Source organism: Pseudomonas gessardii (assembly GCF_001983165.1).
Taxonomy (GTDB): domain Bacteria; phylum Pseudomonadota; class Gammaproteobacteria; order Pseudomonadales; family Pseudomonadaceae; genus Aquipseudomonas; species Aquipseudomonas gessardii.
Genome location: NZ_MNPU01000020.1, coordinates 54940 through 97294 on the forward strand (window position 1 = coordinate 54940; position 42355 = coordinate 97294).

Here is a 42355-nt window from a genome sequence, read left to right on the forward strand (position 1 = left end):
GAACAGGCTTACGGCCTCAAGCACACCGGTGTGTTCAGCGTGGCTGCCGAGGTGCAACCGGGGGCCCAGCATGTGGCCGCGATGCGCACGCGCCTGCAGGAAGTGGGCAAGACCTGTGTGTTCAGCGAACCCCCCTTGCGCCCGCGCCTGGCCGAGACCCTGGTGGCCGGCCTGCCGGTGAAACTGGCGGAACTGGATGCCCTGGGCGGCTACACCCCGGCCACGGGCCAGGGGTATGAGCAGTTGCTGGAGAAGCTGGGCAATGATTTGGCAGGGTGCCTGGAGTCACTGTAACAGGCGACATAGAACCCCTGTAGGAGCGGGCTTGTGTGGGAGCGGGCTTGCCCGCGATGAGGGTGTGTCAGTCACCTTAATGAGCGCCTGATACACCGCTATCGCGGGCAAGCCCGCTCCCACACAAGCCCGCTCCTACAGCGTCAGAGGGCGAGCGGCAGTTGCAGAGTGACCTGCTGGCGCTGCTCCAGCAGCTGTTGAAGCTCTACCGGATCGTGGATCAACACGTCCTGCCCCGCAAACGTCTGCGCCGCAATCAGCCGTGACAGCCAGAACCGCACACACGCCACGCGCAACATCGTCGGCCACAGCTCGGCTTCCTTGGTGCTGAACGGGCGCAGTGCCGCGTAGGCGCCCAGCAGTGCGCGGGCGCGGTGGCCGTCGATCACCCCGGCGGCGTCCGAGCACCAGTCATTCAGGGCAATCGCTACGTCGTACAGCATCGGCCCGGAACACGCATTGTAGAAGTCGATCAACCCGGTCAGGTGGGTGCCTTCAAACATGGCGTTGTCGCGGAACAGGTCGGCGTGGATATTGGCCTGTGGCAGCGTGAGGATCTGCCCTTTGTGCTGCCGGATTTCATCCAGTGCCAGTTGTAACAGCTGCTGTTGGTGGGCGTCGAGGTGCGAAATCAGCTGTGCGCCCTCGTCGAGCATCCAGTCCAGCCCGCGATCGGTCTTGCGCTCCAACACCTTGTCGCCCTGGGTGGCCAGGTGCAAGTGGCCGAGCAACTCGCCCACTTGTACACAATGCTGGGCGTTGGCGTCCTGGATATGCTTGCCCGCCAGGCGCGGTTGCAGCAGCGCCGGCTTGCCCGCCAATTCGCGTAGGGCCACGCCATCGGTGGTGCGCAGGGCGTAAGGCACAGGCAGGTCGGCGTCGTGGAGCACATCGAGCAGTTCGATGAAGAACGGCATTTCCTGCACGGGGCCGCGCTCAACCAGGGTCAGGACGAATTCGCCCTGTTCCAGGCTGATAAAGAAGTTGGTGTTTTCGCTACCAGCGGCAATCCCCTGGAAATCGAGCAGGCGGCCGAGCCCATAAGGGGCGAGAAAGGTTTCCAGCTCGGGCCGAGCCAGGGGGGTGAACACAGACATGGTTAAAACTGCCAGTACGGGCGCCACAGGCCGCAGCGCCGATTAAAATTAAGAAATCATTTCCATTCAAAGATCTTCCATGACGGGATCAGCATATCCGGCTGGTCCGAGCGGATGAAGTTCGCATCGGTTCCGTCCGCGCGCACCAGGAAATACGGGGGCGCGCCTTTGGGCGTTACCTTGATGGCATACAGAAAGCCGTTTTGGCGGTATTCCTGGATGGTCTTGTCGCCTTCCGTGCGAATGGTAACTTGCGGGTCGCCCGAAGGAGCATCGTCTGCCGCCATGGCAGCCATCGGAGCGAGTGCAATCAAGCTGGTCAACAGCAGGCGATTGAATGTACGCATGATAACCTTGTCCCTTTGTTGTCATTGGTCCGGCTATTCTAGCGCCTGACCCGCCGAAAAGGTTGATCCTGCTCATGAGCCAAGCCCCCCTCGTCCTGGTGGACGGTTCTTCATATCTGTACCGCGCCTTCCACGCGCTGCCGCCGCTGACCACCTCCCAAGGCCTGCCGACCGGTGCGGTCAAGGGCGTGTTGAACATGCTCAAAAGCCTGCGCAAGCAGTACCCGGACAGCCCGTTCGCGGTGGTGTTCGATGCCAAGGGTGGGACATTTCGCGATGACATGTACGCCGAATACAAGGCCAACCGCCCGAGCATGCCCGATGACATGCGCGTGCAGATCGAGCCGCTGCACCAGAGCGTAATTGCCCTGGGCTTCCCGCTGCTGTGCGTCGAAGGCGTTGAAGCCGACGACGTGATCGGCACCCTGGCCCGCAGCAGCGCGGCTGCCGACCGCCCGGTGGTGATCTCCACAGGTGACAAGGACATGGCACAGCTGGTCGACGGGCACATTACCCTGGTCAACACCATGACCGGTAGCGCCATGGACATCGACGGCGTAAAGGAGAAATTTGGGGTCGCTCCCGAGCAGATCATCGACTATCTGGCACTGATGGGCGATTCCTCCGACAACATCCCGGGTGTTCCTGGTATCGGTCCTAAGACCGCTTCGGGACTGCTGGTCGGTGTGAACGGCGGTTTGAAAGAGCTCTACGAGCAGCTCGATATTGTCCCGACCCTGCCGATCCGTGGGGCCAAGACCCTGCCGGCCAAGCTGGAAGAGCACAAGGAGATGGCGTTCCTGTCCTACCAGTTGGCGACGATCAAGGTCGATGTGCCATTGGCTGTCGGCCTGGACGATTTGCACCTGATCGAGCCGGATCGCGAGAAGCTGCTTGAGCTGTACACCCTGCTGGAGTTCAAGAGCTGGATCGATGAGATTCAGCGCGACGCCAAGCGGGTCGAGCTCAAGGCCGCCGCTGACGTTGCGCCGGCCCAGGTTGCAGTTGAGGCCCAAGCGCCTGTGGCCCCGGTCCAGGCGCAGTACGAGACCATCCTCGACCAGGCCCGTTTTGACGTCTGGCTGAAAAAACTCAATGACGCGAAATTGTTTGCCTTCGATACCGAAACCACCGGTATCGATGCCCAGCAGGCGCAACTGGTGGGGGTTTCGTTTGCCGTGCAGGCCAATGAAGCGGCCTACATCCCGCTGACCCATTCCTACATCGGCGTGCCTGAGCAACTGGATCGCGATACGGTGTTGTTGGCGCTCAAGCCGTTGCTGGAGGACCCGAACAAGCTCAAGGTCGGCCAGCACGCCAAATTCGACATGAACATCCTGGCCAATTGCGCCATCGGCGGCGACCCGGCGCACGGCATCACCGTGCGCGGCATCGCCTTCGACACCATGCTCGAATCCTACGTGCTGAACTCCACGGCGACCCGCCACGACATGGACAGCCTGGCGAAGAAGTACCTGGAGCATGACACCGTCAGTTTCCAGGACATCGCCGGCAAAGGCGCCAAGCAGCTGACCTTCGACCAGATTGCCTTGGAACAGGCCGGCCCCTACGCCGCCGAAGATGCCGATGTGACCCTGCGCCTGCACCTGGCGCTGTATGAGCAACTCAGCGCCTTGCCGAGCCTGGCCAGCGTGCTGACAGATATCGAGATGCCATTGGTGCCGGTACTGGCGCGGATCGAGCGCCAGGGAGCCCTGGTGGATGCCGCGTTGCTTGGCGTGCAGAGCATCGAGCTGGGCAACAAGATGGTGGAACTGGAGCGCCAGGCGTATGAGATCGCCGGCGAAGAGTTCAACCTCGGTTCACCCAAGCAATTGGGGGCGATCCTCTACGAAAAACTCGGGCTGCCGGTATTGAAGAAGACTGGCAAGGGCCAGGCCTCTACCGCCGAGGAAGTGCTGGCCAAACTGGCCGAAGATGACTATCCATTGCCCAAGGTGCTGATGCAGTACCGCAGCATGAGCAAACTCAAAAGCACCTACACCGACCGTTTGCCCGAGCAGATCAACCCGCGTACCGGGCGTATCCACACCTCTTATCACCAGGCCGTGGCCGCCACCGGGCGCTTGTCGTCCAGTGATCCGAACCTGCAGAACATCCCGGTGCGCACCGCCGAAGGCCGGCGGATCCGCCAGGCATTCGTTGCGCCCAAGGGCTACAAACTGCTGGCGGCGGACTATTCGCAGATCGAACTGCGGATCATGGCGCACCTGTCCAAGGACGAGGGCTTGCTCAACGCCTTCCGCGATAACCTGGATGTGCACACGGCCACGGCGGCCGAGGTGTTCAAGGTCGAGTTGGGCGAGGTCACGTCCGACCAGCGCCGCAGCGCCAAGGCGATCAACTTCGGCCTGATCTACGGCATGGGTGCGCAGAAGCTGGGCAAGGACATTGGCGTCGATACCAAGACGGCCAAGGCCTACATCGATGTGTACTTCGCCCGCTACCCGGGGGTGCGCGAGTACATGGAACGCACCCGCGCCCAGGCATCCGACCAAGGCTATGTGGAAACCCTGTTCGGACGTCGCCTGTACTTGCCGGATATCCACTCCAACAAGCCGCAGGAGCGCGCGGGCGCCGAACGCACCGCGATCAACGCGCCGATGCAGGGCACTGCCGCCGATATCATCAAGAAGGCCATGGTCAAGGTCGACAACTGGCTGACGGAGTCGGGGCTCGACGCCAAGGTCATCCTGCAGGTGCACGATGAATTGGTACTGGAGGTCCGCGAAGACCTGGTGGCCGAGGTCAGCGAGAAGATTCGCGAGCACATGAGCAGTGCCGCGCAACTGGATGTGCCGCTGCTGGTGGAAGTCGGGGTGGGGGATAACTGGGACGAGGCGCACTGATCGGCTGGCACGGCTGCGGCATGACGTCGCAGCTGTGCCTGTTAGATCGGAAAGCTCCGAGGGTTATTTCCAATAGTTTTGCGCTGTGCCGGAACTTAACCCATGAAAAGTCACTCAGAGTTACTGAATGGGTGGTGAAGCCCTTCAATGCTCCTATGTTGTGTTAAGTGTTGGCAGATATCTGGACCCCGCCCTAGCGGTCCGGAACTTGGACCCCGAACTTCCCCTCCCCATACGAAGTCCGGGGTTTTTTTTGCCCACAGAAAAGTTACTCGGCCAGTTCTGCGCCCTTGTCCGCCAGCTCCATCCAGCCGGCCAGCACGGTATAGGCATCTTCCAGGCCCATGCGCTTGGGCGCCGAGAACAGCTGGATGGTGATTGCATCACCCCAACCTTTACGGATTTGCGCCTGCACTTTGAGCAAGGTGCCCTTGGCGGCGCCGTAGGTCAGCTTGTCGGCCTTGGTCAGCAAAATGTGCATCGGCATGCCGCTGGCGACTGCCCAATCGAGCATCAACAGGTCGAAGTCGGTCATGGGATGACGGATATCCATCATCAGGATCAGCCCTTTCAGGCTTTCGCGGCCACCCAGGTAGGCTTCCAGGTGACGCTGCCAGTGCAACTTCAATGGGATAGGGACTTTTGCGTAACCGTAGCCCGGCAGGTCGACCAGACGCCGATCATCGTCTAGCTTGAAGAAGTTGAGCAACTGTGTGCGGCCCGGGGTTTTCGAGGTGCGAGCCAGGCTGGCATGGGTCAGGGTGTTGAGCGCGCTGGACTTGCCGGCGTTGGAGCGCCCGGCGAAGGCCACTTCAAAGCCTTCGTCGTCGGGGCATTGGTCGACTTTGGCGGCGCTGAGCATGAACGTGGACTGTTGGCACAGACCGAGGATGGGGTTCTTGAGTTGCATGGGATTTCCGATGTGGGCGGTGCCGGGAATGGGTGCGGCAAGTAGTGTCGTTCCCGTTTCAGTGGCGCCAGTATATAATGCCGCAGATTTTGTGTGTGCTTTGTCCCAGCGAAGGATGAAGTTCACGGGAGCGATAGACCTTTATTGCGCATTAGAACGCAAAACGCTTCCAAACCCTGAAAAGGTCGACGTATGACCCAGTGGCTGCTAGCTGTCGGTGTCCTGTTACCACTTTACAGTGCGCAGGCTACACAGGATCCGGAAGCTGTGTACAACCGCGTTTGTGCGGCTTGTCATGCCGGGCAGTTGCCAATGGCCCCCAAGCGGGGTGACCAGGCAGCCTGGGCGCCGAGACTGGCGCAAGGCATGGATACGCTGGTGCAGCGTGTGACCCAGGGTTTCAAGGCGATGCCGCCGCGTGGTTTGTGCATGGAATGCCGTGCCGAGGATTACCAGGCCATCATCCTTTTGATGAGCGAGTAGACCCGGTCCATAACTCTATAACCTTTAGCCGTAATTGGATTAGCTGATGAACAAATTGATCGTGAGTCTGCTGTTGACCTTGGGCATCACTGGTGTTGCCCATGCTGCAGGTGACGCTACTGCTGGCCAGACAAAGGCCGCCGTATGTGGTGCCTGCCATGGACCGGATGGCAACAGCCCGGCACCCAACTTTCCAAAACTGGCGGGCCAGGGTGAGAAATACCTGACCAAGCAGATGCACGACATCAAGGACGGCAAGCGCACGGTCCTGGAAATGACCGGCTTGCTGACCAACCTCAGCGATCAGGACCTGGCGGATATCGCGGCGTACTACGCCAGCCAGGCCGGCAGTGTGGGCGCGGCAGATCCGAAACTGGTCGCCCGTGGTGAACAATTGTTCCGTGGCGGCAACCTGGACAAAGGCCTGCCGGCTTGTACCGGTTGCCACTCCCCGGACGGTTCGGGTAACGCCGCAGCAGGCTTCCCGCACCTGGGTGGCCAGCACGCCCAGTACATCGCCAAGCAATTGACTGATTTCCGCAAGGAAGACGCCGGTCGGGCCAACGATGGCGATGCCATGACCATGCGTACCATCGCGCGTAAGATGAGTGACGAAGACATTGCAGCGGTAGCCAGCTACATCCAAGGCTTGCACAAGTAAGGCCTGGATAAACCTGCGTTGCAAGGGCCGACATGCCGTGTAACGTTAACGCTCGATTAATCCGTTGATGCAAGCATAAAAAGGGTAGCTGCGGCTGCCCTTTTTTGTGGCTGCTACCGTTACACTAACGAACTCATGCCCGTGCCGGCCTGTCATAAAAAAGGTCGCGCGAGGCGACTTTATTTGTCCAGGAGTAAAGCATGCGTAAATTGATCCTCAGCGCCGCTCTCGTCACTGCCAGCCTGTTCGGCATGACCGCCCAAGCTGCCGATGTGCCGCTTGAAGCGGGTAAAACCTATGTTGAATTGACCAATCCAGTGCCGGTTTCCGTGCCGGGCAAGATCGAAGTCGTAGAGCTGTTCTGGTATGGCTGCCCGCATTGCTACTCTTTTGAACCCACCATCAACCCTTGGGCCGAGAAGCTGCCATCGGACGTGAACTTCAAGCGCATCCCGGCCATGTTCGGCGGCCCTTGGGATGCCCACGGCCAGATGTTCCTGACCTTGGAAGCCATGGGTGTGGAGCATAAGGTTCACGGCGCGGTGTTCGATGCGATCCAAAAACAAGGCAAGCGCCTGACCAAGCCTGAAGAAATGGCTGACTTCCTCGCCACCCAGGGCGTGGACAAGGACAAGTTCCTCACCACCTTCAACTCCTTTGCCATCAAGGGCCAGGTCAAACAGGCTAAGGACCTTGCGCAGAAGTACGGCGTGCAAGGCGTGCCAACCCTGATCGTCAACGGCAAGTACCGCTTTGACCTCGGCTCCACCGGCGGTCCTGAAGCGACCCTCAACGTTGCCGACCAGTTGATCGCCAAAGAGCGCGCAGCCAAGTAAGGGGCTCGCCATGCGTCGCTGGGGTACTGAACGGGTGGTTGGCCGGCACGATCCACAGGTCAATGAACACCACCTCGCGTCCACCGGCCTGCCGGCGGACAGCCGGCTGCGCTTGTTGAGCTTCAATATCCAGGTTGGCATCAGCACCGAGAAATATCGGCATTACCTGACCCGTGGCTGGCAGCACCTGCTGCCCCACAATGGTCGGGCCGACAATCTGCAGAAGATTGGCGACCTGCTGGGTGACTTCGACCTGGTGGCCCTGCAGGAGGCCGATGGTGGCAGCCTGCGTTCGGGCTACGTCAACCAGGTCGAACACCTGGCCCAGCTCGGTGCCTTTCCCTACTGGTATCAACAACTCAATCGCAACCTCGGGCGCTTGGGCCAGCACAGCAATGGCGTACTCAGCCGCTTGAAGCCCTGGGTGATCGAAGACCATCCACTGCCGGGCCCGAAAGGGCGCGGGGCGATTCTCGTGCGGTTTGGCGAGGGCCCGGAGGCGCTGGTGGTGGTCATGATGCACCTGGCGCTGGGCGCGCGTACCCGGACCCTGCAATTGGCCTACATCCGTGAGCTGATCGGCGATTACAAACACCAGGTGCTGATGGGGGATATGAACACCCATGCCAGCGACCTGCTGCAGAACTCTCCGTTGCGCGACTTGGGGCTGCTGGCGCCGCAGGTCGAGGCTACGTTCCCCAGTTGGCGTCCGCAACGCTGCCTGGATCACATTCTGTTAAGCCCGACCCTGACGCTGGAAAGTGTGCAGGTACTGGCCCAACCCATTTCCGATCACCTGCCGGTCGCGGTAGAGATTCGTCTGCCGGGTTCGCTCACGGTGGATGCATTACCCGCGTTGAGCCCTGGCCCCCGCGGACCCCTTGCATGAGCGACGACGCCCAGCGCTGGAAAGAAAAATACCTGTTAAGCATCGAGCAACAAGACAAGCTCGAACGCCGTTGGGCTGCGCGCCTCGACTTGCTGCGCCGTGGGCTGGTGCGCAGCACGCTGGCGGCCGAAGGCACGGACCGGGCCGTGGACCAGTGCATGAAAGAGATGCGCGATGTGGTGCGCACCGATGACATGGACGCCGCGCTCGCCGCCTTGTTGCCACGCCTGGAAAAGGCCGTGCTGGACTCCGAACAACGCCGTGAGACACGGGTCGATCAGATCAGCACCGCGCTGACCGCCCTGGTGGCGCAACTGCAGGCGCTGCCCTTGCCGCGGGAAGTCAGTCGCCCGCTCAAGAGCTTTGCCAAGCAGTTGGACAGCCGCGTCGGCCAGGCGCGAGAAATTCCCCTGCTGCTCAGCGAGTTGAGCGGCCTGCAAGGGCAGGCCCTGAGCAATCTTGAGTCGAATGACGAGCCGCGCCCAGGTTTGTTGCAGCGCCTGTTTGGTGCCAAGGAGGCGGAGGCTGACGTCGCGCCGGTTGAGCCCGCCGTTTCGCCGACTGCCCGGGAGGGTCCTGCGCTGGCAGCCGCTCCTGCGCCGCAGCCAGTGCCGCAGGCGCCGGAGGAAACGCCCGAGCTGGCCCAGGCCCTGCGTGCCTTTACACCGCAAGTCCAGGCCCCGCCGCCGGCGGTGCCTGAGGCCGCACCTGCGCCGGTGCCCGTTGCACCCCGGGCGGATGTGGATGATCGCGTGGTAGCACTGCCCCAGGTTGCTGCTCCCCGCTTATCGCCGGTCGAAATGCCCACGGTTGCAGCCCAGCCCCCGGAACTGCCCGAGCCGGTCGAGGTGAGCGCTACGCCGCTGCGTGAAAGCGCGGTCGCAGTGGCGGAGGTTGTGCCTCAGGCTTTGCCGCAGGTGCCGCAACCAACCGCAATCGGCAGCCTATCGTTGCCGCCTGTGCTGGATGACGAGGCGGCTGAAGTCGATCCCGAGGCGCTGTACGCCCTGCCTGATTCCCCAGAGCCTTCCTACAGCTCAGTTGCCAAGCACATTGAAGGCACCCTGCTCGGCCTGCTGAGCGACCTCGACCTGCCCGAGCATCACCGGCCCCAGGCTGAAGCCATGCGCGAACGCCTGGCCCACGGGCTGAACTGGTACGAATTGCTACCGATCCTCGATGATCTGGCGGTATTGATGCTGGCCATCACCGATAGCGGCCAGCACGAGTTTGAAGCCTATCTCAAGCGTCTCAACGAGCGGCTGGAGGCCTTCCAGAGCAATCTGCAGGCGGCCAGCGACGGGCACGCCGACAGTCGCAGCGCCGCGCGCGAGATGGATACGCAAATCCGTGAACAGATGGATGGCCTGCAAAGCAGTGTCCAGGAAGCATCCGACCTCGATGACCTCAAGCAAGTGCTGGAAAGTCATCTTGAGGGGCTGTTGGGCGCCATGGATGAGCATCAAAAGCAGCGTGACCAGCGTGAACATGAAGTCGCTGCGCGGTTGCAGGGGCTGGCCGAGCGGGTCGTGAGCATGGAGCAGGAGGCCCAGGGTTATCGTGACCACCTTGAGGTCCAGCGCCAAAAAGCGCTGATCGACCCGCTCACCGGCTTGCCCAATCGTGCGGCCTGGAGCGAGCGCCTGGAGTATGAGGTCAATACCTGGCATCAACAGGGCAACAGCTTGTCACTGGCGATGCTGGACCTCGATCATTTCAAGCGCATCAATGACAGCTACGGCCATCTGGCGGGCGACAAGGTGCTGAAGATCATTGCCAATGTGTTGAGCAAGCACCTGCGGCCGACGGATTTCATTGCGCGCTTCGGGGGGGAGGAATTTGTGCTGCTGATGCCGGATTCGGCGCTGGGCGATGCGCTGGAGCTTGGCGAGCACCTGCGGACGGCCATTGAAGCGTGCCCGTTTCACTTCAAGGGGGAGCGGGTGACCATCACCATGTCCATCGGCATGGCGCAGTTCCAGCCCGGCGAGCGCAGCGACCTGGCACTCAAGCGCGCCGACGAAGCCTTGTACCGGGCCAAGGCGGCAGGACGCAACCAGGTACAGGCGGCCTGAAAAGTTGTTCCATTTTGTAAGCTGGCCGCTGACCGGCAAATGGTACGTTACACTGTTGCATTATTGTCTTTAGCGTACTGTCTGTTGCCATGAAATTTCTAGTTATTGCTCTTGTGTTGCTCACGCTCGGCGGCTGTGCGAGTGGGCCGCGGCTGGATACCAGCCACCCGTCGGCGAACTTCGACAATCGCGTGCAGTTTGTCGTCCTGCACTACACCGCTACCAACCTTCAAGGGTCGCTGGCGCTATTGACCAAAGGCCAGGTCAGCAGCCACTACCTGATTGGCGATGACGCCAGTGCGACCATCTATAAGCTGGTGGATGAAGGCAAGCGCGCCTGGCATGCCGGGGAAAGTGAATGGATGGGGCGTACCTGGCTCAACTCCAGCTCCATTGGTATCGAGATCGTCAACCCGGGCTACCGCGATACACCCACCGGGCGTGTCTGGTATCCGTACTCCGAAGCGCAGGTCCGCTCCCTGGTGGCCTTGCTCAAGGACATCAGCCAGCGCAACCGGATCAACCCAAAGTTCATTATCGGTCATAGCGATATTGCCCCCGGTCGCAAACTTGATCCGGGTCCACTGTTCCCGTGGAAGCGCCTGGCGGATGAAGGCCTGGGGATCTGGCCCGAGGCCCAGGCGGTCGCGCGGTATCAGGCGCAGTACGCTGCTCAGCTACCGAGCATCACCTGGTTCCAGGAAGCATTGACACGCTTGGGGTATGCCACGCCGCAGACCGGCGAGCTGGATGTGGCAACGCGGCGTGTGCTTGCCGCCTTCCAGATGCGCTTCCGGCCGGCGCTGTTCGATGGCGCGCCGGATGCGCAAAGCGCAGCCATATTGCAGGCACTGAACGAGCGCAAGCGCTAGGCTACTTGCAGCTGCATCTATAACGGCAACGCCATATAGAACTGCGTGCCCTGCCCCGGCCGGGAATAGACCCCCATGCGGCCACCGTGCAACTGTACGATCTCCTTGCACAGCGCCAGCCCCAGGCCGGCGCCGCCTTTCTTGCGGCCCACCTGCACAAAAGGCTCGAAAATCCTGCCCTGCTGGCCGTAGGCGATGCCTTCGCCGTTGTCCTCGACGCTGATAATCAGCCGTTCGCCATGGCGCCGCGCCTGTAGGCGAATCTGCCCGCCGTCGCTGGTATGGCGCAGGGCATTGCCGAGTAGATTGTCGAGGACTCGTTCCAATTGCGCCTGGTCGGCATGCAGCCTGGGCAGTTGCGCTTGTGCTTCTATCACCAGGTCGATGTTTTGCGCATTCGCCAGCTCGGCAAAACGGGCGCGGGCATGTTCAAGCAGGTTGTTGATGTCGCACGGCGCCAGGGTGAGCTTTTGCAGGCCGTTCTGGTAGCGGGAAAAGTTCAGCAGGTCATTGATCAGTTGCATCAAGCGCTGCATTTCCTCGTTGACCGTGTTCAACAGGTCGGCTTCGCGGGACTCTGGGGGGAATTTCGCCCGTTCCTGGAACAGACCGAATGCCATGTGCATGCCAGTGACCGGCGTACGCAGTTCATGGGAGGCACGCAGCACGAACTCACTACGCACCCGCTCGAAGGCGCGTTGCTCGGTCACGTCATGCAGCACCATCACGGCGCCGAGAATATGCCCCTGATGGTGGCTGACGGGCGTCATGCTGTAGGTCAACAGGCGCGATTCGCCTTCGACCTCTACTTCCAGATCGTCCGGTGCACGTTCCAGGTTGCCGCCGCGCAGTACCAGATGCAGTTGCTCATCCATCTCGGGGCGTTGCAGTGCTTCACCCAGGCCCTGCCCCAGGCGGGTCTCGTTCCAGCCCAACTGGCGCTGGGCGACCGGGTTGAAGTGTTCCAGGCGCCCTTGGCGGTCGATCATCAGCAAGCCGTCGTCGATACTGTCGAGCACTGCCTGCAAGCGTTGCTGGCCGGCGAGCAGTTCGTCGACATTGGTCGCCTGATGCTGGCGCAAGGCTTCGGCCATGATGCCAAAGCGCCGGGTCAACTGATTCATTTCTGCCGCCGAGGAAATCGGCAGGGTGACATCAAAGTTGCCTTGGCCGATTTTGTCGGCCGCCTTGGCCAGGGCTTCGATCGGCCCGCCAAAACGCCGGGCGATACCATGGGCGGTGATGAAGCCGATAATCAGTACCGCCAGGCCCACCAGGCCGAGCAGGCCGGCGATCCACAGGGCACGTTCGCGAGACTGGCGTTCGGTGTCATTGATGTTTTCCAGCGCGCCCTTGTGTTCGCTGATCAGCCCGTTGCGCAAGACGTTGAAACTGGCCGTGATTTTTTCGTTATTGCGCAGGGACGCAGGCGTGTGTTCGTTTTCTTCAAATGCTTCCAGGAACGTCAGGTAATTAGCCTTGGCCTGAGTGAAACCTCCGATCTTGGCGACACTCATTTCATGGCTGATGCCTTGGTCCAACAGCTTGAAATACTGTTGCTTGGACGCCTCCAGCGCGAGCGGGTCCGGTGTGTCGTTGAGCATCATGATCAACTGGTCGCCCAGGGTCTGGCGCAGCTTGAGCCCCAGGTCCAGGGTAATGAAGTTGCTGCGGATCAGGGATTCCTGGGTCTTGGCCATTTGCATGACACTCACCAGCCCCAGCAGCAACCCGAGCAGGGCCACGGTGATCAGCGCAGAAATGCTCAGGAACAGCCGCGTGCGCAGTTTCATCGCCAGCTTCATAAGGTGCAGCTCACAGGTTGTATTGCTTGCGTTTGCGATACAGCGTCGACGCGTCGATGCCCAGGGTCTTGGCCGCTTGGTCCAGGGTGTCGCTGGTGGCCAGTACGGCGCCAATATGGGCCTTTTCCAGCTCATCCAGGCTCAACGCCGCACCAATGCGCGGTGAGTTGTTGGCCGGTTGCTCGGCCATCCCCAGGTGACTGATTTCGACCTTTTCCTGGGCGCAGATGATGCTGGCGCGTTCCACCACGTTGCGCAGTTCGCGGATATTGCCGGGCCAGCGGTAGTTGAGCAGTGCTTCGCGGGCGTCATCGCTGAAGCCGCGTGCCGGTCGCGCATATTCTTTGACGAAGCGCGCCAGGAAGCGGTCGGCGAGGGTCAGGATATCCTCGCTGCGCTCGCGCAAGGGCGGCAGGTGCAAGGTGATGACGTTCAGTCGATACAGTAAGTCTTCGCGAAAACGCCCGTCGCGCACCATGTCTTCCAGGTTCAGGTTGGTCGCCGCCAGGATGCGTACATCGGCGCGCCGGGTGACCGGGTCGCCGACACGTTCATATTCCTTATCCTGGATAAAACGCAGCAACTTGGGTTGCAATGTCAGGGGAAAATCGCCGATCTCGTCAAGAAACAGGGTGCCGCCGTCCGCCTGGTTGACCCGGCCGAGGGTGCTTTCGCTGGCGCCGGTAAAGGCCCCGCGGCTGTGGCCGAACAACTCGCTTTCCATCAGTTCGGCGGTCAGGGACGGGCAGTTGATGGTGACGCAGGATTTTTTCGCCCTTTTGCTCCAGCCGTGAATCGCCCGGGCCAACTCACCTTTACCTGTGCCGGATTCGCCGAGGATCAGGATATTGGCATCGGTGCCGGCCACTTGGCGGGCCGTCTCCAGCACCACCATCATCGAGGGGCTATGGGAGTCGAGGCCATCCTTGGGCTGGCGCACTGCGCCTTCCAGCGCTTCCAGGCGGGCCGACAGCTGGCGCACTTCCAGTTGCTTGGCGGTGGCCAGGCGCAGTTGGTCCGGGCTGCAGGGCTTGACCAGGTAATCGGCCGCGCCGGCCTGGATCGCATCCACGGCCGTATCGACCGCCGAGTGGGCGGTGACGATCACCACGCGCATCCACGGCGCCTGGATACGCATCTGCGCCAGCACATCCAGGCCGTTGTCCTCGCCCAGGCGCAGGTCCAGGAAGCACAGGTCGAACACCTGGCGTTGCAACAGGGCATCGGCCTGGGCCGCGCTGTTGGCGGTGGCTACGGTATAGCCTTCATCTTCCAGGCAGTAGCGGAAGGTGCGCAGGATTGCGGACTCGTCGTCCACTAAAAGAATGCGGCCTTGAAGTTCCTTGGCTGATTCCATCTGTCCCGCGCTCCTAAAAATGATTGATCTTGGTTAGTCCCGGAATAATCGGGCAAGTTGCATGGTTTATTCTGATTGATTGAAAGCCTTATCGCGCAGCTATCTACGACCCTTCCTACTTATGCGCGTGTGCAGTGCGTTTTCGACCTTTCTTGATGCTTCGCCAGTCCTACAGCCCCTTCTGATTCCATAAGCCGAGCCCTGACCATCGTGCATTTCGCACGGTGAGGATAGGCGCATCGTGCAGGATGCTGTTGGGAAGAAACTCTTTGATCTTATAACGCACTGATTTTATTGATTTTTATTTGATTAAAAAACTGGCATGCACTCTGCAATACCTCTCCTACAAGCGTGATCAACGAACAAAACAACATGCGGGAGAGATTCAGGATGACTCGCCAAAGCCTCAAGCCATTGCGTGTATCGCCACTGCGCCTTCAACAGGGGCTGTTTGCCAGCCTTGCCTTGATGGTGACCTTGATCGGTGGTCAGCAATTACAGGTTTGGCAGCAGAGCCAGCAGTCGGCCCCGCAGTTCGAGCGCGCCCACATGACGCAGACCCATTTCCGTTCCGTTGGCAGCCACAGCGCTGACGTGACAGCCCCACGCATGATGGCGGTCGAACAGGACATTGCCCTGTATGACGAACCGGTCCAGGAACGCTGGGTGTTCTAGGCACGAACCTGCCGCCCCTGGGGGGCGACATAGCAGTCCTCTTAGAGACGTAAAAGGAGAATCACCATGTTGAGTTGGGCAATCACATTTCTGATCATTGCCATTGTGGCTGCAGTCCTGGGCTTCGGTGGTATCGCGGGCACCGCCACGGGTATCGCCAAGATTCTCTTTGTCGTCTTCCTGGTGATGTTCATCGCTTCTTTCTTCTTTGGCCGTCGTGGTCGAGGCTGAACATGTCCAACTTGTCTCTCAAAACCCTTGCTGCCGCCCTGCTGTTGGGCGGTAGTGGCTTGGCCATGGCCGCCAATGACGGCCAGGCGCGGGCCAATGAGCTGCTCAATGCCGACCCGCAGTATCGGGAAACCTGGCAAGGTGTGGTCAAGAAGGAAGAGCGCTTGCCTGAATGGGTGATCAACCTTTCGGGCACGTCTGAACAAATGAATGCCGTGACGGAAGACAGTGACGGGTATTTGGTAGGCCCGCTGTGTGAAACGGCTGATACCTGCCTGAATAAACGCCTGATCGTTGCTTTCAGCCTGGATAAGGAGGACGCCTACGCAATGTTGGTCGAAGTACCTGCCGGGCTGCCCGCCGATAAGTCGCCGACCCGGCACGCCAGTTACCGCTTCATCGGCAAGCCGGATGAAGGCATGCAGAAGCTGCTGATGGAACAACTCAAGAAAGACCCGAATTGGTACTAGGCCTGTGTGCACCGCCGGGTAACGGCGGTGCATGACCGATCGGCGCTTATGCCGCACATAGCTGAAAAATTCCCTTCTGCCTCATCCCAACCGTTTCACGGTGTTACTGCACGACCATCTATCGAGAAAGTTTGCCCTCGGCCAGACTGGTTTTTTAAGGGTATGCCTAGGAATTCTCACGAGTTTTTCCCGCCCGGCAAAAAAACCGAAAATCCCTGAGCGAGCCTGAAATGGCCGGTTCACGGCATGTATGCCTGACAAAATGTCGCATTCAAACTGACCAAACAGACAATTTTCTTTGCAAAAACCCATGCCGATTCGGTATAGGGTAGGCGTTTACGGCATTAGACTATGCCCCCACGCATCGGAATAGTTGCGCCTTTTTTCGCTTGCCAGTAAGCCATATCGGCCATCTGCGGTGACCTTCAATGGAGGCTGATGCTCACACTTTTTCGCTCCCGGGCGTTCCAGCTGGCGCATCTGCCTGAGTCCACTTGAAACAAGGGTAATGACATGAAGAAGGCAAAATTAAGCCTCGCCTGGCAGATCCTCATCGGTCTGGTGCTAGGGATTGCAATCGGTGCTGTACTCAACCACTTCAGTGCCGAAAAGGCCTGGTGGATCAGCAACGTATTGCAGCCGGCGGGCGATATCTTTATCCGCCTGATCAAGATGATCGTGATCCCGATCGTGATTTCGTCGCTGATTGTCGGAATCGCTGGTGTGGGGGATGCGAAAAAGCTCGGTCGGATCGGTGTAAAGACCATTGTCTACTTTGAAGTGGTCACGACCATTGCGATTGTGGTCGGTCTGCTGCTGGCCAACCTGTTCCACCCCGGTGCCGGGATCGACATGAGCACCCTGGGCACCGTGGATATCTCCAAGTACCAGGCGACTGCCGCCGAGGTGCAGCATGAACATGCGTTCATCGAGACCATCCTCAACCTGATCCCGTCGAACATCTTTGCCGCCGTGGCCCGTGGCGAGATGCTGCCGATCATCTTCTTCTCCGTGCTGTTCGGCCTGGGCTTGTCGAGCCTCAAGCCAGACCTGCGCGAGCCCCTGGTAACGATGTTCCAGGGCGTGTCCGAGAGCATGTTCAAAGTCACCCACATGATCATGAAGTACGCCCCTATCGGCGTATTCGCCCTGATCGCCGTGACCGTGGCCAACTTCGGCTTCGCCTCGCTGCTGCCGTTGGCCAAGCTGGTGATCCTGGTCTACGTCGCCATCCTGTTCTTCGCCTTTGTGATTCTTGGCCTGATCGCCCGCCTGTTTGGCTTCTCGGTGATCAAGCTGATGCGCATCTTCAAGGATGAGCTGGTACTGGCCTACTCCACCGCCAGCTCCGAGACCGTGCTGCCACGGGTGATCGAGAAGATGGAAGCCTACGGTGCGCCGAAAGCCATTTGCAGCTTCGTGGTGCCGACCGGTTACTCGTTCAACCTTGACGGTTCGACCCTGTACCAGAGCATCGCGGCGATCTTTATTGCCCAGCTGTATGGCATCGACCTGTCGGTTGGCCAGCAACTGATGCTGGTACTGACCCTGATGGTCACCTCCAAAGGTATCGCCGGCGTGCCGGGCGTGTCCTTCGTGGTCCTGCTGGCGACCCTGGGCAGCGTGGGCATCCCATTGGAAGGCCTGGCCTTCATCGCCGGTGTCGACCGCATCATGGACATGGCGCGTACCGCCCTGAACGTGATCGGCAACGCCCTGGCCGTGTTGGTCATCGCGCGTTGGGAAGGCATGTACGACGATGCCAAGGGCGAGCGCTACTGGAACTCCCTGCCGCACTGGCGGACCAAGACCGCGCTGCCGGCTGGCGAGACCAGCCAGGGCTGATCCCTGCTTGATACGCACAAACCCCGGTAAATCCGGGGTTTGTCGTTTCTGCCAGCCCCGCTATCATTCGCCACATATTTAAAGGGGTGTGACTGATGCTCAATGGCCTGTGGCTTGGCTTCTTTGTCGTGGCAATGGTCTCGGCGCTGGCGCAATGGCTGGTGGGGGGCAATGCCGGGATCTTTGCGGCGATGGTGGAGAGTATCTTCGCCATGGCCAAACTGTCGGTGGAAGTGATGGTGCTGCTGTTCGGCACCTTGACCCTGTGGCTGGGCTTTTTGCGTATCGCCGAGAAGGCCGGGATTGTCGAGTGGCTGGCCAAGGCCCTGGGCCCGCTGTTCCTGCGGCTGATGCCGGAAGTGCCGGCCGGTCACCCGGCCATCGGCCTGATCACCCTCAACTTTGCCGCCAACGGCCTGGGCCTGGATAACGCGGCGACGCCGATCGGCCTCAAGGCCATGAAGGCGCTGCAAGAGCTCAACCCAATCCCCAACACCGCGACCAACGCGCAGATCCTGTTCCTGGTGCTCAACGCGTCCTCCCTGACCCTGCTGCCGGTGACGATCTTTATGTACCGCGCCCAGCAAGGCGCGCCTGACCCGACCCTGGTGTTCCTGCCGATCCTGCTGGCCACCAGCGCCTCGACCCTGGTGGGCCTGCTGTCGGTGGCGCTGATGCAGCGCCTGCGCCTGTGGGACCCGGTGGTGCTGGCGTACCTGATCCCCGGTGCGCTGGTGCTGGGCGGCTTCATGGCCTTGCTGGCCACTCTGTCGGCCACGGCCCTGGCGGGCTTGTCCTCGATCCTCGGCAACCTCACGCTGTTTGGCCTGATCATGCTGTTCTTGCTGATCGGCGCGTTGCGCAAGGTCAAGGTCTACGAAGCGTTTGTCGAAGGCGCCAAAGAGGGCTTCGACGTCGCCAAGAACCTGCTGCCGTACCTGGTGGCGATGCTGTGTGCAGTTGGCGTACTGCGCGCCTCCGGGGCGCTGGAGTTTGGCCTCGAAGGTATTCGCCACCTGGTGGCCTGGACCGGGCTGGACACGCGCTTTGTCGACGCCTTGCCCACGGCGATGGTCAAGCCATTCTCCGGCAGCGCGGCGCGGGCGATGCTGATCGAGACCATGCAGACCCAAGGCGTGGACAGCTTCGCGGCGCTGGTGGCGGCGACGATCCAGGGCAGTACCGAGACCACCTTCTATGTGCTGGCGGTGTACTTTGGCTCGGTGGGCATCCAGCGGGCGCGGCATGCGGTGGGGTGTGCGTTGCTGGCGGAGCTGGCGGGTGTGGTGGCGGCGATTGCGGTTTGCTACTGGTTCTTTGGCTAAGCTTCAGACCGCTATCGCAGGCAAGCCAGCTCCCACATTTGACGGTGTTCACACATCAAAATGTGGGAGCTGGCTTGCCTGCGATGAGGCCCTCAGCGTTTCGGCGCTGCATTGCCCTGCGCCACCACCCAATCCACCACCTGCTTGTTCAACTGATCCCCCGCCAACCCAAACCCGGCCACCACCGCCGGCACCTGGGTAGCACTCACCGGCTGGCGCACTTCAAAGCGCTTGGCCGCCACGATCCGCTGGTCACTGCCGCGCACCAGTCGCGCGTCCAGGCGTATCACCACCTCCACTGCCCCGCCCCGGTACTCGCTCTGGAAGGCCTGCAACTGCCCGCCCAGCTCGAAATCCGCCTGCAGGTTGGTGTCATCGGTGCTCAGGAACGCCACCCGGCCATCACGCTGGAAGCCGTCCAGCAGACGGTTGCGCAGCAGCACCGGCGCCGGATCGCTCCAGCGCGACTGGGCATAGCTGCTGATCAAGTCGCCCTGGGGCACTACGGCAATGCGCGGGCTGTCGAGGAACTCACTGGCCTGTGGCTTGGCCAGGCGCAATGACCAGGTGCCCGGGCTGCCATGGGTTGTGGCCTGGGCTGCCGGCAGCCGATAGACGTTGGACGGGTCGGCCTTGGGCAGGATCGAGCAGGCGCTGACCAGGGCCAGGGCCACCGGCAGGATCATTTGGTAAGCACGCTTCATGGCGTGAACTCCTTGTTCTTGTCACTGCCCAGCAGATACCCACTGGGGTTGGCTTCCAGACGACGGGAAATGGCCCGCAAGGAGCCGAGGGTATCGCGCAGTTCGCGCACGGCCGGCGCCAGTTCGTTAAGGCCCTGCATGCCGCTGTTGAGTGAGTCTTTGTTGTCGCTCAACAGGTTGTTGATGGTCGCGGTACTTTGCTCCAGGGCGTGCATGGCCCCTTGCGCACTGCCGAACATCTGCTTGCCCTGGTCGTTGAGCAGGCCGTTGGCGTTGCGCATCAGTGCGGTGGTCTGCTCCAGGGTGGCACCGGCCTGTTTGCTGACCTGGGCCAGTTGCTGCATCACCACTTTGATATCGCCTCGTTGCTCGGCGATGGCCCCGGTGGTTTGTTCCAGGTGGGCCAGGGTGCTGCTCAGGCGGTCGACGTTATCGGGCGAGAACATGCGATTGGCGTTGTGCAGCAGCAGGTTGATGCTGGTCATCAAGTCGTTGCTGTTGTTCAGCAAGCGGGCAATGGGCGATGGCGAGGCGGTGATCTGCGGCAGTTCGCCGTTCTTGCCCTTGAGCTCGGGGCTTTGTGGGGTGCCGCCGCTGAGCTGGATGATCGAGGTGCCGGTGATGCCGGTCAGCGCCAGCTTGGCCTGGGTGTCCTCCTTGATCGGTGTCTGCCCGGCCAGGCGGATACGCGCCAGTACGCGGCGCGGGTCTTTCGGGTCCAGGCGCAGGCTGGTGACATCGCCCACCTTGATCCCGCTGTACTGCACCGCGCTGCCCTGGGACAGGCCGCTGACCGCTTCGTTGAAGATCACTTCGTAATCCTGGAACGCGCTGTCGACGCTGGACTTGGCCAGCCACAGGCCAAACAGCATGGCGCCGACCACGACGAGCACGCTGAACAGACCGATCATCACATGATGGGCTCGGGTTTCCATGTCATACCTCGTTGAGCTGTTGAGCGGCATCCAATGCCGCGCGGCCCCGGGGGCCATGAAAGTATTCGTGAATCCAGGCGTCGTTCGTTTGCGAGACAACATCGATGGCACCCGCCACCAGTACCTTTTTCTGCGCCAGCACCGCCACGCGGTCGGTGATGGTGTAGAGCGTGTCGAGGTCATGGGTGATCAGCAGCACACTCAGGCCCAAGGCATCGCGCAGGGTCAGGATCAGTTGGTCGAACGCCGCCGCCCCGATGGGATCGAGGCCGGCGGTCGGTTCATCGAGAAACAGAATGTCCGGGTCCAGGGCCAGGGCGCGGGCCAGGGCCGCACGCTTGATCATCCCGCCCGACAGTGACGACGGGTATTTGTCGGCCGCCGACAACGGCAGCCCGGCCAGGGCCAGCTTCACCGCCGCCAGGTGCTCGGCATCGGCGCGGCTCAGGCCGGCATGTTCGATCAGTGGCAGGGCGACGTTTTCCGTGACCGTTAGCGAGGAAAACAGCGCGCCCTTCTGGAACAGCACGCCGAAGCGGCGTTCCACCAGGGAGCGTTCGTGCTCCGACAGGCTCGGCAGGTTCTGCCCGAACACCCGCACCTGGCCTTCACTGGGCCGGCGCAGGCCGATGATGCTGCGCAGCAGCACCGACTTGCCGCTGCCCGAACCGCCCACCACGGCGAGAATTTCGCCCTTGTACAGATCCAGGTCGAGGTTTTCATGCACGCTCTGCGGGCCAAAGCGGTTGCACAGGCCACGCACCTCAATCACCGCCGCGCTGGGCGCTCGCTGTAAACGGCTCACCAGCCCATCTCCATAAAGAACAGTGCGGCCACCGCGTCGAGCACGATCACCACGAAAATCGATTGCACCACCGCGGAGGTGGTGTGGGCACCGACCGATTCGGCGCTGCCGCTGACCTTGAAGCCTTCCAGGCAGCCAATGGCGGCGATCAGGAACGCGAAGATCGGCGCCTTGACCAGGCCCACCAGCAAATGCTCGACGCCGATATCCGACTGCAACAGCGAGAGGAACATCGCCGGCGAAATATCCAGGGCCACGGCGCACACCACACCGCCGCCGATAATCCCCGAGATCATGGCGAGGAAGGTCAGCATCGGCAACGCCACCAGCAACGCAAGGACACGGGGCAACACCAGCAACTCCATGGGGTCCAGGCCCAGGGTGCGGATGGCGTCGATTTCTTCGTTGGCCTTCATCGAGCCGATCTGTGCGGTGAAGGCACTGGCGGTGCGGCCGGCCATCAGGATCGCGGTGAGCAGGACGCCAAACTCCCGTAGGAAGGAAAACGCCACCAGGTCCACGGTAAAAATACTCGCGCCGAAACTTTCCAGCACCGTGGCGCCGAGAAACGCGACCACGGCGCCCACCAGAAAGGTCAGCAAGGCGACGATGGGCGCGGCATCGAGCCCGGTCTGTTCGATATGCGCCACCATCGGCGTCAGGCGCCAGCGCTTGGGCCGGAACATGCCGCGGGCGAGGGTTTCGAGGATCAGGCCGATAAAGCCCAGCAGCTGCATGGCATCTTGCCAGACGGTATCCACCGCGCCGCCGATGCGCGCCAGCAGTTGGATGCCGGCGCTTTCCTGCGGTTCTTTGACCGGCACACAAAAATCATTCAGGGCGCGGTAGACGGTCTTGAGCAGCGCCCGGTCGGCGGCGGGCAGAGTACAGTCGGTTTGTTCGGCGCTGTGCTCGATGCGCTCGGGGCCGAGCAGTTCGACCAGCAGCGAGGCGCCGGCGGTGTCCAGTGCGCCGAGGCCATTGAGGTCGACGCGGGTGTTGGCGTCGTACTGGCCGTCGAGGCTCGCGGACAACCGCTGGAGGGTGCTGTAGTGGGCCAGCGTCCAGTCCCCGGTGACCCGCAGTTGGGGCGGCTGGGTGGACGCGTCCAGATGGGCATTGCCTGCCGTTGTGCTACTGGTCATAAGCTCCGAGCTTGTTTGGCTATTCCACAATTGCTATGTAATAGCACGATCTGTCCTACTTTGGCGTGTCCGTTTGCGCTGTGTCAGTGACTTTAAAGCGCAACACGCCGATCACCTGGCCGTCTTCGGTCAGCACCCGCACCTGCCAGCGGCCCACGGCATTCGCCGGGAAGTTCTGCTTGTGGGTCCAGGCCCGGTAGCCTTCCTTGCGCCCGCCATGGATATCCAGGGCGATGCGGTCGACCTCTTTGCCGTTGAACTGCCACACATGGTAGATGCGTTCGTCCAGCCCGCGCGGTGCGTTGATCGCGGTGTAGGCGTACAGGCCGCTGCTGCGCAGTTGGCTGGCGCTGACTTCCTTGAGGTCATCGCCGGGGGTGCGGTCCTGCATTTGAGTGCTGATCGCCACTTCGGTCATCCACAGCGTGGCCGGCGGCACCCAGCTGCGCAGGAACCAGCCCGCGCAACCAATCGTCACCGTCACGCCCAGTAGCATCAGCCAACCCTTGAGGCTGCGCAGCGGCAGGCTCACGGCCAGGCTGGGGATCGACAACAGCATCGCCACGCCCAGCGCCAGCTTGTAGCTCTGGGCGGTGGTCAGGTGCAGGATGATCGGCAGCGCGGTGAGCAAGGCGGCAAACAGGGTCAGGGTGTGCAGGGCGAGGAACAGCCAGCGCTTGGGCGCGAGCCATTTGTAGTACAGCGGGTCGGTGATTGAGATGAGCGCGGCGGCGCCCAGCAGGCCGGTGAAAATCGACTGGCTGCTGTTCCAGGTGGTGGTGACAAAAAAGAACGGCAGGACAAAGAACAGGCTTTCCTGGTGGATCATCTGTGTGGCGTAGCGCAGCAACGGTTCGGGGATTTCCCGCTTGAAGACCTTGCTGAACAACTGGGTGAAGCTGTTTTCCAGCATCAGCCACAACCAGCTCACCAGCAGGACGATGGCGATCCAGCTGGCCATGCCTTGTTGGCGGTCCACCAGGATAAAGCTGCCCACGCCCGAGATAAAACCGCCGAGTGCGATCACCCCTGGGTAGCGCTTCATCAGTTCGAGGATGCGCTGTATGAAAAGGGTCAGGTTTGGCATTCGACGGTTCGCAGTCTTTGTAGGAAAAAATCCCAGACAGAATAACGTCTTAGCGCTTTGAGTGGCGTGTGATTACGCAATTGCTTTGCGATAACGGCGCACGCCAAGCCAACCAATGATGATTAGCCCCAGCGCGCCCGCGCTGATCCAGCTCAGGGCATCGTAACTGAGCAGCGGTTTTTCGATGCGCCAGTAGCCGGGCTGGTTGAACAGTTGGCGCATGGCCTGGTTGGCCTGCGCCAGGCTCACGGCCTTGATGCGCTTGGCCGGGTCGCTGAAACGGCCATCGGTGTAGTCGGCCAAGGCGCCCCAATAGTAGTCGGCCAGGGCGCTATTGCCCTGCACGGCCCAGGCCTGGCGGTCGATGGCGGCGTGTTGCAGGCGGTTAAAGGTGGCCCGGTCAAGGCCATCTTCAAGTAACGTGGCCTTGAGGCTTTCGAGGACGTGTTCGGCTTCGGGCAGGCGGTCGCGGTCCAGGTCGGCGTTGAGGCTCATGAAACCCACGCCGCCCAGCACTTCGCGCTCGCTCCACGGGCCGTAGGACAGGCCATGCTGCAGGCGTAACTGGCGATACAGCGCCCAATCCAGATAATCCTTGAGCAGGTCGTAGGTGGCGTCGTGCTGGTCGTCCAGCATCGGCTCGGGGAACAGCCAGTGCAGTTTGGCGCCGTCGCCGACCCAGCCACGGATCAGGTCGCGATGGCTGGCGGCGGTGCCTTGGATTTGCGGTAAGAGGCGATGCTCGCTGGGGTCTACCGGCTCGAGCTGGCCATAGGTGCGTTCCAGATAGGCCGGTAGCAGTTTGTCGAGATCGCCGACGATGATCAGGGTCATGTTGTTGGGGGCGTACCAGTCCTGGCGCACTTTCTCCAGTTGGGCACGGGTCAGGTAGCCGGCTTCGGCGCGCTCGGCGCATTTAAGACCCAGTTCCACCGCCAGTTGGTGGCTGGCGTTATGGCCCAGGTCTTGGCGATCCAACAGGCGTTGCAGGTGCGAATAGTGACCGCCGTCTTCGCGTTCGACCACTTGCTTGGCGGCGTTGATCGCGGCATCGCTCAGTTCGGTACGGGTCAGGATCGCCTTGAGCAGGTCCAGCACCTTGCGCTGGTTGCGCGCCGGGGCCTCGATGACGAAGGTGGTGTCGGCATTGCTGGTGTAGGCGTTCCACTCCCCGCCCAGGGCCTGCATCTGTTCTTCCAGCGCGCCTTCGCCGCCGCCGTCGATGCCGCTGAACAGCAGGTGTTCGAGCAGGTGCGGCAGTTCCTTGTCGGCGCAGCTGAAGTCATCCAGGCCCACGCCCACCACCAGGCGGATCGCCACATGCCCGCGTTCGGTGCCCGGCTTGAGCAGCACCTGCAGGCCGTTGGGCAGCATATAGCCTTCGACCTGCAGGCGATCAAAGGCAAAGGCGTGGGACGAGCCCAGGAGCAGGCAGGCGAGTAACAGGCGACGCATAACGGGGTTCCTGGCGAGTAATAACGGCTGAAACTGGCTTTTTGTGGGAGCGGGCTTGCCTGCGATGGGGGAGTGTCAGTCAACTGTTTTATCAACTGACCCACCGCAATCGCGGGCAAGCCCGCTCCCACTTTGGTTGGGCGGTATTTTTAACTGACTCCCCAGGTGGGCGGTTCGTTCAGGGCGAATGGGTGATGTCGGCAATATTGTCCGTGGCCAGCGCGCCGGTTTCGCAGGTTTCCAACACGACATAAGCACTGCTGCAAAACAACGAGTTCAGGCGTTTCATGTCGGCAATCAATTCCAGGTGCAGGGAACTGGTCTCGATGCTTTGCACGATCTTGCGTTGCAGGCGGCTGACGTGGGCGTGGGCCAGGCGCCGTTCCTGGGCACGGAAGCGGCGCTTCTCGCGCAGGAGTTGGCGGGCGCTTTCCGGGTCGGCGCTGAGGAACACCGACAGGCCCAGGCGCAGGTTGGCGATCAGTTGGCTGTGCAGGTCGGCCAGTTCTTCCAGCCCGACTTCGGAAAACGAGCGACGCTGGGAGGTTTTCTGCTGCTGGACCTTGCGCAGCATGCGCTCGATCAAGTCGCCGGCCAGCTTCAGGTTGATCGACAGCTCGATGATTTCGGCCCAGCGCCGGCTGTCGTGCTCACTGAGGTCTTCCCGGGGCATTTGCGCCAGGTACAGCTTGATCGCGCTGTACAGCGCTTCGACATCATCGCTGAGGCTGCGCATTTGCTGGGTGATGGCGGTCTGTTTGCCGCGCAGCACTTCCAGCATGGCGCTCAGCATATTGTCGATCAGGTCGCCCAGGCGCAGGGTCTCCCGCGCGGCGTTGGCCAGGGCCAGGCTCGGGGTGGTCAGCGCCGTGGGGTCGAGATGGCGGGGCTTGGCCAGGCCATTGGCCTCCGGGCGTTCCGGCAGCAGCCAGGCGCACAGGCGTGCCATGGGCCCGATGGTGGGCAGCAGGATCAGGCAGCGGGTGACGTTGTAGAGCAGGTGAAAGGTGATGACCATGCCCTGGGCGCTGTAGTCCAGGGTGTCCATCCACTGCACCAGTGGGTCAAGAACAGGGATGATCAGCAACAGGCCGATCAGCTTGTACAGCAGGCTGCCCAGGGCCACCTGGCGGCCGGCGGCGTTTTGCATGCTGGTGCTGAGGAAGGCCAGCACGCCGCTGCCGATATTGGCCCCGATCACCAGGCCGATGGCCACATGCAGGCCAATCACCCCGGCACCGGCCAGGGTCGCGGTCAGCAGCACGGCGGCCAGGCTGGAGTAGGAGATCATCGCAAACAGCGCGCCCACCAGGGCATCGAGCAGGATGTCGCCGGTCAGCGAGGCAAACAGGACTTTGACGCCCTGGGCATGGGTAATCGGCCCGGCGGCTTCGACGATCAGTTGCAGCGCAAGAATGATCAGCCCCAGGCCGATGCCGACCCGGCCCATCTGCCCGGCGCGTGTCTGTTTGCGCGACAGAAAGAAGATCACCCCGAGAAAGATCAGCAGCGGCGACAGCCACGAAAGATCCAGGGTCAGTACCCGGGCCATCAGCGCCGTACCGACGTCGGCGCCGAGCATGGTCGCCAGGGCGGGCATGAGCCCCATCAGGCCCTGGCCGACAAACGAGGTCACCAGCATCGCCGTGGCGTTGCTGCTTTGCACCATGGCGGTCACCAGGATCCCGGCAATGAACGCCAGCCAGCGCCTGGCCATGTTCTGCCCGATGACTTGGCGCAGGTTGGAACCGTAGACCCGCAGGATGCCGGTACGGACGATGTGCGTGCCCCAGATCAGCAGGGTCACCGCAGAAAGAAGATTGAGCAGGGTCAGCATGCTCGGCCCCCTGTATTGAGTCGTGCTCGATGTAGAGCAAAAAGTGCCGCGTGCCGTTTTGTGTTGTGTACTTAAGCTGTAGTTGGCGAACGGCCTGTGCGCCAGCATCGCATAGCTAAAGTCGGCTTTGAAACAAAACTGTCATGAAATCAGCTTTTTGCGGGCGAAAAAAAGGGGGCTCATAAGAGCCCCCATTCGGTCACTTCGGGTTTATTGACCCGGAATGTCCTTGCGCAGTTTGACTGGATCCTGCTGCTTTTTCTTCTTCGCGACGGCGGTACGCATCTTGATGTTGAACGCTTCTACCGCCAGGGAGAACGCCATGGCGAAGTACACGTAGCCTTTTGGCACATGCACATCGAAGGATTCGGCGATCAGCACGGTACCTACGACCAGCAGGAACGACAGCGCGAGCATTTTCAGCGACGGGTGTTTGTCGATGAACTCGCTGATGGTGCCGGCAGCCAGCATCATCACCAGTACCGCAACGATGATCGCGGCGACCATGACCGGTACGTGGGACACCATACCCACGGCGGTAATCACCGAGTCCAGGGAGAACACGATGTCGATGATGGCGATCTGGATGATGGTGTAGATGAACTTGCCACCCTTGCCTGTCGGCTCGTCGTGGGTTTCGTCTTCACCTTCCAGAGCGTGGTACATCTCCTGGGAGCTTTTCCACAGCAGGAACAGGCCACCGAAGAACAGGATCAGGTCGCGACCGGAAATACCTTGGCCGGCAACGGTGAACAAATCGGCGGTCAGTTGCATGACCCAGGTGATCGACAGCAGCAACAGGATCCGGGTGATCATGGCCAGGGCCAGGCCGAAGATCCGGGTGCGTGCCTGCATATGCTTGGGCATGCGGCTGACCAGGATCGAAATCATGATGATGTTATCGATGCCCAGGACGATCTCGAGAGCCGTCAAGGTGAAGAAGGCAATCCAGATCTCTGGATTGGTCAGCCATTCCATATGTGTTCCTTTGTGCGAGTGTTAGACCGCGCCGGGGGGAGGCCGGCGCAGTGAGTTGTTACGATTATAGAGTGCTGAACAGCGGGAATGTGCCCAACAGCAATGCGGCAACCATTATGCACAGGCACACCAAGACTGCCCACTTCAGGGTGAAGCGTTGGTGGTCGCCAAATTCGATACCGGCCAGGGCCACCAGCAGGTAAGTCGATGGCACCAGCGGGCTGAGCAAGTGTACCGGCTGGCCAACAATCGAGGCCCGGCCCATTTCTGCGGCGGTGATGCCGTAGTGGCTGGCGGCTTCGGCCAATACTGGCAGTACGCCGTAGTAGAACGCATCGTTGGACATGAAGAAGGTGAACGGCATGCTCACCAGCGCGGTGATCACCGCCAGGTAAGGGCCCAGGGCCTCGGGGATGACTGCCAGCAGGCTCTTGGACATGGCGTCGACCATGCCGGTGCCCGACAGGATGCCGGTGAAGATGCCGGCGGCGAAAATCAGGCCGACCACGGCCAGCACGCTGCCCGAGTGGGCGGCAATGCGGTCTTTTTGCTGCTGCAGGCACGGGTAGTTGACGATCATCGCGATACTGAAGGCCACCATGAACAGCACGGGCAGTGGCAGCAGGCCGGCGATCAGGGTGCACATCAGGGTCAGGGTCAGGGCGCCGTTGAACCAGATCAGTTTCGGGCGACGGGCATCCGGGAACTGCGAGACGCTGATTTCGCTATGGTCGATTTCATCGCCTTGCAGGTGCAGCACGCCCAGACGAGCACGCTCGCGCAGGCCGTACATATAGGCAATCACCAGGATCGCCACCACGCCGGCGGCCATGGCCGGGATCATCGGTACGAAAATGTCCGAGGGGTCTACGTGCAGCGCACTGGCGGCACGGGCGGTCGGGCCGCCCCAGGGCGTCATGTTCATTACGCCACCGGCGAGGATGATCAGGCCGGCCATGATCCGTGGGCTCATGCCAATGCGGTTGTACAGCGGCAGCATGGCGGCCACGCAGATCATGTAGGTGGTGGCGCCGTCACCGTCCAGGGACACCACCAGCGCCAGCACGGCCGTACCGACCGAGACTTTCAGCGGGTCGCCCTTGACCAGCTTGAGGATCTTGCGCACGGCCGGGTCGAACAGGCCGGAGTCGATCATCAAGGCAAAGTAGAGGATGGCAAACATCAGCATCACGCCGGTGGGCGCCAGCTTGGTGATGCCTTCGAGCATCATCGGGCCGATCTTCGGCGCAAAGCCACCGAACAGTGCGAACAGGATCGGCACGATGATCAGGGCGATCAGCGCCGACAGGCGCTTGGTCATGATCAGGAACATGAACGTGATGACCATGGCAAAGCCAAGGAAAGTCAGCATAGGAATACTCCAGGCGTAGCGCGGCTAGGGAATGGCGAACCGGGTGGGGTCAGCGCAGAACGAAAAGCGCGAGGCGTACGGGGGGAGTGGGGGGAAACAGGCGGGTACGAACGGACATCAGAATCACCATTGTTGTTGTTAATTGGGCCCCCGGGCATAAAAACGCTCAGGTTGGCCAACCGGTCTATTGCCGGTAGTGAGGGCGATCCTAATCGCGAAAGCTTTCAGCCAGCTTTCGCTGGATAAACAGGTGATGAACAGATGTTTCGTAGGATTGGTCTGTTTTTGATGTCTGAAACAAGTGGTTAGGCGTGAGGGCGCTATCGCGGGCAGCCCGGCTCCCACATTTGATCGCATTTCAAGTGTGGGAGCGGCGGTGCGACGACTCGACTTGCCCGCGATGCTGTTGATCTTAAGGCAGTTGCAACCCACCAGCCGCCTTGTGCAAGGCCCGCAGGTGTTCGCCAACTTGCTTGAGATTGGCCTCGCAGGCGGCAATTTCCGCCGCCCGCGAAGGCTCCAGCAGCGCCCTCACCTCTTTATCCAGGTCGCCGGTCAACGATTGCAGCTGTTTCTGGCGCGATGCGCTTTCCGACTCCAGGCGCTGCCACTCCTTGGGTTGGGGCAATCCATAGCCGCCGCTGCCGAGCAGTTCCGCCGGGCGGCTGAGGAAACCGCTGTTGGCGAGGATCTGCTGCAACGTCGCATCGGCCTTGGCCATGCCGCCGTTCTTCAGCTCGCGGGCACCGAGGTAGCGCTGCTTGACCTCGTCCTGGGCGAGCATCAGCTGTTTGCGAAAGCTCGCCTGTTCCAGCAGCAGCAAGGCGGCGCTGGTGCGCAGGTCAGCCTGGTCGAACCACTGTCTGCGTTGCTCGGCGCTCAAGCTCAGCCAGTCTTCGACCTGGGTCTGGGGGATCGGCAAATGTTTCTTCAGCACCTCGAACATCGCCTGGTAGCGCTCGCGGAAGGAGTCGAAGTGATAACCCAGGCGCAAGGCTTCGCGGCGGTCATCCAACACACTGGTGTCGGCCAGCCCGCGGGCCTTGAGCACTTCGAGCAAACCGTTGGGGGTGATGTTGTCCAGGGTGGTCAGTTGCGGGTTGGCGCTGCCACTGCGCAGCAGTTTCAGGCCTTCGACCGCGCAGTTGTTGGAAAGGAAGTAGTAATTGCCGTCGTAGCTCCAGTGCATTTCGGCGGCGTGCTCGACGGTGTCGTTGATTTCCTGGCGCGAGAGGATCAAGGGCACCGATGCCAGGCCGCGCAGTTCGGTCTTGGTGTATTCGTCGATCACCTGGGCCAGGGGCAATACGAACAGGCGTGATGGGTACTTGCCTACCAGGCCGTCCCAGCTCGATAGCTGTACGTCGCCGACGAACGCGCGGTAGGACAACACCAGGTGCTGGTCCAGGTCCAGGCGGCAATCCGGGCCACGGGGCCGGCCCGGGGCACAGATCACCAGGCGCAGCATACTGTGACCCCAGCGGCTTACCAGGTTCTGGTTGGCTTCGGCCAGCAGGTAGTCGATGGCGTACACACGCTCGGGATCGACCTGGCCCAAGGGAGTCTTGGCAAAATCGTTACCGGCATTGAGGAAGGCGAAGGTGTTGGCGCAAGCGTCCTTGGCCGGCGGGGCCCAGTCGAAGTGTTGCTGGTAGTAGCGATACAGCGCAGGACGGCGGCAGGCGTAGCTCGGGTCGAGAAGGAAGTACTCCATGTTGACCGCGACGAACTCCTTGGGGTTGGTGATCTCGTACAGGTCCGGGCTGCGGGCCACTTGCCGGTTGTGTTGCTCGCGCTCGCCACGGCGGCCGACGTATTGCGGCCAGCCGGCCAGGTCGAGCAAGCGCGGGTCGTCGCTGAGGGTGAAGCGCCGGTCATTCTGGCCACGGCATTGATCGGGCAGGCCCACCAGACCGGTGATGTTGTTCTGGCGGCTACAGCGCTGGATCAACCCGCGCTGGTCCTTGGGCCACAGGCGCGCACGGTCGTAGATGTGGGTCAGTTCATGCAGCACGGTGGCCAGCAGCTCCCGGCGCACAGTGCCGTGGGGGCGCTGGGTCTGCTGGGTGGCGGCGGTGCCGTCGGTAAGGCTGGCCAGTAGCCTGCGGTTGAGGTCCAGTTCGGACACCAGCGACGCCTGGCCATAGGCATTGGCGGGCATGTCGTCGGTCCAGCCGACGTCGATGCGCCGGTCCAGCTGCTCGATGAAGCGCGGCGGCAGCGCCTGCATGGCTTCATCGAGCAATGCCTGGCTGGCCTGCTGTTGGGCTGGGCTCAAGCCGTCGGTCTTGAGCCGTAGTTGCAGGCTGGCCTGGGCGGCGCTGCCAGCCAGCAGCAGCGTCGCAGCCAATAGCCAGGCGGTGAAGCGCCTCACAATGCGAGGATGGCTTCGGCGAGAACCTGGTCGCTGGCGTCGCGGGCTTCTGGCACGCGGGTGCGCAGGGTGTCGAAGGCAGCTTCCAGTTGCACGCCGCGGATCTCGCCATGGCTGGCGACAAAGCTGGCAGCGTCATCGTGGGCTGCGCGCACGACTTTCGAGTCGCGGATGGAGGTGGTGGTGTCCGAGGTGAAATCAATGGTGCGGCCGAAGGCACGAACAATGATGTTACTGGTGGCCACGAGGGTTTGTGCCTGGGCGATATCGGCCAGCAGGAACAGGCCGAGAGCAACTGCGATCAACGGGCGACGCATGGAAAGACTCCAAAAGGTAAAGATGATTATTGGACGAGAATTGCCTGGGCCAGTTCAAGGTCACCGGACTTAAGTTTTGGCTGGGTGCGACGCAGGTAATCCAGTGCGCTTTCCAGCCGGGCGCCCCGCCATTGGCCGTCAGTGGCAATAAACGCGGCAGCGTCATCCTGGGCGGCCAGTAGCACTTTACGATCGAACGGCGCCGAGGTCACTTTGCTGGTGGCATAGGCGCTGGCGACGAGGCCTTGCGTGGACAGGTCAAAGGCCTGGGCCGGACTGGCCCCGCCGATGGCAAGCACTGTGGGAGCAATCAACAAACGGTATGAAAAAGCCATGGGACTCGACAACTGAAAACGAGCGCCAAGGCTAGCGCAATGCCCGGGCGAGAGCCAGCGCGGGCACCCCTAGGCAGGGTCGACTCAGATGGCCAGGATCGCCTGGGCCAGCTGCACATCAGTGGCGCTATTGAGTTGTGGTGCCTGTTGGCGGATCTGCGCCAGGGCACTTTCCAGCTTCACGCCGCGGATGGCGCCTTCGCTGGCGACGAAGCTGGCGGCATCGTCACGGGCGGCGCGTACGACTTTGTTGTCGCGCAGGGACGATGTGGCATCGGAGCTGGCATCGGACGTGGCTTTAAGCGCGCCAACAATCGAGTCAGTGGTCACGATCAGGCTGGTAGCGCTGGCATTGGCAGCAACGGCAAGCAGGACGGCAGCGCTCAGCAAACGAAGGCGGGACATGGGGTGACTCCTGTGTATGGGACGAACTAATGACGAGATAGTAGCTGGCGCCTATCTGTTCGGGTAGTGCGCAATGGGAAGTCGTTGTTTGAAAGGGCTATTTGGTGGGGACAAATCAACCGATCTAAAACTGTACTGGTTGATTTAAATTTTATTAAAATTGTACCTATCGATAGATTGAGCGCTGATTTCCGACTGCCCAAAAACCACAAAACCCGCCTCCGGTTACCCGGGGCGGGTTCTGCTACAACAATTCGGGGTGCTGGCGGTGGACCCGGCAGGTCAGGGCCAGCGGGCGCTAAATCAGCGCCAGAACGGCTTGCTCAGCTCTTCGTAGCGTTGAGCTTCGCTGATCCCGGCATCGGCCAGCAGACGCGAGTCCAGACGAGCCAGTTGATGGCGGCTGGAGATGCGGCGCTGCCACAACATCAGGTTGGCGATAACGCGCAGAGGCAGGGAAGCCTGGGTGTTGACAGCTTTATCTTCGTAGAACAGTTCGGAACTGAGTGTACGTTCCATGATGACATCCTTCCGCTTGTGGCGGGATTAGGTAGTGGTTTAACTGATGCCAATGATCCTCCTCCGACGCAAGACTCTCTAGATACAGTTCACCTGTATTGTGAGGGGCCAGTTAACTGTTTATAGCGGCTGTACTGTACTAAAACGGGGCAACTGTACCTGTAAGCACTTATTTGGTGCGTTTCAGGCATTTTCGCAAACATTTGTAGGGATTTACGGTAGGAAATGACCGGTACAGTAGTACAGTTTTTTAATATTGCCGTATTCAGATCCAGGCGCATGCAACTGTGTTTGCATCCGCCCGGATCTGTATCTGTCAGCCTTTAAGCATGTGCCCGGTTTCTTCCAGGTTGATGTGCCAGCTCAGGGCTTCACGCAGGATGTGCGGCGTGTGCCCGCCGATGGCGCAGGCGGCGGTGAAGTAGTTATTGAGCGCGTCGCGATAGTCCGGGTGTACGCAGTTGTCGATGATCACCCGGGCGCGCTCCCGTGGCGCCAGGCCACGCAGGTCGGCCAGGCCGATCTCGGTCACGAGGATGTCGACGTCATGCTCGGTATGGTCGACATGGCTGACCATCGGCACCACGCTGGAAATCGCCCCGCCCTTGGCAATGGACTTGGTGACAAAGATCGCCAGGTGCGCGTTGCGGGCGAAATCCCCCGAGCCGCCAATGCCGTTCATCATCCGCGTGCCGCAGATGTGGGTGGAGTTGACGTTGCCGTAGATGTCGAACTCCAGCGCGGTATTGATGCCGATGATGCCCAGGCGCCGCACGACTTCCGGGTGATTGGAAATTTCCTGCGGACGCAGCACCAGCTTGTCCTTGTAGTGCGCCAGGTTGCCGAATACGTCGGCATTGCGCCGCTCTGACAAGGTGATTGAGCTGCCGGAGGCAAAGCTCAGTTTGCCGGCATCGATCAGGTCGAAGGTCGAGTCCTGGAGGACTTCGGAGTACATGGTCAGGTCTTCAAACGGCGACTCGATCAGGCCGCACATCACCGCGTTGGCAATGTTACCGATACCGGCTTGCAGCGGGCCGAGCTTGTTGGTCATGCGCCCTGCATCGACTTCCTGCTTGAGGAAGTTGATCAGGTGATTGGCGATCCACTGGGTGTCGCTGTCGGGCGGCGTGACCGTGGAAGCGGAGTCGGCCTGGTTGGTGATGACGATGGCGACGATTTTTTCCGGCGGGATTGGGATCGCGGTGCTGCCGATACGATCATCCACCTTGACCAGCGGGATCGGGGTGCGGGTCGGGCGGTAGGTCGGGATATAGATGTCGTGCAGGCCTTCGAGGTTCGGATTGTGGGCCAGGTTGATCTCGATGATCACTTGCTTGGCAAAAATCGCGAAGCTGGCCGAGTTGCCCACGGAGGTGGTGGGCACGATATGGCCTTGCTCGGTGATGGCCACGGCTTCGATGACCGCGATATCCGGCAGCTTGAGCTGGTTGTTACGCAACTGTTCGACGGTTTCCGACAGGTGCTGGTCGATAAACATCACTTCGCCAGCATTGATCGCCTTGCGCAGGGTGCTATCGACCTGGAATGGCATGCGGCGCGACAGCACGCCGGCTTCGGTCAGTTGCTTGTCCAGGTCGTTGCCCAGGCTGGCGCCGGTCATCAGGGTGATTTTCAGGGGCGAGGTCTTGGCACGTTCGGCCAGGGCGTGGGGCACGGCCTTGGCTTCACCGGCGCGGGTAAAGCCGCTCATGCCGACGGTCATGCCGTCCTCGATCAGGGCGGCAGCATCGGCGGCGCTCATGACCTTGTTCAACAGCGAAGGCAAGCGGATACGATCACGGTACATGGATTGTTATCTCGGGCAACGGAGGCAAGGTGGGCAGTCTAGTGATTTCAAAGGCGTTCGTCCCGCTACCATGGTCGAATGCCAGGTCGCGATTTAGAGCCTTTGGTCGGGTTTTTCCCGCTAATAAAAAACCCCAGCCTACGGGAGGCCGGGGTTTTGGGTATTGCGCTGGAGCAGTGTTTATTCGACGGCCTTGACCATGTCTTCGATGACCTTCTTGGCATCGCCGAAGACCATCATGGTCTTGTCCAGGTAGAACAGTTCGTTATCCAGGCCGGCATAACCACTGGCCATCGAGCGCTTGTTGACGATGATCGTCTTGGCCTTGAAGGCTTCGAGAATCGGCATGCCGGCAATCGGCGACTTTGGATCGTTCTTGGCGGCCGGGTTGACCACGTCGTTGGCGCCGAGCACCAGCACCACGTCGGCCTGGCCGAACTCGGAGTTGATGTCTTCCATCTCGAACACCTGGTCGTAAGGCACTTCGGCCTCGGCCAGCAGCACGTTCATGTGGCCAGGCATGCGCCCGGCGACCGGGTGGATCGCATACTTCACGGTAACGCCGCGATGGGTCAGTTTCTCGGTCAGCTCCTTGAGTGCATGCTGTGCCCGCGCGACCGCCAGGCCATAGCCCGGCACGATGATCACGGTGTCGGCGTTGGTCAGCAGGAAGGTGGCATCGTCGGCCGAGCCGGATTTCACCGGGCGCGCTTCTTTGGAGCCAGCCGGCCCTGCGGCATCCGGGGTATTACCGAAGCCGCCGAGCAGCACATTAAAGAACGAGCGATTCATCGCCTTGCACATGATGTACGAGAGGATCGCACCGCTCGAACCTACCAGGGAGCCGGCAATGATCAGCATCGAGTTGTTCAGCGAGAAGCCGATACCCGCCGCCGCCCAGCCGGAATAGCTGTTGAGCATCGAGACGACCACCGGCATATCGGCGCCGCCAATCGGGATGATGATCAGCACGCCCAGCACGAAGGCCAGGGCCAGCATCAGGGCGAAGGCACTGAGGTTGCCGGTGAACATAAACACCAGGCCCAGGCCCAGGGTGGCCAGGCCCAGCACCAGGTTCAACTTGTGCTGGCCGCCAAACTGTACCGGTGCGCCCTGGAACAGGCGGAACTTGTACTTGCCCGACAGCTTGCCGAAGGCGATGACCGAACCGGAGAAGGTAATGGCACCAATGGCTGCGCCGAGGAACAGCTCCAGGCGGTTACCCGCAGGAATCGCGTCACCCAGTTGCTTGACGATCCCCAGGGATTGCGGCTCGACCACCGCCGCGATGGCGATAAACACCGCCGCCAGGCCGATCATGCTGTGCATGAAGGCGACCAGCTCCGGCATCTTGGTCATTTCTACGCGCTTGGCCATGATCGAGCCGGCGGTGCCGCCGATCAGCAGGCCGACAATCACGTAGCCGATGCCGGCAGTGGCCAGCTCCGCGCCCAGCTTATAGATGAGGCCCACGGTGGTGAGCACCGCCAGCGCCATGCCGAGCATGCCGAACAGGTTGCCGCGTCGGGACGTGGTTGGGTGCGACAGGCCCTTGAGGGCCTGGATGAAGCAGATCGACGCGATCAGGTAGAGCGTCGTCACGAGGTTCATGCTCATTACTTCTGCACCTCTTCTTTAGCCTTGGGCGCTTTCTTCTTGAACATCTCAAGCATCCTACGGGTAACCAGGAAACCGCCGAACACGTTCACGGCGGCCAGGGCCACGGCCAGGGTGCCCATGGTCTTGCCCAGCGGCGTGACGGTGAGTGCGGCCGCGAGCATGGCGCCAACGATCACAATCGCCGAGATCGCGTTGGTCACGGCCATCAGCGGCGTATGCAGCGCGGGGGTGACGTTCCAGACCACGTGGTAACCGACATAAATCGCCAGCACGAAGATGATCAGGTTGTAGATACCGGGGGAGATAAGCTCTTCCATCGTCTGAATCCCTGCTTAGGCGTTTTTGCGGATGACTTGGCCGTCGCGGCACATCAGGCACGCGGCGACGATGTCGTCTTCGAGGTTGATTTCAAACTGCCCTTCCTTGGTGAAGACCAGCTTCAGGAAGTCCAGCAGGTTGCGCGCATACAGGGCCGAAGCATCGGCAGCGACCGCGCCGGCAAGGTTGGTCGGGCCGCAAATGGTCACGCCGTTTTCCACCACCACCTGGTCGGCGACGGTCAGAGGGCAGTTGCCCCCCTGGGCGGCGGCCAGGTCGATCACCACGGAGCCTGGCTTCATCTGGGCGACGGTTTCGGCGCTCAGCAACGTCGGGGCCTTGCGGCCCGGGATCAGGGCGGTGGTGATGACGATATCGGCTTGCTTGGCGCGCTCATGCACGGCCAGGGCCTGGCGCTGCATCCAACTGGTGGGCATCGGGCGTGCATAGCCGCCGACACCGACGGCGCATTCGCGCTCTTCATCGGTCTCGTAGGGCACGTCGACAAACTTGGCGCCGAGGGATTCGATCTGCTCCTTCACGGCCGGGCGTACGTCGGACGCTTCGATGACCGCACCCAGGCGTTTCGCCGTGGCGATGGCCTGCAGGCCGGCCACGCCAGCACCGAGGATCAGCACGCGAGCGGCTTTCACGGTACCTGCGGCCGTCATCAGCATTGGCATGAAGCGCGGGTAGTGATGGGCCGCCAGCAACACCGCCTTGTAGCCGGCAATGTTGGCTTGGGACGACAGCACATCCAGGCTCTGCGCACGGGAGGTGCGCGGCGCGGCCTCCAGGGCGAAGGCCGTGATGCCATGTTCGGCCAGCCGGGTGATGGTTTCGTTACTGAACGGATTGAGCATGCCCACCAACACGGTGCCGCTTTTAATCAGCGTCAGTTCGCTGTCGCTGGGGGCGACCACCTTGAGAATCAGCTCAGCGCCAAACGCGTCGCCGGCACTGCCAATGGTTGCGCCTGCCGTTTCATAGGCACTGTCGACGACGCTGGCTTTGATGCCAGCACCGCTTTGTACAGTGACCTTATGGCCCTGGCCGATCAGCTTCTTGATGGTTTCCGGGGTTGCAGCAACCCGCGTTTCACCGGTCTGGGTTTCGAGAGGAACACCAATGTGCACGTCAAATCTCCTGCATGATCTTTTTGCTTTTGATTTTTGTAAAAAGGCCAGTGCACCGCGAGTGGCGCAACTGGGGCGGCCGATCAGCACGACCCCGCTGAAATGACAGCAGGGCGCGGCATTTTGCAGGCGAACTTTACGGCCTTCAAGGGATTATGACGGGTGACGAAAAATTAACTACAAGTCACCCTGTGACTGATTGTCGCAATACGCTGGAATAACCTCTTTAAATACAGGTGTTTAAAGGCTTATAGCGGGAAAAGACGATTTGCGTAAATTTCGACATGAGTCGCCGGTCATTGGTCGTTAATAAGCGCTGTAGAGCTTGCAGCCATTGGCTTTCAGGCCATTTTTCAGTTGATCGGTACAGTCTGTCTAAAGGCGACATATATTTATATCTGTAGTGTTATTAATTATTTGACTACAGGGTCAGTAATTCGTCGGCCCGCCAGGAATCATTGGCTGTAGCGCTGTGCCTGATCAATCAACCAGTCTCGAAAGGCGTGCAGTGAAGCAGATTCGACCTTTCGCTCGGGAATCATCAGGTAATAGGCCTTGCTGCTGGTCAGCGCCTGCTGGTTGGCAATCACCAGCTGTTTCTCGCCCAGTTCCCGCTGAATAAGGAACGGTGGGATCAGCGCAATCCCCATGTCATGCATGGCCGCCTGGGACAACATGGAGAATAGCTCGTAGCGCGGGCCTGTCATGTCCCGGGGGATATTCAGCTGTTGGGCGTCGAACCATTGGCGCCAGGCGTAGGGCCGCGTGGTTTGCTGCAGCAGTGGCAGCTCGGCGATTTGCCCTGCACTGAAGTGTGTATGGTGCCCCAGCAGGCGCGGGCTGCAGACGGGGACCGGGTTTTCGCCCATCAGCCGGTGGGATTCGGTGCCGGACCAGTCGGCATCGCCGAAATACACCGCGGCATCGAACTCGGTATCGGCAAACAGGAACGGGCGGGTACGGTTGGTCAGGTTCACCGTGACTTCGGGGTGTTGCTGCTGGAAGTCCTTGAGGCGCGGGATCAGCCACTGCGTACCGAATGTGGGCACTACCGCCAGTTCGATCACATTGGCGCCCTGCTGGCCCATCACTGACAGGGTGTCGCGTTCCACGGCATCCAATTGCATCGCGACCCGCCGGCTATAGGAAAGCCCGGCCTCCGTGAGCTTTACCCCGCGTCGCGAGCGCCGAAACAGCTCGACACTTAAAAACTCCTCAAGGCTGGCGATCTGTCGGCAGATCGCGCCCTGGGTGATAGAAAGTTCTTGCGCGGCCTTGGTAAAGCTCTCGTGGCGGGCGGCAGCTTCAAAACTGACCAGGGCCGTGGTGCTGGGGATTTTCCTACGCATGTACCGTACCCTCACTAATAAAAGGCGGTTTTGCCCTTCTTGATCATCACGGAGTGAGAAATTAGCACAAGGCTATGCAAAAACCTCGTTTGCCCTCTTCGCTGACCCGGCCTAGGCTGCATGCACGACTTTTGATTTACTTCGCGAGGACTCACTCATGGGCGGTAAGGCAAGCTTCAACTGGATCGATCCACTGCTGCTGGATCAACAGCTCACTGAAGAAGAGCGCATGGTGCGCGACAGTGCCGAGCAATTTGCCCAGGACAAGTTGGCGCCGCGTGTGCTTGAAGCCTTCCGTCATGAAAAGACCGATCCTGCGATTTTCCGTGAAATGGGCGAGACCGGCCTGCTGGGCGCCATGATCCCTGAGCAGTACGGTGGCAGTGGCTTGAACTATGTCAGCTACGGCTTGATTGCCCGTGAAGTGGAGCGTGTCGACTCCGGCTACCGCTCGATGATGAGCGTGCAGTCTTCCCTGGTGATGGTGCCGATCAATGAGTTCGGCACCGAAGCGCAAAAACAGAAGTACCTGCCCAAGCTGGCCTCGGGTGAGTGGATTGGTTGTTTCGGTCTGACCGAGCCCAACCACGGTTCGGACCCGGGCGCGATGATTACCCGTGCGCGCAAGGTGGATGGCGGCTATAGCCTGACCGGCAGCAAAATGTGGATCACCAACAGCCCGATTGCCGATGTGTTTGTGGTCTGGGGCAAGGACGATGCGGGCGACATCCGTGGTTTTGTCCTGGAGAAGGGCTGGAAAGGCCTGAGTGCACCGGCGATTCACGGCAAGGTCGGCTTGCGTGCTTCGATTACCGGCGAAATCGTCATGGATAACGTGTTCGTTCCCGAAGAGAACATCTTCCCCGATGTGCGCGGCTTGAAAGGCCCGTTCACCTGCCTGAACTCGGCCCGCTACGGTATCTCCTGGGGCGCCTTGGGGGCCGCGGAGTTCTGCTGGCACACGGCGCGCCAGTACACCCTCGATCGCCAGCAGTTCGGGCGCCCACTGGCTGCCACACAGTTGATCCAGAAAAAGCTCGCCGATATGCAGACCGAAATCACCCTCGCCCTACAAGGTTGCCTGCGCCTGGGCCGGATGAAAGATGAAGGGACGGCGGCGGTGGAGATCACGTCGATCATGAAGCGCAATTCCTGCGGCAAGTCCCTGGATATCGCGCGCATGGCCCGCGACATGCTCGGTGGCAATGGTATCTCCGACGAGTTCGGGATTGCCCGGCACCTGGTCAACCTGGAAGTGGTGAATACCTACGAAGGCACGCATGACGTCCATGCGCTCATCCTTGGGCGCGCTCAGACCGGTATCCAGGCGTTCTATTAATAGGAGTGTGACCATGGGCGCGCTATCGCATCTGCGGGTACTGGATTTGTCACGGGTGCTGGCGGGGCCCTGGGCCGGACAGATTCTTGCCGACCTCGGCGCTGAGGTGATCAAGGTCGAGCGGCCTGGCAGTGGCGACGATACCCGCGCCTGGGGGCCGCCCTTCCTTAAGGATGCTTATGGTCAGAACACCAGTGAAGCGTCCTACTACTTATCGGCCAATCGTAATAAAGAGTCGGTGACTATCGACTTCACCCGGCCGGAGGGGCAGAAGCTGGTCCGCGACCTGGCGGCGAAGTCGGATATCTTGATCGAGAACTTCAAGGTCGGCGGCTTGGCCGCGTATGGCCTGGACTATGAATCGCTCAGGGAGATCAACCCAGAGCTGATTTATTGCTCTATCACCGGGTTTGGCCAGACGGGGCCGTATGCGGCGCGGGCTGGCTATGACTTCATGATCCAGGGATTGGGCGGGTTGATGAGCCTGACGGGGCGCCCCGAGGGGGATGAGGGTGAAGGTCCGGTCAAGGTGGGTGTAGCGCTGACCGATATTTTGACCGGGCTTTACTCCACGGTGGCGATTCTGGCGGCTATGGCGCACCGCGATCATGATGGTGGTGGCCAGCATATCGATATGGCGTTGCTGGATGTCCAGGTGGCCTGTCTGGCCAATCAGGCGATGAATTACCTGACGACTGGGGTATCCCCCAAGCGGTTGGGTAATGCGCATCCGAATATCGTGCCCTATCAGGACTTTCCTACGGCTGACGGCGATTTCATCCTGACCGTGGGCAATGACAGTCAGTTTCGCAAGTTTGCCCAGGTCGCTGGGCAGCCGCAGTGGGCCGATGATCCGCGGTTTGCCACTAATAAGCTGCGGGTGGCCAATCGGGCGGTGCTTATTCCATTGATTCGCCAGGCCACGGTGTTCAAGACCACTGCTGAGTGGGTGGCCCAGCTGGAGCAGGTGGGTGTGCCCTGTGGGCCGATCAATGACTTGGCGCAGGTGTTTGCCGATCCTCAGGTGCAGGCGCGTGGGCTGGCGATAGAGTTGCCTCACCCGCTGGCGGGTAAGGTGCCTCAGGTGGGGAGCCCTATGCGGTTGTCCAAGACGCCGGTGGAGTATCGCAGTGCGCCTCCTCTCTTGGGCGAGCATACGGCCCAGGTTCTTAGCCAGGTGCTGGGGCTGGGGGCGGGCCATGTAGCCGCTTTAAAGGAGGCGGGGGTCATTTGAGGTGTTTCTTCTATATAGAAGGGGTTTTTATATAGAAGAGCTGGTTGTTTTTTAATCGATCGTAAGTAATTGATAGAAAAGCAAAATTAAGGGTTGACGGCAGATCCTGGAAGTCTATAATTCGCCCCACTTCCGGCGCAGTCGAAACGGAAAACTCCTTGGTAAACAAAGAGTTACGCAGAATTCGACAGCGAGTTGCTTCAGTCCATCGAAGCCCAGAAGGAGTTGGTAGGGCAATG

Annotated in this window: 40 protein-coding genes (1 of these 40 cut by a window edge); 15 read left to right on the forward strand and 25 right to left on the reverse strand. The window is 60.9% G+C overall.

Annotated elements, in window-relative coordinates:
- Positions 1–294, forward strand: partial view of a zinc ABC transporter substrate-binding protein gene (locus BLL38_RS15625; RefSeq protein WP_169897650.1) — the 3' end only. It extends 627 nt beyond the left edge of the window; 294 of the gene's 921 nt are visible here — the last part of the coding sequence; the start codon falls outside the window, past its left edge; its stop codon occupies positions 292–294.
- A 143-nt stretch (positions 295–437) separates the two neighbouring features.
- On the opposite strand, the gene BLL38_RS15630 is transcribed toward BLL38_RS15625, so the two are convergent.
- On the reverse strand, positions 438–1391 hold the full coding sequence (locus BLL38_RS15630) for a homoserine kinase (RefSeq protein WP_076963370.1): 954 nt from the start codon (positions 1389–1391) through the stop codon (positions 438–440).
- 56 nt (positions 1392–1447) lie between these two features.
- The gene (locus BLL38_RS15635) at positions 1448–1738 is read right to left on the reverse strand and encodes a DUF2782 domain-containing protein (RefSeq protein WP_076963371.1); all 291 of its coding nucleotides are present in this window, start codon (positions 1736–1738) and stop codon (positions 1448–1450) included.
- Between the two features lie 74 nt (positions 1739–1812).
- Between BLL38_RS15635 and polA the strand changes: the two genes are divergently transcribed.
- Entirely contained in the window at positions 1813–4608 is a 2796-nt protein-coding gene (gene polA, locus BLL38_RS15640; RefSeq protein ID WP_076963372.1) for a DNA polymerase I, read from the forward strand.
- A 268-nt stretch (positions 4609–4876) separates the two neighbouring features.
- Here the strand turns inward: polA and yihA are convergent, their stop codons facing one another.
- Positions 4877–5518 (reverse strand): ribosome biogenesis GTP-binding protein YihA/YsxC, encoded by a 642-nt coding sequence (yihA, locus tag BLL38_RS15645; protein ID WP_076963373.1) that lies wholly within the window; start codon positions 5516–5518, stop codon positions 4877–4879.
- A 192-nt stretch (positions 5519–5710) separates the two neighbouring features.
- On the opposite strand from yihA, the gene BLL38_RS15650 reads away from it, so the two are divergent.
- From BLL38_RS15650 to BLL38_RS15675, 6 genes are all read left to right on the forward strand, one after another.
- Positions 5711–6001, forward strand: a complete 291-nt coding sequence (locus tag BLL38_RS15650; RefSeq protein ID WP_076963374.1) for a c-type cytochrome — start codon at positions 5711–5713, stop codon at positions 5999–6001.
- A gap of 46 nt (positions 6002–6047) precedes the next feature.
- Positions 6048–6662: a c-type cytochrome gene (locus BLL38_RS15655; protein ID WP_076963375.1), complete on the forward strand. Its 615-nt coding sequence runs from the start codon at positions 6048–6050 to the stop codon at positions 6660–6662.
- A gap of 200 nt (positions 6663–6862) precedes the next feature.
- Positions 6863–7498 carry a thiol:disulfide interchange protein DsbA gene (gene dsbA / locus BLL38_RS15660; RefSeq protein ID WP_076963376.1) on the forward strand — a complete coding sequence of 212 codons (636 nt, stop codon included), beginning with the start codon at positions 6863–6865 and terminating at the stop codon, positions 7496–7498.
- Between the two features lie 10 nt (positions 7499–7508).
- Positions 7509–8387 (forward strand): endonuclease/exonuclease/phosphatase family protein, encoded by an 879-nt coding sequence (locus BLL38_RS15665; RefSeq protein ID WP_076963377.1) that lies wholly within the window; start codon positions 7509–7511, stop codon positions 8385–8387.
- Complete coding sequence (locus tag BLL38_RS15670; protein WP_076963378.1) at positions 8384–10462, forward strand: GGDEF domain-containing protein; 2079 nt, start codon at positions 8384–8386, stop codon at positions 10460–10462. The genes BLL38_RS15665 and BLL38_RS15670 overlap by 4 nt, the downstream gene beginning before the upstream one ends.
- Before the next feature lie 89 nt (positions 10463–10551).
- Positions 10552–11334, forward strand: a complete 783-nt coding sequence (locus BLL38_RS15675) for an N-acetylmuramoyl-L-alanine amidase (protein ID WP_076963379.1) — start codon at positions 10552–10554, stop codon at positions 11332–11334.
- A 17-nt stretch (positions 11335–11351) separates the two neighbouring features.
- On the opposite strand, the gene BLL38_RS15680 is transcribed toward BLL38_RS15675, so the two are convergent.
- Both BLL38_RS15680 and algB read right to left on the reverse strand, forming a co-directional pair.
- Positions 11352–13139, reverse strand: coding sequence for a KinB sensor domain-containing domain (locus BLL38_RS15680; RefSeq protein WP_076963380.1), 1788 nt, complete (start codon positions 13137–13139; stop codon positions 11352–11354).
- 10 nt (positions 13140–13149) lie between these two features.
- Positions 13150–14496: a sigma-54-dependent response regulator transcription factor AlgB gene (gene algB, locus BLL38_RS15685; protein ID WP_076963381.1), complete on the reverse strand. Its 1347-nt coding sequence runs from the start codon at positions 14494–14496 to the stop codon at positions 13150–13152.
- 390 nt (positions 14497–14886) lie between these two features.
- Between algB and BLL38_RS15690 the strand changes: the two genes are divergently transcribed.
- The 5 genes from BLL38_RS15690 to BLL38_RS15710 all read left to right on the forward strand — a co-directional run bounded on the left by BLL38_RS15690 (position 14887) and on the right by BLL38_RS15710 (position 19042).
- Positions 14887–15171: a hypothetical protein gene (locus BLL38_RS15690; protein ID WP_076963382.1), complete on the forward strand. Its 285-nt coding sequence runs from the start codon at positions 14887–14889 to the stop codon at positions 15169–15171.
- 66 nt (positions 15172–15237) lie between these two features.
- Positions 15238–15402 carry a DUF1328 domain-containing protein gene (locus BLL38_RS15695; protein WP_003170804.1) on the forward strand — a complete coding sequence of 55 codons (165 nt, stop codon included), beginning with the start codon at positions 15238–15240 and terminating at the stop codon, positions 15400–15402.
- A gap of 2 nt (positions 15403–15404) precedes the next feature.
- Positions 15405–15872, forward strand: coding sequence for an inhibitor of vertebrate lysozyme family protein (locus tag BLL38_RS15700; RefSeq protein ID WP_076963383.1), 468 nt, complete (start codon positions 15405–15407; stop codon positions 15870–15872).
- 513 nt (positions 15873–16385) lie between these two features.
- Positions 16386–17717 (forward strand): glutamate/aspartate:proton symporter GltP, encoded by a 1332-nt coding sequence (gene gltP, locus BLL38_RS15705; protein WP_057444842.1) that lies wholly within the window; start codon positions 16386–16388, stop codon positions 17715–17717.
- Between the two features lie 95 nt (positions 17718–17812).
- On the forward strand, positions 17813–19042 hold the full coding sequence (locus BLL38_RS15710; RefSeq protein ID WP_076963384.1) for a nucleoside recognition domain-containing protein: 1230 nt from the start codon (positions 17813–17815) through the stop codon (positions 19040–19042).
- A gap of 92 nt (positions 19043–19134) precedes the next feature.
- On the opposite strand, the gene BLL38_RS15715 is transcribed toward BLL38_RS15710, so the two are convergent.
- The 19 genes from BLL38_RS15715 to BLL38_RS15805 all read right to left on the reverse strand — a co-directional run bounded on the left by BLL38_RS15715 (position 19135) and on the right by BLL38_RS15805 (position 39543).
- The gene (locus tag BLL38_RS15715) at positions 19135–19746 is read right to left on the reverse strand and encodes an ABC-type transport auxiliary lipoprotein family protein (protein ID WP_076963385.1); all 612 of its coding nucleotides are present in this window, start codon (positions 19744–19746) and stop codon (positions 19135–19137) included.
- The gene (locus BLL38_RS15720) at positions 19743–20681 is read right to left on the reverse strand and encodes an MlaD family protein (protein ID WP_076963386.1); all 939 of its coding nucleotides are present in this window, start codon (positions 20679–20681) and stop codon (positions 19743–19745) included. The genes BLL38_RS15715 and BLL38_RS15720 overlap by 4 nt, the downstream gene beginning before the upstream one ends.
- Before the next feature lies 1 nt (position 20682).
- The gene (locus BLL38_RS15725; RefSeq protein WP_076963387.1) at positions 20683–21486 is read right to left on the reverse strand and encodes an ABC transporter ATP-binding protein; all 804 of its coding nucleotides are present in this window, start codon (positions 21484–21486) and stop codon (positions 20683–20685) included.
- The gene (locus BLL38_RS15730; protein WP_076963388.1) at positions 21483–22631 is read right to left on the reverse strand and encodes an MlaE family ABC transporter permease; all 1149 of its coding nucleotides are present in this window, start codon (positions 22629–22631) and stop codon (positions 21483–21485) included. Before BLL38_RS15730 ends, BLL38_RS15725 begins: the two co-directional genes overlap by 4 nt.
- Before the next feature lie 55 nt (positions 22632–22686).
- Positions 22687–23718, reverse strand: coding sequence for a DUF5924 family protein (locus tag BLL38_RS15735; RefSeq protein ID WP_076963389.1), 1032 nt, complete (start codon positions 23716–23718; stop codon positions 22687–22689).
- Positions 23719–23790: 72 nt separating this feature from the next.
- A complete protein-coding gene (locus tag BLL38_RS15740) occupies positions 23791–25173 on the reverse strand; it encodes a M16 family metallopeptidase (protein WP_076963390.1) in 1383 nt (460 codons plus the stop codon).
- 178 nt (positions 25174–25351) lie between these two features.
- Positions 25352–27010, reverse strand: coding sequence for a Na/Pi cotransporter family protein (locus BLL38_RS15745; RefSeq protein ID WP_076963391.1), 1659 nt, complete (start codon positions 27008–27010; stop codon positions 25352–25354).
- A gap of 210 nt (positions 27011–27220) precedes the next feature.
- Entirely contained in the window at positions 27221–27988 is a 768-nt protein-coding gene (locus BLL38_RS15750) for a TerC family protein (protein WP_076963392.1), read from the reverse strand.
- A 64-nt stretch (positions 27989–28052) separates the two neighbouring features.
- Positions 28053–29360 (reverse strand): CitMHS family transporter, encoded by a 1308-nt coding sequence (locus BLL38_RS15755; RefSeq protein ID WP_076963393.1) that lies wholly within the window; start codon positions 29358–29360, stop codon positions 28053–28055.
- Between the two features lie 412 nt (positions 29361–29772).
- A complete protein-coding gene (locus tag BLL38_RS15760; RefSeq protein WP_076963394.1) occupies positions 29773–31734 on the reverse strand; it encodes a DUF7844 domain-containing protein in 1962 nt (653 codons plus the stop codon).
- A complete protein-coding gene (locus BLL38_RS15765) occupies positions 31731–32051 on the reverse strand; it encodes a DUF2388 domain-containing protein (protein ID WP_076963395.1) in 321 nt (106 codons plus the stop codon). Before BLL38_RS15765 ends, BLL38_RS15760 begins: the two co-directional genes overlap by 4 nt.
- 26 nt (positions 32052–32077) lie before the next feature.
- Entirely contained in the window at positions 32078–32386 is a 309-nt protein-coding gene (locus BLL38_RS15770; protein ID WP_076963396.1) for a DUF2388 domain-containing protein, read from the reverse strand.
- Between the two features lie 84 nt (positions 32387–32470).
- The gene (locus BLL38_RS15775) at positions 32471–32791 is read right to left on the reverse strand and encodes a DUF2388 domain-containing protein (RefSeq protein ID WP_076963397.1); all 321 of its coding nucleotides are present in this window, start codon (positions 32789–32791) and stop codon (positions 32471–32473) included.
- A 303-nt stretch (positions 32792–33094) separates the two neighbouring features.
- The gene (locus BLL38_RS15780; protein WP_076963398.1) at positions 33095–33310 is read right to left on the reverse strand and encodes a DUF1127 domain-containing protein; all 216 of its coding nucleotides are present in this window, start codon (positions 33308–33310) and stop codon (positions 33095–33097) included.
- Between the two features lie 316 nt (positions 33311–33626).
- A complete protein-coding gene (scpC, locus tag BLL38_RS15785) occupies positions 33627–35120 on the reverse strand; it encodes a succinyl-CoA:acetate CoA-transferase ScpC (RefSeq protein ID WP_076963399.1) in 1494 nt (497 codons plus the stop codon).
- A gap of 180 nt (positions 35121–35300) precedes the next feature.
- The gene (locus tag BLL38_RS15790; RefSeq protein WP_038444899.1) at positions 35301–36737 is read right to left on the reverse strand and encodes an NAD(P)(+) transhydrogenase (Re/Si-specific) subunit beta; all 1437 of its coding nucleotides are present in this window, start codon (positions 36735–36737) and stop codon (positions 35301–35303) included.
- The gene (locus BLL38_RS15795) at positions 36737–37057 is read right to left on the reverse strand and encodes an NAD(P) transhydrogenase subunit alpha part 2 (RefSeq protein WP_003233786.1); all 321 of its coding nucleotides are present in this window, start codon (positions 37055–37057) and stop codon (positions 36737–36739) included. Before BLL38_RS15795 ends, BLL38_RS15790 begins: the two co-directional genes overlap by 1 nt.
- A 15-nt stretch (positions 37058–37072) precedes the next feature.
- The gene (locus tag BLL38_RS15800) at positions 37073–38194 is read right to left on the reverse strand and encodes a Re/Si-specific NAD(P)(+) transhydrogenase subunit alpha (RefSeq protein WP_076963400.1); all 1122 of its coding nucleotides are present in this window, start codon (positions 38192–38194) and stop codon (positions 37073–37075) included.
- Positions 38195–38649: 455 nt separating this feature from the next.
- On the reverse strand, positions 38650–39543 hold the full coding sequence (locus tag BLL38_RS15805; protein ID WP_076963401.1) for a LysR family transcriptional regulator: 894 nt from the start codon (positions 39541–39543) through the stop codon (positions 38650–38652).
- Positions 39544–39700: 157 nt separating this feature from the next.
- Between BLL38_RS15805 and BLL38_RS15810 the strand changes: the two genes are divergently transcribed.
- Positions 39701–40882: an acyl-CoA dehydrogenase gene (locus tag BLL38_RS15810; protein ID WP_029290432.1), complete on the forward strand. Its 1182-nt coding sequence runs from the start codon at positions 39701–39703 to the stop codon at positions 40880–40882.
- A 13-nt stretch (positions 40883–40895) separates the two neighbouring features.
- A complete protein-coding gene (locus BLL38_RS15815; RefSeq protein ID WP_076963402.1) occupies positions 40896–42116 on the forward strand; it encodes a CaiB/BaiF CoA transferase family protein in 1221 nt (406 codons plus the stop codon).
- Between the two features lie 10 nt (positions 42117–42126).
- Here the strand turns inward: BLL38_RS15815 and BLL38_RS31250 are convergent.
- The coding region (locus BLL38_RS31250; protein WP_207303157.1) for a hypothetical protein at positions 42127–42355 on the reverse strand (229 nt) is incomplete at its 5' end.

Excerpts from the sequence above, each read along its gene's own strand:
- BLL38_RS15630 (WP_076963370.1), bottom strand. The coding sequence starts at position 1,391 with ATGTCTGTGTTCACCCCCCTGGCTCGGCCCGAGCTGGAAACCTTTCTC.
- BLL38_RS15635 (WP_076963371.1), bottom strand. The coding sequence starts at position 1,738 with ATGCGTACATTCAATCGCCTGCTGTTGACCAGCTTGATTGCACTCGCT.
- polA (WP_076963372.1), top strand. The coding sequence starts at position 1,813 with ATGAGCCAAGCCCCCCTCGTCCTGGTGGACGGTTCTTCATATCTGTAC.
- yihA (WP_076963373.1), bottom strand. The coding sequence starts at position 5,518 with ATGCAACTCAAGAACCCCATCCTCGGTCTGTGCCAACAGTCCACGTTC.
- BLL38_RS15650 (WP_076963374.1), top strand. The coding sequence starts at position 5,711 with ATGACCCAGTGGCTGCTAGCTGTCGGTGTCCTGTTACCACTTTACAGT.
- BLL38_RS15655 (WP_076963375.1), top strand. The coding sequence starts at position 6,048 with ATGAACAAATTGATCGTGAGTCTGCTGTTGACCTTGGGCATCACTGGT.
- dsbA (WP_076963376.1), top strand. The coding sequence starts at position 6,863 with ATGCGTAAATTGATCCTCAGCGCCGCTCTCGTCACTGCCAGCCTGTTC.
- BLL38_RS15665 (WP_076963377.1), top strand. The coding sequence starts at position 7,509 with ATGCGTCGCTGGGGTACTGAACGGGTGGTTGGCCGGCACGATCCACAG.
- BLL38_RS15670 (WP_076963378.1), top strand. The coding sequence starts at position 8,384 with ATGAGCGACGACGCCCAGCGCTGGAAAGAAAAATACCTGTTAAGCATC.
- BLL38_RS15675 (WP_076963379.1), top strand. The coding sequence starts at position 10,552 with ATGAAATTTCTAGTTATTGCTCTTGTGTTGCTCACGCTCGGCGGCTGT.
- BLL38_RS15680 (WP_076963380.1), bottom strand. The coding sequence starts at position 13,139 with ATGAAGCTGGCGATGAAACTGCGCACGCGGCTGTTCCTGAGCATTTCT.
- algB (WP_076963381.1), bottom strand. The coding sequence starts at position 14,496 with ATGGAATCAGCCAAGGAACTTCAAGGCCGCATTCTTTTAGTGGACGAC.
- BLL38_RS15690 (WP_076963382.1), top strand. The coding sequence starts at position 14,887 with ATGACTCGCCAAAGCCTCAAGCCATTGCGTGTATCGCCACTGCGCCTT.
- BLL38_RS15695 (WP_003170804.1), top strand. The coding sequence starts at position 15,238 with ATGTTGAGTTGGGCAATCACATTTCTGATCATTGCCATTGTGGCTGCA.
- BLL38_RS15700 (WP_076963383.1), top strand. The coding sequence starts at position 15,405 with ATGTCCAACTTGTCTCTCAAAACCCTTGCTGCCGCCCTGCTGTTGGGC.
- gltP (WP_057444842.1), top strand. The coding sequence starts at position 16,386 with ATGAAGAAGGCAAAATTAAGCCTCGCCTGGCAGATCCTCATCGGTCTG.
- BLL38_RS15710 (WP_076963384.1), top strand. The coding sequence starts at position 17,813 with ATGCTCAATGGCCTGTGGCTTGGCTTCTTTGTCGTGGCAATGGTCTCG.
- BLL38_RS15715 (WP_076963385.1), bottom strand. The coding sequence starts at position 19,746 with ATGAAGCGTGCTTACCAAATGATCCTGCCGGTGGCCCTGGCCCTGGTC.
- BLL38_RS15720 (WP_076963386.1), bottom strand. The coding sequence starts at position 20,681 with ATGGAAACCCGAGCCCATCATGTGATGATCGGTCTGTTCAGCGTGCTC.
- BLL38_RS15730 (WP_076963388.1), bottom strand. The coding sequence starts at position 22,631 with ATGACCAGTAGCACAACGGCAGGCAATGCCCATCTGGACGCGTCCACC.
- BLL38_RS15735 (WP_076963389.1), bottom strand. The coding sequence starts at position 23,718 with ATGCCAAACCTGACCCTTTTCATACAGCGCATCCTCGAACTGATGAAG.
- BLL38_RS15740 (WP_076963390.1), bottom strand. The coding sequence starts at position 25,173 with ATGCGTCGCCTGTTACTCGCCTGCCTGCTCCTGGGCTCGTCCCACGCC.
- BLL38_RS15745 (WP_076963391.1), bottom strand. The coding sequence starts at position 27,010 with ATGCTGACCCTGCTCAATCTTCTTTCTGCGGTGACCCTGCTGATCTGG.
- BLL38_RS15750 (WP_076963392.1), bottom strand. The coding sequence starts at position 27,988 with ATGGAATGGCTGACCAATCCAGAGATCTGGATTGCCTTCTTCACCTTG.
- BLL38_RS15755 (WP_076963393.1), bottom strand. The coding sequence starts at position 29,360 with ATGCTGACTTTCCTTGGCTTTGCCATGGTCATCACGTTCATGTTCCTG.
- BLL38_RS15765 (WP_076963395.1), bottom strand. The coding sequence starts at position 32,051 with ATGCGTCGCCCGTTGATCGCAGTTGCTCTCGGCCTGTTCCTGCTGGCC.
- BLL38_RS15770 (WP_076963396.1), bottom strand. The coding sequence starts at position 32,386 with ATGGCTTTTTCATACCGTTTGTTGATTGCTCCCACAGTGCTTGCCATC.
- BLL38_RS15775 (WP_076963397.1), bottom strand. The coding sequence starts at position 32,791 with ATGTCCCGCCTTCGTTTGCTGAGCGCTGCCGTCCTGCTTGCCGTTGCT.
- BLL38_RS15780 (WP_076963398.1), bottom strand. The coding sequence starts at position 33,310 with ATGGAACGTACACTCAGTTCCGAACTGTTCTACGAAGATAAAGCTGTC.
- scpC (WP_076963399.1), bottom strand. The coding sequence starts at position 35,120 with ATGTACCGTGATCGTATCCGCTTGCCTTCGCTGTTGAACAAGGTCATG.
- BLL38_RS15790 (WP_038444899.1), bottom strand. The coding sequence starts at position 36,737 with ATGAGCATGAACCTCGTGACGACGCTCTACCTGATCGCGTCGATCTGC.
- BLL38_RS15795 (WP_003233786.1), bottom strand. The coding sequence starts at position 37,057 with ATGGAAGAGCTTATCTCCCCCGGTATCTACAACCTGATCATCTTCGTG.
- BLL38_RS15805 (WP_076963401.1), bottom strand. The coding sequence starts at position 39,543 with ATGCGTAGGAAAATCCCCAGCACCACGGCCCTGGTCAGTTTTGAAGCT.
- BLL38_RS15810 (WP_029290432.1), top strand. The coding sequence starts at position 39,701 with ATGGGCGGTAAGGCAAGCTTCAACTGGATCGATCCACTGCTGCTGGAT.
- BLL38_RS15815 (WP_076963402.1), top strand. The coding sequence starts at position 40,896 with ATGGGCGCGCTATCGCATCTGCGGGTACTGGATTTGTCACGGGTGCTG.